At 62.3% G+C, this 57,671-nt stretch carries 51 protein-coding genes and 1 tRNA gene (2 of these 52 running past the window's edge); 29 read left to right on the forward strand and 23 right to left on the reverse strand.

Annotation, left to right across the window (positions count from 1 at the left end; genetic code table 11):
- A protein-coding gene (locus AC0L2Y_RS05125) for a protein-L-isoaspartate O-methyltransferase family protein (RefSeq protein WP_473554310.1) crosses the window boundary here: on the forward strand, nt 1-171 show its 3' end. It extends 687 nt beyond the left edge of the window; only the last 171 of its 858 coding nucleotides appear in the window; its start codon lies off the left edge, out of view; its stop codon occupies nt 169-171.
- Nucleotides 172-258: 87 nt separating this feature from the next.
- On the opposite strand, the gene ftsH is transcribed toward AC0L2Y_RS05125, so the two are convergent.
- Nucleotides 259-2,193 carry an ATP-dependent zinc metalloprotease FtsH gene (gene ftsH / locus AC0L2Y_RS05130; RefSeq protein WP_473554312.1) on the reverse strand — a complete coding sequence of 645 codons (1,935 nt, stop codon included), beginning with the start codon at nt 2,191-2,193 and terminating at the stop codon, nt 259-261.
- A 114-nt stretch (nt 2,194-2,307) separates the two neighbouring features.
- Nucleotides 2,308-3,090, reverse strand: coding sequence for a Crp/Fnr family transcriptional regulator (locus tag AC0L2Y_RS05135; RefSeq protein WP_473554315.1), 783 nt, complete (start codon nt 3,088-3,090; stop codon nt 2,308-2,310).
- Nucleotides 3,091-3,292: 202 nt separating this feature from the next.
- Between AC0L2Y_RS05135 and AC0L2Y_RS05140 the strand changes: the two genes are divergently transcribed.
- From AC0L2Y_RS05140 to AC0L2Y_RS05150, 3 genes are read left to right on the forward strand one after another with little or no spacing between them, the layout of a single operon-like run.
- A complete protein-coding gene (locus AC0L2Y_RS05140; RefSeq protein ID WP_473554317.1) occupies nt 3,293-3,670 on the forward strand; it encodes a circadian clock KaiB family protein in 378 nt (125 codons plus the stop codon).
- A 19-nt stretch (nt 3,671-3,689) separates the two neighbouring features.
- Nucleotides 3,690-5,153 carry a circadian clock protein KaiC gene (kaiC, locus tag AC0L2Y_RS05145; protein ID WP_473554318.1) on the forward strand — a complete coding sequence of 488 codons (1,464 nt, stop codon included), beginning with the start codon at nt 3,690-3,692 and terminating at the stop codon, nt 5,151-5,153.
- A 1-nt stretch (nt 5,154) separates the two neighbouring features.
- Nucleotides 5,155-6,297 (forward strand): two-component system sensor histidine kinase NtrB, encoded by a 1,143-nt coding sequence (locus AC0L2Y_RS05150; RefSeq protein WP_473554319.1) that lies wholly within the window; start codon nt 5,155-5,157, stop codon nt 6,295-6,297.
- A 119-nt stretch (nt 6,298-6,416) separates the two neighbouring features.
- Here AC0L2Y_RS05150 and AC0L2Y_RS05155 read toward each other — a convergent pair whose 3' ends face one another.
- The 6 genes from AC0L2Y_RS05155 to AC0L2Y_RS05180 form a co-directional block, all read right to left on the reverse strand.
- A complete protein-coding gene (locus tag AC0L2Y_RS05155) occupies nt 6,417-6,782 on the reverse strand; it encodes an SPW repeat protein (RefSeq protein ID WP_352709420.1) in 366 nt (121 codons plus the stop codon).
- A gap of 26 nt (nt 6,783-6,808) precedes the next feature.
- Nucleotides 6,809-7,129 (reverse strand): DNA-directed RNA polymerase subunit omega, encoded by a 321-nt coding sequence (gene rpoZ, locus AC0L2Y_RS05160; protein ID WP_473554322.1) that lies wholly within the window; start codon nt 7,127-7,129, stop codon nt 6,809-6,811.
- Between the two features lie 9 nt (nt 7,130-7,138).
- Nucleotides 7,139-7,882 carry an NADH dehydrogenase ubiquinone Fe-S protein 4 gene (locus tag AC0L2Y_RS05165; protein WP_473554324.1) on the reverse strand — a complete coding sequence of 248 codons (744 nt, stop codon included), beginning with the start codon at nt 7,880-7,882 and terminating at the stop codon, nt 7,139-7,141.
- A gap of 69 nt (nt 7,883-7,951) precedes the next feature.
- The gene (locus AC0L2Y_RS05170) at nt 7,952-8,446 is read right to left on the reverse strand and encodes an Hsp20/alpha crystallin family protein (protein ID WP_473554326.1); all 495 of its coding nucleotides are present in this window, start codon (nt 8,444-8,446) and stop codon (nt 7,952-7,954) included.
- A gap of 74 nt (nt 8,447-8,520) precedes the next feature.
- Nucleotides 8,521-8,991, reverse strand: a complete 471-nt coding sequence (locus AC0L2Y_RS05175; protein ID WP_352490774.1) for an Hsp20 family protein — start codon at nt 8,989-8,991, stop codon at nt 8,521-8,523.
- Nucleotides 8,992-9,249: 258 nt separating this feature from the next.
- The gene (locus tag AC0L2Y_RS05180; protein WP_473554329.1) at nt 9,250-9,504 is read right to left on the reverse strand and encodes a hypothetical protein; all 255 of its coding nucleotides are present in this window, start codon (nt 9,502-9,504) and stop codon (nt 9,250-9,252) included.
- A 354-nt stretch (nt 9,505-9,858) separates the two neighbouring features.
- On the opposite strand from AC0L2Y_RS05180, the gene AC0L2Y_RS05185 reads away from it, so the two are divergent.
- Nucleotides 9,859-11,253, forward strand: coding sequence for a Do family serine endopeptidase (locus AC0L2Y_RS05185; protein WP_473554332.1), 1,395 nt, complete (start codon nt 9,859-9,861; stop codon nt 11,251-11,253).
- Between the two features lie 180 nt (nt 11,254-11,433).
- Here AC0L2Y_RS05185 and AC0L2Y_RS05190 read toward each other — a convergent pair whose 3' ends face one another.
- The 3 genes from AC0L2Y_RS05190 to AC0L2Y_RS05200 all read right to left on the reverse strand — a co-directional run bounded on the left by AC0L2Y_RS05190 (nt 11,434) and on the right by AC0L2Y_RS05200 (nt 13,221).
- Nucleotides 11,434-11,661: a glutathione S-transferase family protein gene (locus AC0L2Y_RS05190; RefSeq protein ID WP_473554335.1), complete on the reverse strand. Its 228-nt coding sequence runs from the start codon at nt 11,659-11,661 to the stop codon at nt 11,434-11,436.
- Complete coding sequence (locus tag AC0L2Y_RS05195) at nt 11,658-12,053, reverse strand: glutathione S-transferase N-terminal domain-containing protein (protein WP_473554337.1); 396 nt, start codon at nt 12,051-12,053, stop codon at nt 11,658-11,660. Before AC0L2Y_RS05195 ends, AC0L2Y_RS05190 begins: the two co-directional genes overlap by 4 nt.
- 94 nt (nt 12,054-12,147) lie before the next feature.
- Nucleotides 12,148-13,221, reverse strand: coding sequence for a pyridoxal-phosphate dependent enzyme (locus tag AC0L2Y_RS05200; protein ID WP_473554338.1), 1,074 nt, complete (start codon nt 13,219-13,221; stop codon nt 12,148-12,150).
- 88 nt (nt 13,222-13,309) lie between these two features.
- On the opposite strand from AC0L2Y_RS05200, the gene AC0L2Y_RS05205 reads away from it, so the two are divergent.
- The 7 genes from AC0L2Y_RS05205 (at nt 13,310) to AC0L2Y_RS05235 (ending at nt 19,440) form a co-directional block, all read left to right on the forward strand.
- Nucleotides 13,310-13,792 carry an Lrp/AsnC family transcriptional regulator gene (locus AC0L2Y_RS05205; RefSeq protein ID WP_473554341.1) on the forward strand — a complete coding sequence of 161 codons (483 nt, stop codon included), beginning with the start codon at nt 13,310-13,312 and terminating at the stop codon, nt 13,790-13,792.
- 275 nt (nt 13,793-14,067) lie between these two features.
- Complete coding sequence (locus AC0L2Y_RS05210) at nt 14,068-14,730, forward strand: TetR/AcrR family transcriptional regulator (protein WP_352566463.1); 663 nt, start codon at nt 14,068-14,070, stop codon at nt 14,728-14,730.
- A gap of 111 nt (nt 14,731-14,841) precedes the next feature.
- The gene (locus AC0L2Y_RS05215; RefSeq protein WP_352683794.1) at nt 14,842-15,705 is read left to right on the forward strand and encodes a TauD/TfdA dioxygenase family protein; all 864 of its coding nucleotides are present in this window, start codon (nt 14,842-14,844) and stop codon (nt 15,703-15,705) included.
- 24 nt (nt 15,706-15,729) lie between these two features.
- A complete protein-coding gene (locus AC0L2Y_RS05220) occupies nt 15,730-16,677 on the forward strand; it encodes a carbohydrate ABC transporter permease (RefSeq protein WP_473554344.1) in 948 nt (315 codons plus the stop codon).
- Nucleotides 16,667-17,503: a carbohydrate ABC transporter permease gene (locus tag AC0L2Y_RS05225; protein WP_352566469.1), complete on the forward strand. Its 837-nt coding sequence runs from the start codon at nt 16,667-16,669 to the stop codon at nt 17,501-17,503. The genes AC0L2Y_RS05220 and AC0L2Y_RS05225 overlap by 11 nt, the downstream gene beginning before the upstream one ends.
- 28 nt (nt 17,504-17,531) lie before the next feature.
- Nucleotides 17,532-18,821, forward strand: a complete 1,290-nt coding sequence (locus AC0L2Y_RS05230) for an ABC transporter substrate-binding protein (protein ID WP_473554346.1) — start codon at nt 17,532-17,534, stop codon at nt 18,819-18,821.
- A 64-nt stretch (nt 18,822-18,885) separates the two neighbouring features.
- Complete coding sequence (locus AC0L2Y_RS05235) at nt 18,886-19,440, forward strand: aromatic-ring hydroxylase C-terminal domain-containing protein (RefSeq protein ID WP_473554347.1); 555 nt, start codon at nt 18,886-18,888, stop codon at nt 19,438-19,440.
- 194 nt (nt 19,441-19,634) lie between these two features.
- On the opposite strand, the gene AC0L2Y_RS05240 is transcribed toward AC0L2Y_RS05235, so the two are convergent.
- On the reverse strand, nt 19,635-20,144 hold the full coding sequence (locus AC0L2Y_RS05240; protein ID WP_473554350.1) for a phosphatidylglycerophosphatase A family protein: 510 nt from the start codon (nt 20,142-20,144) through the stop codon (nt 19,635-19,637).
- 239 nt (nt 20,145-20,383) lie between these two features.
- On the opposite strand from AC0L2Y_RS05240, the gene AC0L2Y_RS05245 reads away from it, so the two are divergent.
- Nucleotides 20,384-21,010, forward strand: a complete 627-nt coding sequence (locus AC0L2Y_RS05245; protein ID WP_352566476.1) for a CDP-alcohol phosphatidyltransferase family protein — start codon at nt 20,384-20,386, stop codon at nt 21,008-21,010.
- 59 nt (nt 21,011-21,069) lie between these two features.
- Here the strand turns inward: AC0L2Y_RS05245 and AC0L2Y_RS05250 are convergent, their stop codons facing one another.
- From AC0L2Y_RS05250 to AC0L2Y_RS05275, 6 genes are all read right to left on the reverse strand, one after another.
- Nucleotides 21,070-22,089 (reverse strand): LLM class flavin-dependent oxidoreductase, encoded by a 1,020-nt coding sequence (locus AC0L2Y_RS05250; protein WP_473554352.1) that lies wholly within the window; start codon nt 22,087-22,089, stop codon nt 21,070-21,072.
- Nucleotides 22,090-22,240: 151 nt separating this feature from the next.
- Nucleotides 22,241-22,447 (reverse strand): hypothetical protein, encoded by a 207-nt coding sequence (locus AC0L2Y_RS05255; protein ID WP_473554354.1) that lies wholly within the window; start codon nt 22,445-22,447, stop codon nt 22,241-22,243.
- An 18-nt stretch (nt 22,448-22,465) separates the two neighbouring features.
- Complete coding sequence (locus AC0L2Y_RS05260; protein WP_473554357.1) at nt 22,466-23,608, reverse strand: DegT/DnrJ/EryC1/StrS family aminotransferase; 1,143 nt, start codon at nt 23,606-23,608, stop codon at nt 22,466-22,468.
- A 252-nt stretch (nt 23,609-23,860) separates the two neighbouring features.
- Nucleotides 23,861-24,784 (reverse strand): carbohydrate kinase family protein, encoded by a 924-nt coding sequence (locus AC0L2Y_RS05265; RefSeq protein WP_473554358.1) that lies wholly within the window; start codon nt 24,782-24,784, stop codon nt 23,861-23,863.
- Entirely contained in the window at nt 24,781-25,227 is a 447-nt protein-coding gene (locus AC0L2Y_RS05270) for an RbsD/FucU family protein (protein ID WP_473554360.1), read from the reverse strand. The genes AC0L2Y_RS05265 and AC0L2Y_RS05270 overlap by 4 nt, the downstream gene beginning before the upstream one ends.
- A gap of 2 nt (nt 25,228-25,229) precedes the next feature.
- Nucleotides 25,230-26,459, reverse strand: a complete 1,230-nt coding sequence (locus AC0L2Y_RS05275; RefSeq protein ID WP_473554363.1) for an ROK family transcriptional regulator — start codon at nt 26,457-26,459, stop codon at nt 25,230-25,232.
- Between the two features lie 229 nt (nt 26,460-26,688).
- Here AC0L2Y_RS05275 and AC0L2Y_RS05280 point away from each other — a divergent pair, with 229 nt between their 5' ends.
- The 10 genes from AC0L2Y_RS05280 (at nt 26,689) to bglA (ending at nt 42,922) form a co-directional block, all read left to right on the forward strand.
- Entirely contained in the window at nt 26,689-27,705 is a 1,017-nt protein-coding gene (locus tag AC0L2Y_RS05280; RefSeq protein WP_352665933.1) for a sugar ABC transporter substrate-binding protein, read from the forward strand.
- 89 nt (nt 27,706-27,794) lie between these two features.
- Nucleotides 27,795-28,877 carry an ABC transporter permease gene (locus AC0L2Y_RS05285; protein WP_352566490.1) on the forward strand — a complete coding sequence of 361 codons (1,083 nt, stop codon included), beginning with the start codon at nt 27,795-27,797 and terminating at the stop codon, nt 28,875-28,877.
- Nucleotides 28,874-29,662 (forward strand): ATP-binding cassette domain-containing protein, encoded by a 789-nt coding sequence (locus tag AC0L2Y_RS05290; RefSeq protein WP_352665846.1) that lies wholly within the window; start codon nt 28,874-28,876, stop codon nt 29,660-29,662. Before AC0L2Y_RS05285 ends, AC0L2Y_RS05290 begins: the two co-directional genes overlap by 4 nt.
- Nucleotides 29,663-29,837: 175 nt before the next feature.
- Nucleotides 29,838-32,306, forward strand: coding sequence for a glycogen/starch/alpha-glucan phosphorylase (locus tag AC0L2Y_RS05295; protein WP_473554366.1), 2,469 nt, complete (start codon nt 29,838-29,840; stop codon nt 32,304-32,306).
- 145 nt (nt 32,307-32,451) lie between these two features.
- Entirely contained in the window at nt 32,452-34,662 is a 2,211-nt protein-coding gene (gene glgB / locus AC0L2Y_RS05300) for a 1,4-alpha-glucan branching protein GlgB (RefSeq protein WP_473554369.1), read from the forward strand.
- 35 nt (nt 34,663-34,697) lie between these two features.
- A complete protein-coding gene (gene glgC / locus AC0L2Y_RS05305) occupies nt 34,698-35,963 on the forward strand; it encodes a glucose-1-phosphate adenylyltransferase (RefSeq protein WP_352566496.1) in 1,266 nt (421 codons plus the stop codon).
- A gap of 3 nt (nt 35,964-35,966) precedes the next feature.
- A complete protein-coding gene (gene glgA / locus AC0L2Y_RS05310) occupies nt 35,967-37,412 on the forward strand; it encodes a glycogen synthase GlgA (RefSeq protein ID WP_352566498.1) in 1,446 nt (481 codons plus the stop codon).
- A 3-nt stretch (nt 37,413-37,415) separates the two neighbouring features.
- A complete protein-coding gene (locus AC0L2Y_RS05315; RefSeq protein WP_352566500.1) occupies nt 37,416-39,044 on the forward strand; it encodes an alpha-D-glucose phosphate-specific phosphoglucomutase in 1,629 nt (542 codons plus the stop codon).
- 253 nt (nt 39,045-39,297) lie between these two features.
- Nucleotides 39,298-41,304, forward strand: a complete 2,007-nt coding sequence (glgX, locus tag AC0L2Y_RS05320) for a glycogen debranching protein GlgX (protein ID WP_473554373.1) — start codon at nt 39,298-39,300, stop codon at nt 41,302-41,304.
- A complete protein-coding gene (bglA, locus tag AC0L2Y_RS05325; RefSeq protein WP_473554376.1) occupies nt 41,294-42,922 on the forward strand; it encodes a beta-galactosidase BglA in 1,629 nt (542 codons plus the stop codon). The genes glgX and bglA overlap by 11 nt, the downstream gene beginning before the upstream one ends.
- A gap of 16 nt (nt 42,923-42,938) precedes the next feature.
- On the opposite strand, the gene AC0L2Y_RS05330 is transcribed toward bglA, so the two are convergent.
- Both AC0L2Y_RS05330 and AC0L2Y_RS05335 read right to left on the reverse strand, forming a co-directional pair.
- Nucleotides 42,939-44,723 carry a pilus assembly protein TadG-related protein gene (locus AC0L2Y_RS05330; RefSeq protein ID WP_473554379.1) on the reverse strand — a complete coding sequence of 595 codons (1,785 nt, stop codon included), beginning with the start codon at nt 44,721-44,723 and terminating at the stop codon, nt 42,939-42,941.
- A gap of 1 nt (nt 44,724) precedes the next feature.
- Complete coding sequence (locus AC0L2Y_RS05335; RefSeq protein WP_352566541.1) at nt 44,725-45,144, reverse strand: TadE family protein; 420 nt, start codon at nt 45,142-45,144, stop codon at nt 44,725-44,727.
- Nucleotides 45,145-45,585: 441 nt separating this feature from the next.
- Here AC0L2Y_RS05335 and AC0L2Y_RS05340 point away from each other — a divergent pair, with 441 nt between their 5' ends.
- From AC0L2Y_RS05340 to AC0L2Y_RS05355, 4 genes are all read left to right on the forward strand, one after another.
- Nucleotides 45,586-47,178, forward strand: a complete 1,593-nt coding sequence (locus tag AC0L2Y_RS05340) for a peptide ABC transporter substrate-binding protein (protein ID WP_473554381.1) — start codon at nt 45,586-45,588, stop codon at nt 47,176-47,178.
- A 166-nt stretch (nt 47,179-47,344) separates the two neighbouring features.
- Nucleotides 47,345-48,268, forward strand: coding sequence for an ABC transporter permease subunit (locus tag AC0L2Y_RS05345; RefSeq protein WP_352490801.1), 924 nt, complete (start codon nt 47,345-47,347; stop codon nt 48,266-48,268).
- Nucleotides 48,261-49,379: an ABC transporter permease gene (locus AC0L2Y_RS05350; RefSeq protein WP_352490802.1), complete on the forward strand. Its 1,119-nt coding sequence runs from the start codon at nt 48,261-48,263 to the stop codon at nt 49,377-49,379. The genes AC0L2Y_RS05345 and AC0L2Y_RS05350 overlap by 8 nt, the downstream gene beginning before the upstream one ends.
- 1 nt (nt 49,380) lies before the next feature.
- Nucleotides 49,381-51,000: an ABC transporter ATP-binding protein gene (locus AC0L2Y_RS05355; protein WP_352566509.1), complete on the forward strand. Its 1,620-nt coding sequence runs from the start codon at nt 49,381-49,383 to the stop codon at nt 50,998-51,000.
- Between the two features lie 60 nt (nt 51,001-51,060).
- On the opposite strand, the gene AC0L2Y_RS05360 is transcribed toward AC0L2Y_RS05355, so the two are convergent.
- Nucleotides 51,061-51,137, reverse strand: a tRNA-Pro gene (locus tag AC0L2Y_RS05360).
- Nucleotides 51,138-51,342: 205 nt separating this feature from the next.
- Here AC0L2Y_RS05360 and AC0L2Y_RS05365 point away from each other — a divergent pair.
- Nucleotides 51,343-52,857 carry a phosphomannomutase/phosphoglucomutase gene (locus tag AC0L2Y_RS05365; protein ID WP_473554385.1) on the forward strand — a complete coding sequence of 505 codons (1,515 nt, stop codon included), beginning with the start codon at nt 51,343-51,345 and terminating at the stop codon, nt 52,855-52,857.
- A 17-nt stretch (nt 52,858-52,874) separates the two neighbouring features.
- A complete protein-coding gene (locus AC0L2Y_RS05370; RefSeq protein WP_473554388.1) occupies nt 52,875-55,145 on the forward strand; it encodes an AGE family epimerase/isomerase in 2,271 nt (756 codons plus the stop codon).
- On the opposite strand, the gene betB is transcribed toward AC0L2Y_RS05370, so the two are convergent.
- Together betB and betA are read right to left on the reverse strand one after the other, a co-directional pair.
- Complete coding sequence (gene betB, locus AC0L2Y_RS05375; protein ID WP_473554390.1) at nt 55,109-56,572, reverse strand: betaine-aldehyde dehydrogenase; 1,464 nt, start codon at nt 56,570-56,572, stop codon at nt 55,109-55,111. The two genes, AC0L2Y_RS05370 and betB, sit on opposite strands and share 37 nt — an antisense overlap.
- Before the next feature lie 59 nt (nt 56,573-56,631).
- Nucleotides 56,632-57,671, reverse strand: the 3' portion of a protein-coding gene (betA, locus tag AC0L2Y_RS05380; protein ID WP_473554393.1) for a choline dehydrogenase. 613 nt of this gene lie beyond the right edge of the window; the window shows 1,040 of its 1,653 coding nt (coding positions 614-1,653); the start codon falls outside the window, past its right edge; its stop codon occupies nt 56,632-56,634.

Consider the following 57,671-nt stretch of genomic DNA (forward strand, 5'->3'; position numbering starts at 1 on the left):
TACCCCTGCAGCGGAGCCCGGCGCAGTGACGAAGAAAAGGCCTTGATGGTCGCCCTCAAGGCTGCGCGAGGCAAGGTCACCCGTCTCGCCCAATATCACCGAGGGCGACCAAAAAATGGCCTCGAGAACGCTTGGTTGGTGACCGACACATACTGGATTTCGAAAGCCTAGAGATCGATGTCGATCTCGCGTGTCGCCGTAGTAGCGTGCGGCACGGCGTTCCACGAAGGATCTATACCAGCGGGCGCAGTCCGGAACTCATTGCGTCCCGAATTTCCCCGATCCGCGCGTGGGGATTGCAGCCGCGGTCCTGGCCGGCTGCAGCGCAGGCTTTCTCTTGTCCGACGATTGACTAGACCTATCCCGTACAGCGCGATCTGCCGCCGAGACATCTCCGACCAGCGACGCAAGTTCAGTCTCATCGAGCGTCTCGGTCTCGAGCAGCCTGCGTGCCGCCCTTTCCAGCACCTCGCGCCGCTCGGTGAGCAGGCTGACGGTTCGTTCGAACGCGGCCTCCACAATGTCGCGCACTTCCGCGTCGATGGCATCGGCGGCGGCTTCGCCATAATCGTGCTCGCGCGGTCCGCCGGCGAGCGGGTTGGGGCTCAGGAAGGAGCGTGGGTCCTTTTCCAGCGCCACGTGCCCGAGTTTTGCCGACATGCCGTAACGCGTCACCATAGCGCGCGCTATGTCGGTTACCTTGGCGAGATCATCGGCGGCTCCGGTGGACAGATGGCCGAATACGATCCATTCGGCCGCCCTGCCGCCGAGCAGCACTGCCATCTTGTTGTCCAGCTCCTCGCGTGTCATCAGGAAGCGGTCCTCGGTCGGACGCTGGATAGTGTAGCCGAGCGCGCCGACGCCGCGTGGTATGATCGACACCTTGTGCACCGGGTCGACGCCAGGCAGCGCCATGGCTACCAGCGCATGACCCATTTCATGGTAAGCGACGATCTCGCGCTCCTTCGGGTTCAGGAGCCGATTGCGCTTCTCAAGTCCCGCGACGATGCGCTCCACCGCATTGTTGAAATCGTCCATCGTTACAGCATCCGCCTTGCGGCGCGTGGCGAGCAACGTCGCCTCGTTCACGAGATTTGCCAGGTCAGCACCGGTGAAACCGGGCGTCAGCGCCGCCACTTTTTCCGCATCGACATCCGTCGCCAGCTTGGCCTTGCTCATGTGAACCTGCAGGATCTTGATGCGACCCTGCTTGTCGGGCCGGTCGACCAATACCTGGCGGTCGAAACGGCCGGCGCGCAGAAGTGCCGGGTCAAGGATTTCAGGACGGTTCGTCGCCGCCAGCAGCACGACGCCGATCTGTGGATCGAAACCGTCGAGTTCGACCAGAAGCTGGTTGAGCGTCTGCTCCTTTTCGTCGTGGCCGCCGACCGTGGTCCCGCGGGCGCGGCCAAGCGCGTCGAGCTCGTCAATGAATATGATGGCGGGAGCCTTGGACCGTGCCTGCTCGAAAAGATCGCGCACGCGCGCGGCCCCGACCCCCACGAACATCTCGACGAACTCCGAACCGGAGATCGAGAAGAACGGAACCTTGGCTTCGCCCGCGACGGCCTTGGCGAGCAGGGTCTTGCCCGTGCCCGGCGGTCCGACCAGCAGCACGCCTTTGGGCATGCGTCCTCCGAGGCGGCCGTATTCGCCCGGGTTCTTGAGAAAATCCACAATCTCCTGCAGCTCGGCCTTGGCCTCGTCGACCCCCGCCACATCGTCGAACGTCACCCCGGTATTGGCTTCGACATAGATTCTGGCCTTGCTTCTGCCAATTTGCATCAAACCGCCGACGCCGCCGTTCATGCGTCTTAGAAGCAGCATCCACAGGCCAAAGAAGACGAGCACCGGCACAACCCAGGAGAGCAGGTCGCTCAGCAAGGTGCTTTCGACCTGGCCAGTCACCGTGACACCGTGTTCCTGCAGGTCACGGGCGAGGTTCGGCTCGACGCGTGTGGTGATGAACAGCGGCCTGCCGTCCTGCGGCTCCTTGAAGCGGCCCTGGATGAAGCGGTCCGAAACCTGCACCTCGGCGATTTTGCCGGCGTTCAGCAAGGTCTCGAACTGACTGTACGGTATCTGGGCGACGTGCTGCGTCGTGGCATAGATGTACTGGACAACAATCACGCCCACGAACGCCGCGATCCAGTACCAGATATTGAACTGCGTCTTTCTGTTGCTCATGTCCATGGCGGCCTCCACAGGAAACCGGATATAGGTCGCCCAGCCCGCGCGGCATCGGTGTAGGCAGGGTCCGGCGCAAAAAAGTGGAGGCCCAGACCAGCCAGCGACGATAATGGTCAGTCATTGTCCTTTCCTGTGCGGCATGCCTGGCGAACCCTTCATGCCGTTTTCCTCCGCCGGATAGACCCCCTTCAGAACTTCGTTGAAATGGCGGCTGACGGCCGCATTGCACTCGCAGGCGAGCGAGCGCAGTCCTTCTGGACTGCGTACCGCAAGCCGGGAGCGCCGGGTTTCGATGACGCCGCGCTGCCGCAGGTCGCGAATGACCCGGCTCAGATAGGAGCGGCCTACTCCCAGCATTGTTGCAAGCTGTTCCTGTGTCACCGCAAGGTTTTCGGCTCCCGTCCGTTCTGTCGCGGCCAGCAGCCATCTTGCCGTGCGCTGTTCGATCGAATGCGCTGCGCTGCAGGCGACGGATTGGAATACTTGCGCCATCAGGCAATCAGCATAGCGGGCAAACAGGTGACGCAATGTCAAGGAACGCAATTTGGCCTCCTCGAGATGGTGCAGGTCGATCCTGAAGAATGAACCGCCAAGTTGAACTTCGGCCCGTGCATAGGCCGGAAGTCTGCCTTGGCTGACGATGCCGCCGACCGCTCCTTCACGTCCGATGAGCGCAGTCTCGATCGCTCGCCCGTCGCTCAGCACGACGCGGTAGGAGACCAGGGCCGATCCGCGCGGGAAGTAGGCGTAACGGACTGCATCGCCTGGCTCGTGCAGCAAGGTCCCGGCGGACGCCGACCATTGTTCGAGCCTCCGTTGCAGGATCTCCCAGTCGTCGGCTCTGAGAGCCCGAAGCAGGTTGTTTCCGATCGGGTCTGATCGTCTTCGAGGGTTCTCCATCGCACTCCTCTTCCCAAATGGCGGCATTTACAACGACCGGCGCGGCGAAATGTTCACAAGTGCGCAGACGAGGCGGGCGCCGCTATCTACAAATTGCACAGGGGCGCTGATCCAGGCCTCACCGAGCGCGAGCCGCGGGTGCATCGGCTTCCAGGCAGACCGACAGCTGCTCAGGGAAGAAAAATGCCGGCGACTGGATTCCGTGGCGTGGCGCCTCGTGCACGCCGAAAACTGCAACTCCCTGCAGCAAGGCGTAAACATGAGCGTCAGTCATCGGTCCAATCCAGGGGCCAACGGCCTGCTTCGCCTGTATGTCGCCGGCGATGCGCCGGGCGCCCGTCGGGCGCTGGAAAGCCGTCGGAGGATAGTAGAGGAGTTGGCCGGCGGTATCGAAATCCAGGTCGTCGACGTCCTCGCGCATCCTGAAGAGGCGGAAAGGGCCGGCATTCTAGCGACGCCGACGCTCTCGGATGAGTCAACCACCCCTCCACGCCGGCTGATTGGCGACATCAGCAACATCGCTCAGGTTCTCGACTATTTCGGTTATCGCAGGAAGGACAGTGGCCATGACCACAGCTGAAGAGATCCTCATCGATCCCGTGCTCGAACGGGTCAGGACCGGTATCGAGGCTTTCGACGATCTTGTGATGGGCGGCCTGCCGCGCGGGCGCACCACCATCGTCGGTGGCACGCCCGGGAGTGGCAAGACTGTATTTGCAACGCAGTTTCTGGCCCACGGCATCACCATGCTCGACGAGCCCGGCGTCTTCGTCACGTTCGAGGAATCGCCGGTCGAGATCGAGGTCAACATGGCCAGCTTCGGCTGGGACATCCGCCGTTGGCGGGAGATCAACAAGCTGGTCTTCGTCGACGCCAGCCCGCGTGACCACGACCAGATGATTATCGGCAATTTCGATTTGTCAGGCTTGCTGACGCGTGTCTTGCACGCTGCGCGAAACGCCGCGGCGAAGCGCATCGTGCTGGATTCCGTGACCCAGCTCTTCGACCACTTCGTGGCGGAGCAGACGTCGGTGCGTCGGGAGCTCCTTCGCATCGCGACAGCGCTAAAGAGGGAAGGTTTGACGGTGCTGATGACCGCCGAACGCAACAGCGAGTATGGCGAGATCTCCCGCCATCGGATCGAGGAGTTCGTTGCCGACAACGTCGTGATCCTACGCAATGCGCTCGAGCGCGAGCGGCGCAGACGCACGATCGAAGTTCTCAAGATGCGGGGCAGCCGCCACGTCGAGGGCGAGGTGCCGATCACCCTTGTGGTGAAGCAAGGCATAGTGGCGGTGCCATTGTCTTCATTGCGGCTCGAGCAGCAATCCAGCACGAAGCGGGTGACTAGCGGCAATCGGGAACTCGACATGATGTGTGGCGGTGGATTCTTCCGCGACAGCATCACCCTCGTCAGCGGTGCGACGGGGACCGGAAAGACGCTGCTGGTGACAAACTTTCTGGCAGGCGGCGCGGCGGCTGGCGAACGTGCCTTGCTGGTAGGCTACGAAGAGAGCCGCGGCCAGCTGTTTCGCAATGCGCGCGGCTGGGGCGTCGATTTCGAGGCTATGGAGGCGGATGGGCGGCTGAAGGTCGTTTGCATTTACCCGGAAGCGCAGAACTTGCCGGACCACCTGTTGATGATCCGCGAACTCGTTGAGGAGTTCAAACCTGACCGGATCGCCATTGACAGCCTGTCGGCATTGGAACGGATCGCGCCAGAGACCGGTTTCCGGGAATTCCTGATCAGTCTCACTTCCTTCATCAAGAAACACGAGATCGCTGGCCTTTGCACAGCCACCAACAAGTCGCTCGTCGGCGGCCAGAGTGCCAGCGAACAACATATTTCAACCCTCACGGACTCGATCATCCTGTTGCGGTACATCCAGGAAGGAGATTTCATGCATCGCGGGATCATGGTGCTGAAAATGCGCGGCAGCGAGCATGACAAGCAGATTCGACGCTTCACAATCGACGGCGCTGGCATGCATCTCGGTCAGCCCTTCCACGGCGCACCCGACGTGTTCGGCGAGTCCTCCGCGTCCCGGCGTGAGGAGCGTTGAGATGGCGCGCGGCGCAGCCGAAATCTCCGACCAATACGGCGACGCAAGTCTGACGGGCATCAGCCAGCTCGACTTTCGACGGCTGATCGAAACCACAGCCGACGGGGTTCTGGTCGTCGATCTGTCGGGAACGGTGCTTTATGCAAATCCGGCGGCGGCCACCATTTTCGGCTATCCGGCTGCCGATCTCGTCCACATTCCTCTCGGACGGCCAGTCATGTCGGGTGAAACCAGGGAGATCACCGTCCACAGACCCATTCGAGCACCAGCCCAAGTGGAAATGCGGACGGTTGAGCTTAGCTGGGACGGTAGGCCGGCACTTCTGGCCAGTCTTCGCGACGTCTCCGCGCAACGCGCGCAGCAGGAGCGTCGACGTCAATCGCAAAAGCTCGAAGCGATCGGCCGGCTCGCTGCCGGGATCGTTCACGACATCAACAATCTGCTCGCGGTGTTCGAATCGGGGCTGCGACTGCTTCAGAAGCAGCTGCGCGAAGATCCTGCCAATCCGAACACGGCGATGCTGATCGAAGAGTTGCTCAAACGAACGCAAAACGGCGGTGCGCTGACGCAGCAATTGCTCGCGTTCTCTCGCGGACAGTCGCTGTATCCGGAGACAATCGACCTGAATGGACGTATCGAATCCGTCACGATGCTGCTGGAGCGGACGCTGGGGAACGAGATCAGCATCAGGCTTGAGCTGGATCCGGCACTTGGCCCCGTCGTTGTCGATGCCAATCAGCTCGACGTCGCCATCCTGAACCTGGCTGTGAATGCCAAGGACGCGATGGCCGGCCGGGGCACGCTGGCGATCGAGACCAGCGATACTCCCGGCGACATCGAAGACGTGCCCGCTCCGGCTGCCTCTTTTGTTCGGGTCACGGTCAGCGATACGGGGTGCGGGATGAGCAAGGAGGTCCTGGCCTACGTGTTTGAGCCGTTCTTTACGACCAAGGCCGATGGCCGGGGAACCGGACTTGGGCTTAGCCAGGTTTACGGCTTCATCAAGCAGTCCGGGGGGCATGTTAGGATCGAGAGTGCGGTCGGCGAGGGAACAAGCGTTCATCTCTTTCTTCCCCGCTCGCCAAGCACAGGAAATGACGAGGTGCAAATGCAGGCCGAGATCCGGCTCAACACACGTCGGTGAAAAAGCGGCCTATGTTTCGGCTGCCGATTTGCCTGGCCGCAACGCCTACAACGGCAGACCGCATCCGTGGCGTTTGAGAAAAAGCGGGCCCGGAGATCCGGGCCCGCCAGAGATGCTGGTCAGGCCGTTGAAAGCGGACGGTCGCCGAAGAACCAGAGGCTTCCGGCAGCCAAGGCCGCCACGATGACACCCACGACCACATGTACCCACATAGCCGTTGCCAGGGCCGAAAAACCGAGGGCCCAGGGCGAGATCAGCGTCCACAGCCCAACCACCAGGTTTGCCCATTCCTCATAGGCATGGAAAGCAACCAGCGCACCCACGGCGATCAGGGCAATCGCCGCGCCGGCGATCCAGGCGTTCCAGGCCGCGTAGGTTTCAGCCGCAAACCCGAGATACCAAGGCGACAGTACCAGCGCTATGCCGGCGATCACATTGACTATATCGATCACCGGACGTTTTTCAGTTTTCAGCCATTTCTCCATTGTTCATCCTCCTTTCCTGACATTGGTCAGTGTACCGCCCTCCGAGCGAAGGCGGGTGCGGCGGCTAAGGATTGCCCTTCGCCACCGCGAAGCTTTCTTCGTTGGCCGGGCCGAACCCGGCCATCGCGCGCAACCGTACCGGCCAGAACGAAGGGCTTGACCTCGTCGGGCTGGAAGCGGTTGCCGGCGATCTCGCGCAGGGCAAGTTCGACGGGCGCCGTCACTTCCTCGGTCAGGCGAGGCTCAGCACCCCGGCTGAGCGCACGAGCCCGTCCCGCCGCGGCGACGGCCAGTGCGAAACGGTTCGGCACCGTATTTTCACAATCGAACACGATCAGCGGATCCATGACGCCACCTCACATTGCCTTCCGCTTCTGTTCAGGGATGGAAACGGCCAGGTTCGCTGCCGTAGCTGACTCCAGCGCGAGCAGGGCCAGTTCCACTTCGTCGAGCCGTGTCGGACGCGCGTTTTCAGGCATCCCCTCGGCTGTCGCGAGATCGACCAGATACTCGTTCCAGGCCCAGTTGCGCAGGATGGCGCGCTTCTCGTCGGCTGTCAGAAGAGGATCGACGACCACGTCCATCGGCGATGCATAAAGCGCCTCCGGGTCCGTCAGCGCCGGTCCATAATGTGGCGCCTGCGAAACCCCGCCGTGGCTGCTCTGCAGCAAGGCCAACTTGAGGCGGTTCCAGACAACGTCTTCGCCGGCCTGCAGCCGCTTTTCCGCATCGCAAGATTCGACACTGGACTCTTCGGCCCCCGGGCTTCCTTGAACCGTATAGGCAAGCCCCTGGCGTTCGGCATAGTCGATGGCCGCCTGAGCCGTCGGAAAATCGAGCTCCACCTGGGTCAGCGTGTCACCGCTTGCGGTGTAGCCCATCAGCGGTTCGATGACCGGCGCAGTACGCCGCTCGAACACCAGCCGCCAGCCTTTCGGCCGCGCACGGCCCGAGGTCATGACCGAGCGGCAAGGTTTGTAGATCCGCGCGACCGCATCGCGGGGGAACTCGGATCTGCCGAACGACGGCGCTCGCCCGCGGTTGTCGTTTGCCGGTTCGAGATTTTCTACGACTGGTGTGACTTCTCTTTCCTGCATCATTCATCCCTCCCATTTTGGCGAAGGATGCGCCCGAGGCGGCGGCCTGCCGCCTCCGGCTTGCTCCATGCGTCAGTGGGTGATCGGGATGCGCTTCACCTTCGACTGCGCGTTCGGGTTCTTCGGCAGCGTCAGGGTCAGGACGCCATTGGCAAAGGACGCCTTGACCTTGTCGTCCTCGACCTCGTAGCCGAGGGGTATGCGCCGCTCGAAGCGACCGTAGAAGCGCTCGGAGTAGCCCTTCTCGTCGGTCTCCGACCGCTTTTCGCCACGCAGGGTCAGCACGTCTTCGTCGAGCAGGACTTCGATGTCCTTCTCTTCCATACCGGGGACCTCGGCGGTGACACGAAGCTCATTATCCGACTCCGAAATCTCCACCTTCGGCCAGCCGCTATCGAAAGGCGAAATCTGCCCCATAGTAGGCAAGCGCGTCTCGAAGCTCCTCAACATATCGTCAAAGAGCCTGTTTACCTCGCGGTGAAGCGAAAGGAAGGGATCGCCACCGCTATAGATGCTCGGGGCCTGGTTGTTGTTGCGGCCCCACGGGATAAGGTCACGCATGTTCATCTTCATTCACCTCCATGTTCAACCGCGCGGCACCGGCGAATGCCGGTGCCTGTCGCTTCTGATTCACTCTGACCTCAGGCTGCGTTCTTTTCGGCTTCGATCTGCCGCGGTGCTGTCTTTGCCGTGCTGCCGGCGATGGCGATCCGGCGCGGTTTCATCTCTTCGGGAAGCTCGCGCTTGAGATCGATGTTCAGCAGCCCGTTGTCCAGGCTGGCGCCGACGACCTTCACATGGTCGGCCAGTTCGAACTGACGCTCGAAGGCGCGCCCGGCAATGCCGCGATAGAGATACTGGCCGTTATCGTCGCCAGGTTGCGACCCGCTCACAACCAGCAGGTTAGGCTGATGAGTGATGGTCAGCTGATCCTGCGGGAAGCCGGCGACCGCCATGGTGATGCGATAGGCGTCTTCACCAGTCTTGGCGATGTCATAAGGCGGCCAATTGTCTATCGCAGTGACACGGCTCGCGTTTTCCAGCATGTTGAAAATGCGGTCGAAGCCGATGCTGGACCGGAACAGGGGGGTAAAATCGAGGTTTGTCCTCATAGCCACATCCTCCTTTGAGCAACATGGATACAAGAAGCGCCAAGAGCGCCTTGACACCTCCTGGACTTACGCCGGCCCCATCTGGCGACCGGCGATTAGTTATTTATAACAGTGCGTTACGCGTTCAAGAGGGGCCATGGAAAAATTTTCAGGCGTGATCCAGACGTGTAGACGAATGGGCGGGTGAACGCATTCGGCGGTTGCCGCTGGCGAGTTCCTCGCCAGCGGATCGGGCCCCGGGGAGGGGCGGCATTTCGCTCAAAGTCGATCGACCGATGCTGTGAAACCGGCGATCGCGATGCTGTCGACCTCACGACCGCGACCGGCGCCGGGAAGCTTCTCCAATTGATCCAATTGGCGCAACGCGTCCATGATGGCATCGAAGCTGACCGGTTCGGTGACTCCCGGCGGCATGCGCAGCGCCGGCACCGATTCCACCGCACAGGCATCCGATGCCCATGACGAAAGGATCGCACGCTTCTCCTGGACGTCCAGCGTCACGTCGGTCAGCACGTCCTGAGGTCGCTCGAAATGCCGTGCCGGATGGAGCAACCGGTCAAGAAAAACATCAGGGCTCTCGGGCCCGATCGGGGGAAAACTCGTCGACATGGTTCCTTCCATCGATGGTCCTCCGCTTTGAATGGTCTCCTATGTTGACGTCATGTTGGTGGCTCTCGCGATTTCCACCAGCTGACATTTTGGAGAGTTTCGACCAAATTTCAATGGCCACGCAAGGCCACATTCTTCGCCGTTCAGCCCACCATCAACATTTTTTCGAACCGGTGAAACAATCGGCGTGAATGTCAGTTCTTGCGTCTGGGACAAGTCGCGCAGCAGTGCCAGGGCGGTCGGGCAGGAGAACCAATCATGTCTTACATTTCCAGGAAGCGACTGTGCATTGGCCTCGTCGCAGGAATTTTAATGCTCTCGGCTGGCGGCCCTGCTGCGGTTTCGGCACAGGAAATCCCGAACGACTTCAGCGCAATCGTGCGTCAGAAGCTGCCAGCCGTGGTCGCGATCACGACCAGGCAGATCATCCAGGACCAAACGATGCTCGACGATTTTCTCAACCCCTTCGACAGCCGCGGGCCTGCCCAGCCGCAGGTGCGAGAAGCTCTTGGCTCCGGCTTCGTGATCAGTCCCGAGGGCTACATCGTCACCAACAATCATGTCGTGGCCGACTCCACCGAAATCCACGTCGTATTCTCCGACAAGGAGACGTCGCCCGCGCGACTGGTGGGCCGCGATCCAGCAACCGACATCGCGGTGCTGAAGGTCGATCCACGCCCCAACATGACGACCACCGCCTGGGGTGATTCTGACGCAATGCAGCCGGGTGCCTGGACGATCGCGATTGGCAGTCCCTTCGGGCTCGGCGGAACCGTGACCGTCGGCGTTCTTTCCGCCCGATCGCGCGACATCCAGGCCGGCCCTTACGACGATTTCCTCCAGACAGACGCCTCGATCAACAGAGGCAATTCCGGCGGCCCCCTGTTCAACGCGCGCGGCGAAGTAATCGGGGTCAACACGGCTATCGTCTCGCCGTCGGGCGGCAGCATAGGCATCGGTTTCGCCGTGCCGTCCCGAACTGCACGGAGCGTCGCCGATCAGCTGATCCGCACGGGCCGGATCGAGCGCGGTTTTATCGGAGTGCGTCTCCAGGAGGTGACGCCGTCGCTTGCCCAAGCGCTTGGGATATCGAGCACCAAGGGAGCGCTGGTCGCCTCTGTCGAGCCCGGCAGCCCGGCGGAGAAGGCAGGCTTGCAATCGGGCGATGTGATCACCCGGTTCAACGGCCAGGACATCCAGGGCGTCCATGACTTGACGTTGGCGGCAGCAAACGAAAAGCCAGGGTCGAAAGCGACGCTGACAAGGAACCGCGGCGGCTCCCAGCAGGAGGTGGAGCTGACCGTCGGTCAACGCAAGGACGAGGAGGTGCAGACCGGTGCCGTTCCGAGTCCCGAAGCGGGGGACCAACGCCTCGGACTGTCGCTCAGCCCGATTCCGGACGAAGCGCGCCAGCAACTCGGTCTCCAGCCGGGTACCACCGGCGTGTTCATCCAGGAGGTGGCGCCAAATAGCCCCGCCGCCGAGAACGGCCTTCGGCCTGGCGACGTCATCGTCTCGGCCAACAACCGCAACGTGACGCAGCCGTCGGATATCCAGCAAGAGTGGGCGAAATCCCGCCAGCAGAAAAAGCCCATCCTGTTCCGCATCGAAAGGCAAGGACAATCGCTTTTCGTTGCAGTGGCCGCTTCCTGACGCGGCGCTGCGTCAGGCCAGGCGCACAGACGAAGAAATGGCCTTGATGGCCGCCCTCAAGGCTGTGCTGGCAAGATTACCGGTTTCGCGCAGTATCATCGGGGCCGACCAGCGAATGGTCGCGAGAATGCTTGGCTGGTGAGCGGCACATACTGGATTTCGAAAGCCTGGCGATCGATATCAATCTCGCGTGTCGCCGCCGTAGGGTGTGGCACGCATTGAAGGGCGCTCCACGAAGGATCTATACCATTGTTCCAGTCGTGGCCTTCCCTGCAAGAAGTCGGGCAGTCCGCGGAATTCCAGCCAGGTTAGGCAAGTGGCTAGCGCGATGTGGCCGATATGGAGCGGCGCGTCGAATTCGACCTCGCGTTCCACGAAGTCATAGGATTCGATAAGCTTCATCGTCATGCCTGCGCCCAAGGCGGGATAACGCAGATGTTGAGGGCGGCGCTCGTTTTCCCAGCGAATGGAAATGCCTGCATCGCACATGCCGCCGGCGAGCGCCTGGAGGCGCGCAAGGCGGACCATTTGGCCCGCCCTGTCTCGGGGATGAGCCGACGATTGCTTTCGAGATTGTCGAGATAGTCGCAGATTACGCCCGAATCGAAGATCGCATAGCCGTCATCGAGAATGAGAACGGGCACCTTGCCAAGCGGATTGATCGCAAACACATCATCGTTGCGATTGATGGGGCTCGTCTCCTGATGAATGACGCGCAGACGTCCGGCAAGCCCAGCCTCGTGGGCAAAGACCAGAACCTTGCGCGCGTAGGGGGAGTGGGTCTGGTAGATAAGCTTCATGGACCCGTTCTGCGTTGGGTCTGGAACGCGGCCATCTGAGCAGTCCGTGGCCCAGCCGCTCTTCTGCTCAATAGTCCCGGGTCCGGCGCCATCGTCATGCGTCCTTCTCCAGTTCGGCCTCGGTCACGATGATCAGCACCCGGCTCGATCGGTCGAGCGCAAGCTCCTGCGACCGGCCGGAAGCCGCGACGGCTGTGGCGAGACCAGCGAGGCCGGCGGCACCCGACGGGGTTGTACCTGGACCGTTTGCCTCGCGAAGCCGGCTCTTCGCGTCGGCAAGCGCCGCTTCGGACACGGTTATGACCCGAGCGTTGCCTTGGCGGAGTACGTCGAGCGCCGATGCGGCTGCTTCGCCACAGGCGAGCATGTCCGCCGACGTCTTGAGATCGCCGGATATCCGCACCGACCGTCCTTGCGACAGCGCGGCCGCGACGCAGGCTGCGGCCTCTGGTTCTACGACGACGATCATGGCTGGAGGCATCAGCCAGTCCTTCAGCCCAGTCGTCAGGGCGGCGGCAAGTCCACCGACACCGGCCTGCACGAAAAGGTGGGTTGGCCTCAGATGGCCGGTCTCGTCGACCTGGCGACGGATTTCCGCAGCAAGCACGCCATAGCCAGCGACGACATCAGCGACAGCTGGGTCATCCGGGTCGCTCGAGGTGTCGGCAACCAGAATGCCTTCTCCAGCGCGGGCCGCCGCAGAGGCTCGATCCACCGCATCGTCATAGGTGCCGTCGACCCACACGATTTCAGCGCCTTGGGACTCGATACGCCGCACTCGCGCTGCAGGAACGCCCGTGTGGAGGTATATTCTTGCCCTCCCGCCGGCAAACTTCGCCGCCGCCGCAACGGCAAGTCCGTGATTGCCGGCGCTGGCCGTGACTAGCGCCGGCAGCGGCGTCTGGCCCCGCTCTGGATCGAGCAATTCATCGATATCCATCCCGGTAGTGCGAGCGAGAGCGCACAGACCGGCATACGTGCCGCCGAGGGACTTGAAGCTGCCCAGGGCACGGTGGCCCTCGTTCTTGGCAAGCACCTGGGTCACATCCAGGCTCGCAGCCAGGTTTGGCAGGTCGAGCAGCGGTGTCGGTGCATAAAACGGCGACAGGCGCTGTAACAGCGCCGCAATGAGATCGGGGCCAAGGCCCGGCTGTGTGTCTGTGGTCATGAGGCGAAAATTCTATTCCGGAAACGATGCCGCTTGGCGCCTATTGTCGTTGCCCAGCTGCCTGATTTCGTCATAGATGCCTGTCCTCATGACGAAAACTGCCGCCCTCGATCGCTTCGACCATGTGCTGCTGTCGCTGGTTCAGCGCGACAACCAGATCCCGGCGCGGCGTCTCGCCGAGCAGGTCGGGCTTTCCCAGAGCGCGGTCCTGCGCCGCCTGCGCCGGCTGCGAAAGGATGGCGTGATCGCAGCAGACGTTGCCGTCGTTCGTCCGGCGGCCGTAGGCCTGCCGCTGACCGTCCATGTGCTCGTTTCCCTGGAACGGGAGAGCGCTGTCGAGTTGGACGCCTTCATCGGCAAGCTCCGTGGGCGCTCGGAGGTTCGGCAGGCCTGGTATGTCACCGGTGAAACCGATTTCGTGCTTCTCCTGCAATTGCCGGGGATGGAGGCGTACGATGTCTTTGCGCGGGAGGTCTTCCACGCCGATTCAAACGTGAAGGCGTTCCGCACCATCGTGACAATGCGGGAAGTGATCGGCGCAGCGGATGCGCGGCCGCTATCCACTGCCTGAGTTTGCGGCGTGTCGCCAGCAAGCTGATTGGGCCTGCTTTGACCCGGAATTCTCAGTCGAGGGCGCGAACCCGATTGAAGTTCGATACAGGCATCCCGTATCTGCTCACCCGCCGCACCGCGCTAATGGCTGCCGCCAAGATGCTTCGCGAATGTCTGCACCTGGCGCAAATTACTTCCACTCGTGCGTAGAAGAATATCCATGTATGAAACGAGGGGGTGCAGCCCGCTCCCCTATACTGATCGTCCAACGGCGGCATGAATTTCGGAAGGGATATGAGAGCCAACACTTCAGGATCTCCCGGCGATGAGGCGCACTCTACCCGCAGCAGAATCAAAGAGGTCGCGGCCGAGTTCTATGTCCTGCGCGGCCACGATGGTTTCAGCTTCGGCGATATAGCGACGGCGATCGGCACGACCCGCGCCAACATCCATCATCACTTCGGCAACAAGCGTCAGCTGATGGAGGAATTGATCGCCGACTTCGCCGCCAACGCCGAGGCCCGGATCAAGCGCTTCTGGACGACTCCCGATATCCGGTTCTTCGACCGACTCGATATGCAGCTCGAGGATCTGCGCCGTTTCTACGAACGTTTCAACGCTGAGAAGGGAGCCCGCAATATGTGGAGCCCGCTTTCGCGCCTTCGCCACGACCTCCCGGTTCTCGGCGAACCAGCGGAACGTGCCCTGGAGCGCGTCAACCGGGTCTATGATCAGAGCCTGCGTCATGCGGTGGACCAGGCGGTGAAGGACGGAGAGCTTTCCTCCGACACACTCAGCGACGAGCTCGTGCACATGCTGCGCATTACCCTTCTGTCCTGTCCACCGATGACGCAGGACACCGGAAGCTTCGACGAGGTCGCCAGGACCTTCGCAGCGCTCGCCGCGATCATCCGCGCCGCGTGGCAGGATGCGGGAAAGGGCTCGGGTCGAGGCTAGACATCCGGTGGATCAAAGCGAGGGTGAGTTGACAGCCTTTCGCTTTCGAGTTACTTACTTGCAGGTAAGTCAGCCCTTGATGGCGACGAGACGCGTATTAGGGAGGATCACGTGCTGCGCGATGATGCATTCACCCGTTTCGAGGTCAGCCCCTTCACTGGAGCGCTCGGTGCAGAAATTCGTGGGATCGATCTGGTGAGCGCGAGCGAGGATGCTTTCCAGGACGTTCGCCGCGCGCTCTACAAGTATCATGCGCTCGCCGTGCGCGATCAGGAGCTTGACGCCGCCGGCGTCCACAAGGTCGCCCGCCGGTTCGGACCATTTAGCGGTAATCCGGTGCACACGCCGATCGACGGCTTCGACGATATTGTGCGGTTCGTGCGCGAGCCGGACGACACGGGCAAGGTGATCGGCGAGGACTGGCACATGGACCTCGCCTGGCTACCGAAGCCACCGGGCATTACGATCCTCTACGGTGAGGAGGTGCCGCCGGTTGGCGGCGACACCTGCTTCTCCAGCCTCGAGAAGGCATATGACTCGCTTTCGCCGCGACTGGTCGAGATCCTGCAAGGGCTGACGGGCGTCCATAGCGGCCGCGGGGTCTTCGCCATCAACGCAGCCCATAGCCGGCTCGGCGTCAAGGCCGATGTCGAGGCGATCGAGAATGCCGTCGTCGAGCATCCTGTGATCTGTCGCCACCCCGAGACTGGCCGGCGCTATGTCTTCGTCAGCAGCGTGATGACCAATTTTAAGGGGATGACGGAGGAAGAAAGCAAGCCGATGATCGACTTCCTGATGGCGCGGGCTGTCCGGCCCGAATTCAACTGCAGGCTGCGTTGGGAACCGAAGACGCTCGGTATGTGGAACAACCCCCATGTCCTGCACACCGCCATCAACGATTACCCCGGATACCGCCGGGTGATGTACAGAACAACGGTGGAGGGCACCGTTCCACTTGCCGCCAGGGACGGCTGACGCGCAACCGCTTAGGGAGGAGCAATGGCATTTGGTTCCGAGGCGTCTGTCGGCCACAGGGGGGAAGGGGCGGCGGAAGCGGCTGGCGAGACCAAGAGGCGGCGCTTCGCGTTTTCGCCTGCCTACCTCTATGCGACGCCCGTGCACCTCCTGGTGCTTGGGATCATCGTGCTCCCCGCCATCTTCGTCCTGTGGCTGAGTTTCGAAGCCTCGTCATTCGGCCAATCGGCGACCTTCGTTGGGTTTGATAACTATATCCGCGTCCTCACCGATCCCTATTTTTGGCGTTCGGTCTGGAACACGGTCCTCGTCGTCGCTGTGGCGGTTCATATCGAACTGCTGCTCGGCCTTGGCCTGGCCCTGCTCTTCGCCTCCGGGCTTCCCCTCCAGCGCGTCATGCTCGTCGTGGTGCTCGCTCCCTACGCCATCAGCGAGGTGACGGCGGTCGCAATGTGGCGCTTCCTGTTCGATCCGGACGTCGGCCCGATCACGCTGATGCTGCGATACACCGGTCTGCCGACGCTCGACTGGACGTTTATCCCTTCTCACGGCCTCATCCTCGTCGCCCTGCTCACGATCTGGCTGCACCTGCCATTCACATTCATCATCCTGTATGCGGCACGGCTCGCGGTTCCGAAGGAGCTCTACGAGGCTGGGCGCACCGACGGAGCCAATGGGTTCCAGCTCTTCCGCAACATCACGCTGCCGCTTCTGGCGCCAGCGATGCTGATCGCGCTGCTCTTCCGCTACATCTTCGCCTTCCGCCTCTTTTCCGAAGTCTGGCTCCTGACCCAGGGCGGCCCGGCACGCACGACCGAGGTCGTTTCCGTTTATCTTTATCAGGAAGGCTTCCGCTACAACTCGTTCGGCACGGCGGCGGCGACGGCGTGGATGATGGTCGTCATCTCGCTGCTGCTTGCGACTGGCTATGTATGGCGGCTGCGCAAGGAATCCGTGGCCAATGCGTTCTAGGCGTCTCGCCATCGGTGCCGGAAAGATGCTCGCTGTTGCGGCAATCGTCGTCTGGTCACTGCTTCCGATCGGCTTCATTGTGCTCTCGTCGTTCAAACCCGGTCGCGAGATTTTCGCGGTTCCACCGGAGCTCTTCTTCGAACCGACCTTCGAGCACTACGCCTCGCTGTGGCAGCGCTGGCCGGCCTTTTTCGACGGGCTCGTCAACAGCCTGATCATCACCACCGGGGCGACGGCGCTTGCCGTCATGGCAAGTCTGCTCGCCGGTTTCGCCTACTCGCGCTATCGTGGCGTCCGTTTCCTGGAAGGATCGGTGATGTTTCTGATCGGATCGCGGCTGATCCCGCCGATCGTCGTGACGCTGCCACTGTTCCCGGTCGTCAATCGGCTCGGGCTCAATGACACCCATCTGGTGCTGATCCTGCTCTACGCGACCTTCTTCGTCTCGCTCGGCACGCTCCTGATGCGAACGTTCATCGACCAGGTACCGCGCGAACTCGACGAGGCGGCCGTCCTCGACGGCGCGCGGCCGCTGACGATCCTTGTGAAGATCATCTTGCCGCTCGTAGCGCCCGGCATGCTCGCTGTCGCCGTCTTCGTAGTCGTCTTCGCGTGGAACGAGTTTCTGTTCGCCTATATCTTCACCGCCAACCACGCCAAGACCGCGCCTCTGGTCCTTTCGGAGATGATCAGTTCGATCGACGGCGTCGACTGGGGCGTGCTCTTTGCGGCCTCTACCGTCCAATTGCTGCCGGTTCTCGTCTTCGTGGTCCTGATGAACCGGTTTCTCGTCGCCGGATTGACCGCCGGCGCGACCAAGGGGTGACGACGTCACCGAGAAAGGGAGGAAGACAATGCCTTTGCACATGACACGCAGAGCCCTGCTGACGACCGCGATGGCCGTCGGCGCGACGAGCGCCTTGGGTCGGTTGGCCCATGCCCAGGTAAAGACGCTGAACGTGCTTTGCCATCGCGTCCACCAAGCCAACCTGACGACCGGCGCCGCCGGCAATGTCATCAAGCCCTGGGAGGACAAGAACAACGCCCAGATCTCCTGGACGACGCTCGACAGCAATCCGCTCCAGGACCGGCTATTCCGGGAGGCGAGCCTGAGCGAGACCGACTTCAACGTCGGCTATGTCATCGACAACCGCATGACGTCGCAGATCGCCTCGCTGTTCGAGCCGCTAGACGATCTCCGGAAAGCCGAGCCGATCGAGGATTTCGACGATATCGCCGAGGGCCTGCGCCAGTCGATGATCGTCGGCGGCAAGCTCGTCGGCGTTCCGGTGCGCCATGCTACGCAGGGGCTTTTCTACAACGAGGAGCTGCTTCAGGAGGCCGGCATTTCGGCGCCACCGAACACGCTGGAGGAACTGGTCGAGCAGGCGAAGAAGCTGAGCTTCACCTCCAGGTCCGGCACGCCCGTCGTCGGCATGATCCTTGCGAGCGACCTCGCCGTCTTCCCGGTCATGTTCGCCCGCGCCTTCGGCGGCGATTTCATCGACAAGCAGTTCAAGGTGGTCCCCGATCCGGAGGCGATGGAAAAAGGCCTGTCCGTGCTTGCCGACCTCTTCAAGGCCGGCGCGCTCCCCCGCAGCTATGCCACAACGCGCAACGACGACATGGTGACGTGGATGCAGCAGGGGCGCGCTGCCTTCGCGGTGCTGCCTTTCGCCCGCTACGCGCAGCTCAACAACAAGGAACAGTCGACCGCACCGGGAAAGATCAAGGCAATCGAGTTCCCCGGCTCCAAAACCCTCGGCAGCGGTCACGAAATGCATCCGGTCGTCGAATCCTGGGCGATGGCCATTCCCGCCAATTCGACGGACAAGAAGCTCTCCTGGAGCTACATCCGCTTCGTAGCGAGCAAGGCCGCCACACTCGACATGGCGCGCAACGGCAATGGCCCCGTCCGCACCTCGACCTATGCCGAGCCGTCGTTCGCCGGGTCGCTGCCGCAGGCGAAGGTCGAGGCTGCCGCGCTCGCCAAGGCGCGACCGGCCTTCCCGGCTTTTCCCGAAGCCGCTCGCGCTCAGTCGACGTTTCTCGAGGAGGTTCAGCTTGCTGTCCTCGGTCGCAAGAGCCCGAAGGAAGCGGTCGCCGCCATTGTCGATCGCGTCAAGCCGCTGATGCCAGCGTAATCGTATGGGTCACCTCGGCAAGTCGCCTGGTGACATGGAGCGCCGGCCGGTCATCGAGGCTACGTTGGCGCAAGCGCTCGCCCGCCTACAGAAATGGTTCGACAATCCGTCGAAGCGGTTGCCTCCTCCGGTTGCGATCGTCCAGGATTACGACGTGGTATTTGGCCAACGCTACACTGCAGGCATCGTGGCTCGGGAATCCACGCCGGACGATCACCCGTTCCAAAAATCCACGGAGCTGTCGGGCCGCTCTGGGACGCGTTTACCGCATTTCGCGGTCGAGCGCGCCGGCCAGCGGATTTCGAGTCTCGATTTGTGCGATCGCGATCTTCTTCTCCTCTGCGCCGACGAAGCATGGTGTCGGGCCGCTGACGCCGTAAGCCAGCGCTTCGGAATGCCGCTGACCTGCCACGCCTTGGGTGCCAATGGGGAGCTGGTTGACTTGGACCATCGGTGGCCTTCCGCGCTCGGGGTTGAAAGCGGCGGTGCTGTCTTGGTCAGGCCGGACGGCTTTGTCGCATGGCGGTCATCGCACGGTGTGCCTGATCCCGTACAGGTGCTGATCGAAACACTTGACGGGTTTGGTTTCCGTACGCAGGCACACGAACACCATCGGTGAGCGGCGCGGATGCCTCCCGCGTTCCGATGCCCAGGGCGCAGACGGCCAGCGCACGAAGCCTGGCTGCTACGACTTCCTTGCCGATCCCATCGCCTGGAATGGCCGCGATCCTGTGGCTTCGCATCGGTCCGGTCTCCGCTTGTGTCGCTAAACTCCGATGGACCACCGTGGCCTTGGCGGGCCGAATGTCGCCGTTACCGCAAACGGTCAATCAAACCGTTCAGCAGGAGCAGCAACGGCCCAGCGACGACAGCCGCGGCAGCATCGTCCAGCATGATGCCGGCCCCACCCCTTATCTTGTCATGCATGATACGGATGGGCCAAGGCTTGACGACGTCGAAAAACCGGAAAGCAAGGAAGCCTGCTGCCCACCAGAGTGGGTCGAGTGGCAGCATTGAAAGTGTCACGGCGGCGCCGAAGGTCTCATCGATGACGACGATCTGCGGGTCCTCCGTCCCGGTTCGGAAGATAACATGCGATGACGCCCACACGCCGACGGCGAACAGGGCCGCATAGGCAAGCACGGTCAGCCAAGGCGATGTTGGTACCAGAGCCGCGGCAACAGCCACCCCAACCATTGCGCCCGCTGTACCCGGCCATATTGGAGATAATCCCGCGCCAAGAGAGGTCGCGAGCAGGTAGGCAAACTTGGGTGAAAATTTATGCATCGAGTTTTCGGCTGGCTTCCGACGGATGGCAAGCAATCATAGTCACATCGTTCGGGTGCGGCCGCCAGACCGCCGGTCGATTTGCTCCGTCGGCTTGGCGAGCACCTTAATCCGTCGGCCGCATTCGCCAAAAAGAAATCGCTGTTGCGGCGGGTTGAGAACGTTGCTGAGCCAGTTCTCCGTCTGCGTTGACCAAGTCGAACGGTAGCGACGGTGGAACAAACCCGCAAATTGCTGGTAAAGCTCGGTGAAACGACATCATCAGAGGAACCGCCATGATCGCCGGTCTCATGAAAAGTCGCATCGACCCGCTATGGGAGCAGGCCGCTTCTCCCCTGATCGGGATCGGCATGACGCCGAACCAGGTTACGGCCAGCGGGCTCGTGCTCGTCGCTTTGTCCTCGGCGGCCTACGTCTACCACCATTCAAGCCTTGCCTTTGGCCTTTGCCTGGCCTTTGCCTTCACCTTCGATGCGCTGGACGGTGCGGTCGCCCGCCGGACAAACATGAGCACCAAGGCCGGCGGCTATTTCGATGCCGTCGTCGACCGCTATCAGGAATTGGCCGTCTTTGCGGCAATCGGCTGGGTCGCCGATCTGTGGGCGATCGCAATGTTCGCGTTCGCCGGCGGGATACTCACAAGTTATGCCAAGGCGCGGACGGCGCTGGAAATCCCTGTGGAAAACCACGGTTGGCCGGATTTCTTCGAGCGGATGGAACGCCTGGTGTTCATTTGCGTGCTGCTCGCCGCCGACGGAGTCGCTACCGCCATGGGCGCGGCTTCTCCCTGGATTCTGGCGGGTGGGTTCGTGCTGTACGCAGTGCTGGCCAACGCCACAGCGCTGCAACGGATCAGTCGCGCATTAGCGATGCTGAAACGAGCCGACGGGAAGCAGCAGTGAGACCGCTAGAACGCGAGCATCGTATCGACCGCCGTGAGCTTTTCCAACAAAGTCGCGCGTCAGCGCCAGCCCAAGCCGGGGGCGACATGGGTCAGGATCGCCTCGATGACGTGGGCATTGTAGTCGACGCCGAGCTGGTTGGGGACGGTAAGCAGCAGCGTATCGGCCTCGGCGATGGCTTCGTCGCCCTTTAGCTGCTCGATCAGGACGTCCGGTTCGGCGGCATAGGAGCGGCCGAACACCGCGCGTCTGTCTGCCTCGATATAACCGAAATGATCTCCGCTCTGGTTGCCGCCGAAATAGCCCCGGTCGCGATCGTCGACCAGCGCAAAAATGCTCCGGCTCACCGATACCCGCGGCTCGCGCGTGTGTCCGGCCGCCTTCCAGGCCTCACGAAAAGCCCGGATCTGTTCGGCCTGCTGGATGTGAAACGGCTTTCCGCCTTCGTCGAATTTGAGCGTGGAGCTCTGCAGATTCATCCCCAGTTTCGCAGCCCATTCTGCGGTGGCGTTTGTGGCGGCGCCCCACCAGATGCGCTCGCGCAGGCCCTCCGAGTGCGGCTCGACGCGAAGCAGGCCGGGCGGGTTGGGAAACATCGGCCGCGGGTTGGGCTGCGCAAAGCCTTTGCCCAGCAACACTTCGAGCAGCACTCCGGTGTGTCTGCGGGCCATGTCGGCATCGCTCTCCCCCTCTTGCGGGGCGTAGCCGAAGTAGCGCCATCCCTCGATTACTTGCTCCGGCGAGCCGCGGCTGATGCCCAGCTGCAGACGCCCTCCGGCGATTAGATCGGCGGCGCCGGCGTCCTCGGCCATATAGAGCGGGTTCTCGTAACGCATGTCGATCACCGCCGTGCCGATCTCGATTCGGCTGGTCTTCGCCCCAACCGCTGCCAGCAGCGGGAAGGGCGAGGCGAGCTGGCGCGCGAAGTGATGCACGCGGAAATACGCGCCGTCCGCACCCAGCTCCTCGGCCGCGACGGCCAGCTCGACGGACTGCAAAAGCGCATCGGATGCCGTCCGCGTCTGCGATTGCGGCGAGGGCGTCCAGTGCCCGAACGAGAGGAAACCAATCTTCTTCATGAAATAGCCAGCCTAGAGGGAAGACAGGTGCAGACTATGCTTCGGCGCAGAGCAAAGCATCCCGAAATCGATACCGGCGGCCCAGAGGTGAGCGGTCCGTTGTTGATCAGCGATGCCGTCAATGGCGAGCCTGTTGCCGGCGCGAGCGCATCTAGGAAGGTGCCGCGAACGCGAGCACTATCGCGATGAGGATCAACAGCGGCCCCATCCATTTAAAATGGGTTCCAAAGTTGGTCCACCATGCCGACAGTTGGCCGGGGCGAGCTTGAGAGGGGTCCGGGAAAAATCCGAAGCCGACGCCAGCCATCCACAACCCGGCGCAGAACATGATGAACTCGTCGATGTAATCCGCGACCACGCTTCGAAACTTTCGGATTCATGCCGCCGCTACATGTGCCGAATTCGAGCCGATATAGTTACGGATCGTTTCGATGATCCGGTCCTGGTCGGCCTCGCTCAGATAGGGATGCATCGGCAGGCACAGGATGCGCTTCGGCAGCTCTTCCGAAACGACAAGGCCGGTCGGCGTGCGCGGAAAGTCGCGATAGGCAATCTGGCTGTGCAGCGGTTTCACATAATAGATAACCGACGGAATGCCCTTTTCGCCGAGATGTGCCTTGAGCCCGTCGCGTTTCGGCGTTTCGATGGCGTATTGCGCCCAGGCCGAGCGGCCGCCGCCCAGATTGCGCGCTGCCTTGACGATATCGCCGAGACCTTCGGCATAGCGATTAGCGACCGCTTGCCGCGCCACCATCTCGTCCTCGAGGATGGCCAGCTTCTCGATCAGGATCGCCGCCTGCAGGGTATCGAGCCGCGAGTTGATGCCGACGCGGACATTGTCATATTGCGTCTCGCCCTTGCCGTGAAAAGCGAACGAGCGCAGCTGTTCGGCCAGCGCATCGTCATTGGTGAACATCGCGCCGCCGTCACCATAGCAGCCGAGCGGCTTTGCCGGATAGAAGCTGGTCGAGCCGACGGTGCCGAACGAGCCGCACATCTTGCCGTCAGCCGAGCCGCCGGTCGCCTGCGCGGCATCCTCGATAACCATCAGGCCTTCGCGATTGGCGATGGCCATGATCGCCTCGTAATCGGCGGCGAGGCCGAACAGGTCGACGGGAATGATTGCCTTCGGCCTCAGCCGGCCCTCCGCCTTGATCATGGCGATTGCCGCCTCGAGGCTGGCGATGTCGATATTGTAGCTGTCAGCATCGACATCGACGAACACCGGTTCGGCCTTGGTCAGCGCCACCACTTCGGCCGTGGCGGCGAAGGTGAAGCTCGGCACGAACACCGCGTCGCCCGGGCCGATGCCAGCGGCAAACAGCGGCAGCAGCAGCGCATCGGTGCCGTTGGCGCAAGCGACGACATGCTTGGTGCCGATATAGGCGGCGAGCTTGTTTTCGAATTCGGTGACCTGAGGTCCGAGAATATAGCGGCCCTCGTCGACAACCCGGTCGATTGCCGCTTTCAGCCTGTCGCGGATGCGTTCGCGCTGCGCGCCAAGATCGATGAACTGCATGTCGGCCTCAAACCGTTTTAGTCAGATAACCGGCCGCTGGTAGCAGACTTGGCACGGCCGAGAAAGCCGCAGGGCAAAACCCTGAATTGCTCAAGTGTCGCAGCCTGTTACCTCTAATTTCCGATCTGCCCTCTTAAACGCGGGAAATCCGGGCTTCGGCCGGCCTGATACAGGCTTCGCATCCCGCCCGCCAGGCTGGGCGAAACATAAAGTGATCGCCGGTGAGCAGTCCATGGGCTGCGCACCGGCCGGTCAGGCGAGTTCATGCCGCCATGGCGGATTGGCGCCGGCCCGCGATACCGTCACCGCCGCGGCCTTGGCGCCGAGCGTCAGCGCCTTTTGGATGGCGTCTTCGGGTAAACTGGCGATTGCCGTCTTCGAGAGCAGACCCTGTTCGTGCAAGGAGGCAAGAATGCCGGCATTGAATGTGTCGCCGGCGCCGACCGTATCGACCACCTCGACCTTGTCCGGGACGACGGTGACCCGGTGCTGGCTGCTATAACCGACCGCGCCCTCGCTGCCATGGGTGACGACGATCAGCTTCGGACCGCGGTCCAGCCAGTTGCGGACCACGTCCTCATGCGAGCCGGCTTCGCCGAACCAGTTCAGATCCTCGTCCGACAGTTTCACGATGTCGGCCATCGCCATCATGTTGCGGATGCGCCTGAGGTGCTTGGCCTTGTCCGGAATGAAGTTTGGCCGGATGTTGGGGTCGAGCATCATCACGCGGCGCTCATGCTCGCGTCGCATGAACTCCTCATAGGCCGACCCGGCCGGTTCCGAGATCAGGCTGATGGCGCCGAACAGCATGGCCTCGATCTCGCTGCCGAGTTCCGGCAGGTCCTCGATGGTCAGCATGCGTCCGGCGGTGTTCTCGTCGTAGAAGGTGTAGGTCGCCTGGCCGTTCGTGAGGCGCACGAAGGCGAGCGTGGTTGGCCGCGGCGAGGTGTGCGCATAGGTGGAACTGACCTTGCTGGCTCCCAGCGCCTCCCTGAGCTGGCTCCCGAACAGATCCGACGACAGGCCGGAGAAGAAGGCAGCGGGCGCGCCGAGCCGGCCAAGCGCAATTGCCGAGTTGAAGACGGCACCGCCGACATAGGGCGCAAAGGCAGGCTCGCCCTCCGTCGTGGTCCGCGGCAGCATATCGATCAGGGCTTCGCCGCAGCAGAGGATCATGAAGTCTTGCTTTCCGGCGGATAGATCACGCCCTTGCGAATGATGATGTTGGCATAAAGCCGCGGCTCGCTCGTCGCGACGATTGCGTGCGCGGCCTTGACCCGTGCATAGAAGTCGGCACCGGCAAGCGCAACCACCTTGCGGCCCGGCGCACGCCTGGCGCAGATCGCTTCCATTTCATGGTGAACCGGATCGGCGAGCAGCGGATCGCCTTTGGCCGAGGCGCGAAACAGCGCCTGCGGCACGGCGTCATCGACCGGCAACACGCTCAGTACCGCATCGAGCACGGGGACGAGATGATGACCGTCGGCGCGGATCAGCCGCCGTGCCTGCTGCTCGGCCGGGTAGTTGCCGTCGACCAGCGCGATCTCGTCGCCATGTCCCATGGCGCGCAATATCGCCAGAAGCTCCGGGCCGAGCAGCGCCGGGATGCCGATCAGCATTTTCAGAAGCTCCGGGAAATCGTGGTCGAGCCGATGAGGAAGCGCTCCGACAGCGGCAGGCTGGCGCCACCCAGCGCCCGCGCATGGATGCCGACGGTTCCCTCGCGAACGGCCGGCAGCCTCAGGCCTTCGCCGTCGATCCGGCCGATGGCCTGAATAACGGCATCGACAAGCCGCCTGCGCACGGCGAGCGGCATCCATCCGTCGATCACCGCGGCTTCGAAGTCAATGACTGAGGACGCCGCAACGATGGCATAGGCGAGCGCCTGCGAGGCGCTGGCGATCCAGTCGTCAAGCTCGGCGCCGATCTCGCCCCAATCTCCCGGTGATGTCCACAGATGCGAGGCCTCGACGCCGCGCGCGTTGAGCGCCTTTTCCAGCATGGCGATCGACGCCACGTCGATCAACTGCGTCGGCTTGCCGTCCGGCCCGGGCACCGGCATCGAGCCCAGCGCGCCGGCATTGCCGGTTGGGCCGCCAAACAACCGGCCGTTCAGCACGATGCCGCCGCCGGCAAAGGCGCCGATATAGAAATAGACGAAATCGCGTGCCGTACCCGCCGCGTGGCCGAACACGAGCTCGGCGCCGCAGGCCGAGGTGGCGTCGTTCTGCAGATAGACTGGAAATTCGCATTGCGCCTGGATGTCGGCGCGGATGTCGCGATGGCGCCATTCGTCCATGATTTCGCGCGGTGCGCCGGCGGTGTCGGCCCAGTTCCACAACTCGAATGGCATGGCGATGCCAAGCCCGGCGATGCGTTTGTCTTGCGCAGGGGTGAGTTCGCCGCGCATCTTCTTCATGCCGCTTGTGACGAATTCCACCGTCTCGCGCGGGGCGGGGTAGCGGTAGGAATGCTGCAGCATCGAGCGCACATTGCCGAGGAAATCGATCAGCACCAGCTCGGCGCTGCGGCGGCCGATCTTCAGGCCGATGAAATAGGCGCCGTCGGGATTGAGCGCCATGGGTATCGAGGGCTGGCCGATCTTGCCGCGCAACGGCGCCTGCCGGACGAGCAGGTCGTCCTCCTCCAGCTCGCGCATGATGACTGATACTGTCTGCGCCGAGAGCCCGGTCATACGTGCGATGTCGGATTTGGCCAGGCTGCCGTGCTGGCGCACGAGTGAAAGCACTAGCCGCTCATTGTGGTCCCGCATGCCGCTTTGATTGGTGCCGCGGTGCAGACGGCTTTCGGCCGCATCGGGCGAGCCGTGCCTCGTAATGCCGGTCTCCACCCTGTTTCCTCCCGTCGTTTCCCCTCAATGCTTTTGGTCTAGAGTGAGTGAACAATCCTACGTTGTCAATAATAAATAAGAGTGATTTAATTATTGACAGTGCTGGCGGACTGGTGTCTCTTGAGGTCGGCGCCGACACTGGGAGATTTCGTCGGACGCGCTGCAGATGCCGGTTGGCCGGCATCCTAAATGGTTCCATGGGAGGAAAATCGTGACCACGTCAAAACTGTTGAAATCCACCGTGTTTGCCGCGGCCGGACTGAGCCTGATGGCCTTTGCTTCGACCGCGTCCGCAGCCAATGTCAGTGCCTGCCTGATCACCAAGACCGACACCAACCCCTTCTTCGTCAAGATGAAGGAAGGTGCCGCGGCGAAAGCCAAGGAAATCGGTGTCGATCTGAAAGCCTATGCCGGCAAGGCGGAAGGTGACAATGAGGGCCAGGTTGCGGCGATCGAATCCTGCATCGCCGACGGCGCCAAAGGCATTTTGATCACCGCCACCGACACTGCGGCCATCGTGCCGGCGGTGAAGAAGGCGCGCGATGCTGGAGTGCTGGTGATCGCTCTCGACACGCAGCTCGAGCCTGCCGATGCCGCGGATGCGACGTTTGCGACCGACAATTTCAAGGCCGGCGAGCTTATCGGCTCCTGGGCAAAGGCTACCTTGGGCGACAAAGCCAAGGATGCGCACATCGCCTACATGGATCTGATCGCCAGCCAGCCCTCCGTCGACGTCCAGCGTGACCAAGGCTTCATGAAGGGCTTCGGCATCGACCTCGGCGATCCCAAGAAGATCGGCGACGAAACCGACGCACGCAACGTCTGTCACGATCTGTCGAGCGGCAATGAGGATGGCGGGCATACTGCCATGGAGAATTGCCTGCAGAAGGATCCGGATATCAACGTCGTCTACACCATCAACGAACCTGCGGCCGCGGGCGCCTACCAGGCGCTGAAGGCCGTCGGCAAGGAGAAGGACGTCCTGATTGTCTCGGTCGATGGCGGCTGCCCCGGTGTCAAGAACGTTGCCGAGGGCGTGATCGGCGCCACTTCACAGCAATATCCACTGCTCATGGCCTCGCTCGGCATCGAAGCGATCAAGACCTTTGCCGACACGGGCAAGAAGCCGGAGCCGTCGCCCGGTCTGGATTTCTACAACACCGGCGTCACGCTGATCACCGACAAGCCTGCCGCCGGCATCGAATCCATCGACACGAAGCAAGGCCTCAGCAAGTGCTGGGGTTGATTTGATCCCCTGATCGGCTCAACTTCAAAACAACAATAGAGAATGTGGAGCGGTTTCGGCCGCTCCACATCACAGGCGGGGAGGCCGACTTGAGCGTCGAAACAACCAGGAGCAAGGGACCGCAGGAATTCGAGACGGTCCTGGCCGCCAGCGACGCCAGCGTCGCTTCATTCGAGACGCATTCCCGCTCGACATTGGAGAGCATCCAGCACCGCTTGCACAAAAGCCCCGCCATGGTGCCGCTGATCATCCTGCTCATCTCGGTGGTTCTGTTCGCAGTCGTCGTCGGTGGCCGCTTCTTTTCTCCCTTCACCCTCACCCTGATCCTCCAGCAGGTGGCGATAACAGGCATGGTCGGCATCGCGCAGACACTGGTGGTGCTCACCGCTGGCATCGACCTGTCAGTCGGCGCCATCATGGTGCTGAGCTCGGTTGTTATGGGCCAGTTTGCCATGCATTACGGTGTTCCAGCGCCGGTCGCCGTTGCCGTCGGGCTGCTTGTCGGCGCGATTTGCGGCTTGATCAACGGCATTCTCATCGCCTGGGTGAAACTGCCGCCCTTCATCGTGACGCTCGGCACCTGGTCGATCTACGCTGCCATCAACTTCATCTATTCCGGCAACGAGACCATCCGCAGCCAGGATCTCGAGGCTACGGCACCGCTGCTGCAGTTTTTCGGCGGCTCGTTCAGGATCGGCGGCGCCGTCTTCACCTATGGCGTGCTGTTGGTGCTGATCATGGGGGCAATTGCCTGGTACGTGCTCAATCACACGGCATGGGGCCGGCATGTCTACGCGGTCGGCGACGACCCGGAAGCCGCGGAATTGTCGGGGGTGCGCGTCAGCCGGATGCTGGTCACGGTCTATACGCTGACTGGCATCATTTGTGCCATCGCCGGCTGGGCCTTGATCGGACGCATCGGATCGGTCTCGCCGCAGGCCGGGCAGTTCGAGAATATCAATTCGATTACCGCCGTGGTGATTGGCGGCACATCGCTGTTCGGCGGCCGCGGTTCCATCCTCGGGACCATCTTCGGTGCGCTGATCGTCGGGGTGTTCGCGCTCGGCCTCAGGCTTTGGGGGACAGATCCCCAATGGACGCAATTGTCCGTCGGCGCCCTTATCATCATCGCTGTTGGTATCGACCAGTGGATCAGGAAGATCTCGGCATGAACCAGACTCAGGAACCGATCCTTACCGCTCGCAGCCTGGTCAAGCGCTATGGCCGCGTCACCGCTCTCGACAGCGCCGACTTCGATCTCTATCCGGGCGAAATCCTTGCTGTCATCGGCGACAACGGCGCCGGCAAGTCGTCGCTTATCAAGGCGATTTCCGGAGCCGTCACCCCCGACGAAGGCGAGATCCGGCTTGAAGGCAAGCCTATCGCCTTCAAGTCGCCGATGGAGGCCCGCGAGGCCGGCATCGAGACGGTCTATCAGAACCTGGCTCTGTCGCCGGCGCTGTCCATCGCCGACAACATGTTCCTCGGCCGCGAGATCCGCAAGCCGGGCTTTCTTGGCAGCTGGCTGCGCATGCTCGACCGTCCGGCGATGGAAAAGCGCGCCCGCGACAAGCTCACCGAGCTTGGCCTGATGACCATCCAGAACATCAGCCAGGCGGTGGAAACGCTCTCGGGCGGCCAGCGTCAAGGTGTGGCGGTGGCGCGCGCCGCCGCCTTCGGCAGCCGGGTGGTGATCATGGATGAGCCGACGGCGGCACTTGGCGTCAAGGAGAGCCGGCGCGTGCTCGAATTGATCCTCGACGTGAAGAAGCGAGGCCTGCCGATCGTGCTGATTTCACACAACATGCCGCATGTCTTCGAGGTGGCGGACCGCATCCACATTCACCGGCTCGGCCGCCGCCTCTGTGTTATCGATCCGAAGCAGTATACCATGTCCGACGCGGTCGCCTTCATGACCGGCGCCAAGGTGCCGCCGGAAGCGGCGCTGGCGGCTTGAGCAAGAAGTTGAGGCCCATCGCCCAGGGGCCCAAATTCGCTGTTTCAAAATACCAAATTGCCGCAGGGCAACCCGGCTTGCGGTCGCCTGAATCGATTGAACATTCGGTGAGATGCATTAGCATTGGCAAAGATGGTGAAAGCCGCATGATCCTGGCAACGTCACGAGAGGCAGCATGACGCGCGCGATGACAACCGAAGCTCCTCTGCCCACGCTCGAAAACCCGGATCCCAAGACGCTCGCCGAGGAAGTCTTGCAGGCCCTCAAATACAGAGTCGGCAAGGGCATCAACGTTGCAACCCAGTACGATTGGCTCACCGCCTCGATCAAGGTTGTGCGCGACCGCATTGTCGATCATTGGATGCAGGCGACCCAAGAGGCCTACGCCCAGCAGGAAAAGCGCGTCTACTACCTGTCGCTGGAATTCCTTATCGGCCGCCTGATGCGCGATGCCTTCTCCAATCTCGGCTTGATGGACAATATGCGCGAGGCGCTGTCGTCGCTTGGCGTCGACCTCGACATCATTGCAGCGCTCGAACCGGACGCTGCCCTTGGCAATGGCGGGCTTGGCCGGCTCGCCGCCTGCTTCATGGAAAGCATGGCTACCGTCAACATCCCGGCGCATGGCTACGGCATCCGCTACGCCAACGGCATGTTCCGGCAGGAGATCCATGACGGCTGGCAGGTGGAACTGCCCGAGACGTGGCTCGATCACGGCAATCCCTGGGAGTTCGAGCGCCGCGAACGTTCCTTCGAGGTCGGCTTCGGCGGCTCGGTGGAATCGATCACCTCGAAGGACGGCAGGCTCGAGCGCCATGTCTGGAAGCCGACCGAACATGTTCTGGCCGTTGCCTATGATACCCCGGTGGTTGGCTGGCGGGCCAACCGCGTCAACACGCTGCGTCTGTGGTCCGGCATGCCGGTCGACCCGATCCTGCTCGACAAGTTCAACGCCGGCGATCACATCGGCGCGCTCGCCGAAAGCAACAAGGCCGATGCCCTGTCGCGCGTCCTTTACCCCGCCGATTCCCACAAGGCCGGCCAGGAGCTGCGGCTCAGGCAGGAGTATTTCTTCTCCACCGCCTCGCTGCAGGACATCGTCCAGCGTCATCTCAGCCAGTATGGCGACCTGCAATCGCTGCCCGACAAGGCGGCGATCCATCTCAACGACACCCATCCGGCGATCGCCGTAGCCGAGCTGATGCGCCTGTTGATGGATGTCCACGGCATGGATTTCGATCAGGCCTGGAGCATCACCAAGCGCACCTTCGGCTACACCAACCACACGCTGCTTCCCGAAGCGCTGGAAAGCTGGCCCGTGCCGCTGTTCGAGCGGCTGTTGCCGCGCCACATGCAGATCGTCTACGCCATCAACGCCGAGGTGCTGCTCGAGGCGCGCGCCTCCGACCAGTTCTCGGACGAGCAGATCAGCCGCATCTCGCTGATCCAGGAAAATGGCGATCGCCGCGTGCGTATGGGCAACCTGGCCTTTGTCGGCTCGCACTCGATCAACGGCGTGTCGGCACTGCATACGGAATTGATGAAGGAGACAGTGTTTGCCGACCTCCACAGGCTCTACCCGGATCGCATCAACAACAAGACCAACGGGATCACACCGCGGCGCTGGCTGATACAGTGCAATCCCGGCCTCACGGCACTCACCCGAGAGGCGATTGGCGACGGCTTCCTCGACGACATCGACGAGATAAAGCGGCTTGATACTTTCGCCGAGGACGCCGCCTTTCGCGACAAGTTCGCTGCCGTCAAACGGGCGAACAAAACGAGGCTTGCCAATCTCGTTGCCGCCCGGCTCGGCATCAAGGTCGACCCCTCGGCGCTGTTCGACATCCAGGTCAAGCGCATCCACGAATACAAGCGTCAGCTCTTGAACATTCTAGAAGCGGTCGCGCTTTACGACCAGATTCGCTCGCATCCGGAGCGCGACTGGATGCCTCGCGTCAAATTCTTCGGCGGCAAGGCGGCGCCCAGCTACCACAACGCCAAGCTGATCATCAAACTTGCCAACGACGTCGCCCGGGTCATCAACCGCGACCCGGCGGTGCGCGGCTTGCTGAAAGTGGTATTCGTGCCGAACTACAATGTCAGCCTGGCCGAGATCATGATGCCGGCCGCCGATCTTTCGGAGCAGATATCGACCGCCGGCATGGAAGCGTCCGGCACTGGCAACATGAAGTTCGCGCTGAACGGCGCGCTGACCGTCGGCACGCTCGACGGCGCCAATGTCGAGATCAAGGAATGCGTCGGCGATGACAACATCTTCATCTTCGGCCTGACCACAGAGGAAGTCGCCGAGCGGCGCAATAATGGTTACGATCCGCGCGCCGTGATCGAGGGATCGCCTGAATTGGCGCAGGCGCTGGCCGCGGTTTCATCCGGGGTCTTTTCGCCTGACGATCCGGACCGTTATCGCGACCTGATCAACGGTCTTTACCAGAGCGACTGGTTCATGGTCGCCGCGGATTTCGATGCCTACGCCGCCACCCAGCGCGACGTCGATGCCGTCTGGCGCAACAGCCCGGACTGGTACGCCAGAGCCATCCGCAATGTCGCGCGCGTCGGCTGGTTCTCGTCCGACCGCACGATCCGCCAATATGCGAAAGACATATGGCACGTGCCCGCCTGATATGATTGCATGAGGCCACGAACAATGTGGTCCTAGTGGAGTGGATTTGACCCTCGCATCCCTTGGAGGGTCAGGCGGCATGCGAATGTCGAATTCAAAACTCACTAGAAACATACACTTGGTGCCCGGGGAGGGTCACTGTCTGATGAGCAAGCCGCGCGCGACCGTTGCGACAAGCGGGCCGGACGGACTGGCGCCAGCCGGCGATGTCGCGGCGATTGTCGCCGGCACGCACGGCGACCCGTTTGCCGTGCTTGGCGTGCATGACGCGGGGAAGGGCTTTGTCGCCCGCTGCTTCGTCCCTCATGCCGAGTTCGTCACCGCCTACACGCTGACTGGCAAGAAGGCCGGCGAGCTGTCGAGACGCGACGATCGCGGTTTCTTCGAAGGCAAACTGTCGCTGCGCAAACGTCAGCCGCTGCGCTATCATGCCAGGAACTCCGGCGGTGACTGGTGGCTGACCGATCCATATTCCTTCGGCCCCGTGCTCGGCCCGCTGGACGATTATTACATCGCCGAAGGATCGCATCTCAGGCTGTTCGACAAGCTCGGCGCCCATCTCATCGACCATGAAGGTGCATCGGGTGTGCATTTTGCGGTGTGGGCGCCCAATGCAAGGCGCGTCTCGGTGGTCGGCGACTTCAACGAGTGGGACGGCCGCAGGCATACCATGCGCGTCCGCCGCGACACCGGCATCTGGGAGCTGTTCATTCCCGACATCGGCGCTGGCCGCCCGTATAAGTATGAAATCATCGGGCCGGATGGCGTGAGATTGCCGCTCAAGGCCGATCCGTTCGCCTTCAAGTCCGAACTGCGCCCGGCCACCGCCTCGGTGACGGCGCTGCCGCCGGCGCATGAATGGGGTGACGAGGCGCACCGGAACTACTGGCGCAATGCCGACCACAGGCGCGAAGCCGTATCGATCTACGAGGTCCATGCCGGGTCATGGCGGCTTCACGACGACGGCAGCTTCCTGTCGTGGGACGAGCTCGCCGACAGGCTGATCCCTTACGTGGTCGAGACCGGTTTTACCCACATCGAATTCATGCCGATCTCCGAACACCCCTATGACCCGTCCTGGGGCTACCAGACGACGGGTCTCTATGCGCCGACTGCCCGCTTTGGCGATCCGGACGGTTTTGCCCGCTTCGTCGACGGCGCCCACCGCGCAGGCATCGGCGTCATCCTCGACTGGGTGCCGGCGCATTTCCCGGTTGACGAACACGGTCTGGCAAAGTTCGACGGTACTGCGCTCTATGAGCATGCCGATCCGCGCAAGGGCTTCCATCCCGACTGGAACACCGCGATCTATAATTTCGGGCGCCGCGAAGTGATTTCGTTCCTGGTCAACAATGCGCTGTTCTGGGCCGAGAAATATCACGTCGACGGACTGCGCGTCGATGCGGTCGCCTCGATGCTTTATCTCGATTATTCGCGCAAGGCCGGTGAATGGATTCCCAACGAGAAGGGCGGGCGCGAGAACCTCGAAGCGGTCAGCTTCCTGCAGCGTATGAACAAGGAGGTCTACGGCCATCATCCGGGCGTGATGACCATCGCCGAGGAATCGACCTCGTGGCCGAAAGTCTCGCAGCCGGTGCATGAAGGCGGACTGGGCTTCGGTTTCAAGTGGAACATGGGCTTCATGCACGACACTCTGGAGTATTTCTCCAAGGAGCCGATCTTCCGCAAGCATCACCACAACGACATCACCTTCGGCCTGGTCTACGCCTTCAGCGAGAATTTCGTGCTGCCGCTGTCCCATGACGAGGTGGTGCACGGCAAAGGCACGCTGCTCAACAAGATGGCCGGCGACGACTGGCAGAAATTCGCGACGCTGCGCGCCTATTACGCCTTCATGTGGGGTTATCCCGGCAAGAAGCTCTTGTTCATGGGCCAGGAGTTCGCACAGCGCCGCGAGTGGAGCGAGGCGCGCGCGCTCGACTGGAACCTGCTCGATTTCCGGCTTCACCGCGGCGTCTGGCAGACGGTGCGCGATCTCAACTATCTCTACCGCTCGCGCCCGGCGCTGCATGCCCGCGACTGCGAGCCGGAGGGCTTTTCCTGGCTGATTGTCGACGACAGCGCGAACTCGGTATTTGCCTGGCTGCGCAGCGCGCCGGGCGGCAACCCGGTCGCCGTCATTTCCAACTTCACGCCGGTGCCGCGTGATAATTACCGCGTGCCGTTGCCGCAGGTCGGAAAATGGCGCGAGATCATCAACACCGATGCCACGGATTATGGCGGTTCCGGCAAGGGCAATAGCGGCGGCGTCGAGGCTCAGGCGGAAGGAGGCATTTCGGCGACGATGCTTTTGCCGCCGCTGTCGACGATCATGCTCGAATTCGTCCCGGACTGAGCTATGTGTGGAGCATCTAACCTGGGAGGATAGGAATGGCTGAAATAAAGCGAACACAGCCGCTGGCACGCGACGCCATGGCTTATGTGCTGGCCGGCGGCCGTGGCAGCCGGCTCAAGGAACTGACCGACCGCCGCGCCAAGCCGGCGGTCTATTTCGGCGGCAAGACCCGCATCATCGACTTCGCGCTCTCCAATGCGCTCAATTCCGGTATCCGCCGCCTGGGCGTCGCTACCCAGTACAAGGCGCATTCGCTAATTCGCCATCTGCAGCGCGGTTGGAACTTCCTGCGGCCCGAGCGCAACGAGAGTTTCGACATCCTGCCGGCCAGCCAGCGTGTGTCGGAAACGCAGTGGTATGAGGGCACCGCCGACGCCGTGTACCAGAACATCGATATCATCGAGGCCTATGGGCCGGAATACATGGTCATCCTGGCCGGCGACCACGTCTACAAGATGGACTACGAAATGATGCTGCGCCAGCATGTCGAGGCCGGCGCCGATGTCACCGTCGGCTGTCTCGAAGTGCCGCGCATGGAAGCCACCGGCTTCGGCGTCATGCATGTCGACAACAAGGACACCATCATCTCCTTCATCGAAAAGCCCGCCGATCCGCCGGGCATTCCCGACAAACCGGATTTCGCGCTGGCCTCGATGGGCATCTATGTGTTCAAAACCAAGTTCCTGATGGAGCAATTGCGTCGAGATGCGGCAGAGCCCGGCTCGAGCCGCGACTTCGGCAAGGACATCATCCCCTACATCGTCGAGCACGGAAAGGCGATCGCGCATCGCTTCGCCAAATCCTGCGTGCGCTCGACCGCCGAGAACGAGGCCTATTGGCGCGACGTCGGCACGGTCGACGCCTATTGGGAGGCCAATATCGACCTGACCGACATCACGCCGGAACTCGACCTCTACGACCGCGACTGGCCGATCTGGACTTATGCCGAGTTGAAGCCCCCGGCAAAGTTCGTGCATGACGAGGATGGCCGCCGCGGGTCGGCCGTGTCGTCTCTCGTGTCGGGCGATTGCATCGTTTCGGGCGCCTCGCTGAAGCGAAGCCTGATCTTCACCGGCGCGCGCATCAACTCCTATTCGACGCTGGAGGAGGTCGTCATGCTGCCCGACGTCCATGTCGGCCGCAGTGCGAGGCTGAAGCGCGTGGTCATCGATCACGGCGTCAGGATCCCGGAGGGTCTGGTGGTCGGCGAGGATCCTGTCCTCGACGCCAAGCGTTTCCGCGTTTCGGAAAAAGGCATCTGCCTCGTCACGCAGGACATGATCAACAGGCTGGGATCGTAGTGCATGCAGGTTCTGTCGGTGGCGCCCGAGATCTTTCCGCTGGTCAAGACCGGCGGGCTCGCCGACGTAACCGGCGCGTTGCCCGTGGCATTGGCCGGCAAGGGCGTCACCATGCGCACGCTCGTCCCCGGCTATCCTCAGGTGATGGGAGCCTTCAGGAAAAAGAAGGCGGTTCAGCAATATCCATTGCTGCAGGGCGGCAAGGCTTCGGTGCATGCCGTCCAGATCGCCGGGCTCGACCTGTTCGTGCTTGATGCGCCGCATCTTTTCGACCGTCCCGGCGGCCCATACGGCAACGCGACGGGCGCCGACTGGCCGGACAATTGGCGCCGGTTCGCGGCCTTGAGCCAGGTAGGCGGTGATATTGCCGGCGGCGCGATCTCGGGCTACCTGCCAGATATCGTCCATGCCCATGACTGGCAGTCGGCAATGACGCTTGCCTACATGCGCTACGGCAAGGCGGTCGGCACACCGTCGATGATCACCGTCCACAACCTCGCCTTCCAGGGCCAGTTCGGCGCCGGCATCTTTGGCGAGCTTGGCCTGCCGGCGGCGGCGATGGCGCTCGACGGCGTCGAATATTATGGCGGCGTCGGCTTCCTTAAGGCCGGCCTGCAGGCCGCGTGGGCGATCACCACGGTCAGCCCGACCTATGCGCAGGAGATCCGCTTGCCTGAATTCGGCATGGGCCTCGACGGCCTGATTAATATGCGATCCGTCGATCTCCATGGCATTGTCAACGGCATCGATACCGAGATCTGGAACCCGGAAACCGACAAGCATCTGGCCTCCAACTACACCGCAAAGACGCTCAAGGCGCGAATGCCCAACAAGGCCGCGGTCGAGGACCGTTTCAGCCTCGATCGCGATGACAGCCCGATCGTCTGCGTTGTCAGCCGGCTGACCTGGCAAAAGGGCATGGACATACTGGCTGCGGCCGTTGACGGCATCGTCGCGGCGGGTGCACGGCTGGCAATCCTTGGGTCTGGCGACGCTGGGCTGGAAGGCGCATTGCTTGCCGCCGCAGCCCGCCATCGCGGTCGCATCGGCGTCGTCGTCGGCTATGACGAGGGACTCTCCCACACCATGCAGGGCGGCTGCGACGCTATTATTATCCCATCGCGCTTCGAACCTTGCGGGCTGACGCAGCTTTACGGCCTGCGCTATGGCTGCGTGCCGGTCGTCGCGCGCACCGGCGGCCTTGCCGACACGGTCATCGATGCCAACGAAGCCGCCATCTCTGCCGGCGTGGCGACCGGTTTCCAGTTTGCCCCCGCCAACGCCGGCGCCCTGCTGTACGCCGTCCGCCGCCTTGTCGAGGCGCATGCCAATCTCGCAGTGTGGACGTCGATGCAGCGGCAAGGCATGAAGGCCGACGTTTCGTGGGACAAAAGCGCCGAAAAATATGTCCAACTCTATCGCTTGCTGCTTTCGAAAAGGGCTGCCTGACTGATGATCCGCACTATCGCCACCAAACCCTATCCCGACCAGAAGCCCGGCACCTCCGGGCTGCGCAAGAAAGTCCCGGTGTTCCAGCAGGAGCACTATGCCGAGAACTTCATCCAGTCGATCTTCGATGCCCTGGACGGGTTCGAGGGCAAAACCCTGGTGATCGGCGGCGACGGCCGCTTCTATAACCGCGAGGTCATCCAGAAGGCCATCGCCATGGCCGCGGCGAACGGCTTCGGCAAGGTGATGGTCGGGCAGGGCGGCATCCTGTCGACGCCGGCCGCTTCGCATGTCATCCGCAAATACAAGACCTTCGGCGGCATCATCCTGTCGGCCAGCCACAATCCGGGTGGCCCGCATGAGGATTTCGGTATCAAGTACAATGCCGGCAATGGCGGCCCGGCGCCGGAAAAGCTGACCGACGCGATCTTCGAAAAAACCAAGGCGATTTCGAGCTTCAAGATCGCCGATATCGGGCCGGTCGACATCGACACGATCGGCACGGTCAAGGCGGCTGACATGACCGTCGAAATCATCGATCCGGTCGCCGACTATGCCGAACTGATGGAAAGCCTGTTCGATTTCGATGCCTTGCGGGCGCTGTTCAAATCAGGCTTCCGCATGCGCTTCGACGCCATGCATGCTGTGACCGGCCCCTACGCCAAGGAGATCCTCGAAAACCGCCTCGGCGCGCCCAACGGCACCGCCCGCAATTTCATTCCGCTGCCGGATTTCGGCGGCCACCATCCAGATCCCAATCTGGTGCATGCAAAACACCTCTATGACGAGATGATGGGGCCGGATGCGCCAGACTTTGGCGCTGCCTCGGATGGCGACGGCGACCGCAACCTGATCATCGGCAAGGGCATTTTCATCACCCCGTCGGATTCGCTGGCGATGCTCGCCGCCAACGCCCATCTGGCGCCAGGCTACAAGGCCGGGCTGAAAGGCATCGCCCGTTCGATGCCGACCAGCGGTGCTGCCGACCGTGTCGCCGAAAAGCTCGGCATCGGCATCTATGAAACGCCAACCGGCTGGAAGTTTTTCGGCAATCTGCTCGATGCAGGCATGGCGACGATCTGCGGCGAGGAAAGTGCCGGGACCGGCTCCAACCATGTCCGCGAAAAGGACGGCCTGTGGGCCGTGCTTTTATGGCTCAACATTCTTGCCGTTCGCGGCGAAAGCGCCAAGCAGATCGTTACCCAGCATTGGGCGGCCTATGGCCGTAACTACTATTCGCGCCATGATTACGAGGAGGTCGAGACCGACCGTGCCAACGCCCTTGTCGACGAGCTGCGCGCCAAGCTCGGCTCGCTGCCTGGCACCAGCGTGCGCGGCATGACGATCGCCAGCGCCGATGATTTCGCCTATCACGATCCGGTCGACGGCTCGGTCAGCAAGAACCAGGGCATCAGGGTATTGTTCGAAGGCGGCTCACGCGTCGTCTTTCGCCTGTCCGGCACCGGCACCTCGGGCGCGACGCTACGTCTTTATGTCGAGCGCTACGAGCCGGACAAGAGCCGCCACGATCTCGACACCCAGGAGGCGCTTGCCGATTTGATCGCGGCGGCCGACGACATTGCCGGGATTCGCAGCCATACCGGCCGCGCCAAGCCGAGCGTGATTACGTGAGCCTGGAGCGGCGCGCCTTTCCTTCTCCCCTTGTGGGGTCCGAAGGACGGGGCGAGACCCGTGGCTCGCCCCCGGGTGGTGGATCGGCGCGTAGCGCCGAGACGGATGAGGGGTGTTGGACGGATCGCCGTGGGTGCCAAGCTGGAGCACCCCTCATCCGTCGCCTTCGGCGACACCTTCTCCCACAAGGGGAGAAGGGGGAGCTAACCTGGCAACGCCTCAAACTGTCTACGACCTGCTGCTGTGAGCGCGCGTGAGCCAACTCGGCGCAACCATCACCAAGGAAGGCATTCGCTTCGCCGCATGGTCCTCGTCGGCTCGGCGCATCTGGATCTCGATTTTCGACGAACACGGCAACTGGGAAGTCGACCGGCTGGAACTCCAGTCGGAAGGCGAGGGCGTCCACGCACTTTTTGTTGCCGGTCTCGGCGCCGGCACCCGATACGGGTTCCGCGCCGATGGCGACTACGCGCCGGAACACGGTCTCTGGTTCGATCCCGACAAGCTGCTGGCCGATCCCTATGCCGTCGAGATCGACAGGTCCTATGCCTATGACGGCCGGCTGGCCGCGCGCCGGGGCGAGGGGGCCGACACGGCGTCGCTGATGCCGAAGGCCATTGCTGGCGTCTTGCCGGAACCCTTGCCTGCTTTGCCGCCTCTATTTCGGCCCGGCGGCCTCATCTACGAGGTGCCGGTACGCGCTTTCACAAAGCTGCATCCGGACATTCCCGAGAAACAACGCGGCACCATTGCAGCGCTCGCTCACCCCCTCGTTGTCGAGCATCTGCGAAAACTCGGCGTCGCAGCCATTGAGTTGATGCCGGTGACTGCATCGATCGACGAACGGCATTTACCGTCCCTCGGGCTGCGCAACGCCTGGGGTTATAATCCCGTGACCTTCATGGCGCTCGATCCGCGACTGGCGCCCGGCGGTCTGGCCGAGTTGCGCGGAACGGTCGCCGCGCTGCGCGAGGCCGGCATCGGCACCATCCTCGACCTGGTGTTCAACCACACCGGCGAAAGCGACCGGCTCGGCCCGACATTGTCGCTGCGCGGGCTCGACAATCGCGCCTATTACCGGCACGAGGCCGACGGCGCTCTGGTCAATGACACCGGAACCGGCAATACGCTCGCCTGCGATCATCCGGTCGTCCGGGAAATGGTCCTCGACACGCTTCGTCACTTTGTGCGCCATGCCGGCGTCGACGGTTTCCGCTTCGATCTGGCGCCCGTTCTGGGTCGCGTCGACGGCGTTTTCGACGCTGATGCGCCGCTGCTGAACGCCATTCGCAAAGATCCTGTTCTTGGCGACCGGGTGCTGATCGTCGAGCCTTGGGATATTGGACCGGATGGCTATCAGCTGGGTAATTTTCCGCCGCACTTCCTCGAATGGAACGACAGATACCGCGACGATATCCGCCGCTTCTGGCGCGGCGACGGCGGCATGATCGGTGCGTTGGCGACGCGGCTTGCCGGTTCGTCCGACGTCTTTGCCAAAGCAGGCCAGACAATGAGCCGCAGCGTCAATTTCATCGCTGCGCATGACGGCATGACGCTGGCCGATATCGTTTCCTATGAGCACAAGCACAACGAGGCCAATGGCGAACAGAACCGCGATGGTCACGACGACAACCTGTCCTGGAACAATAGCGTCGAGGGCGAAACCGGCGACCGGGCGATCGTTACGGTCCGTTTCGATGATCAGCGCGCGCTGCTGGCGACGCTCTTTGCCTCGCGCGGCACGATCATGCTGACGGCCGGCGACGAGTTCGGCCGCACGCAGCGCGGCAACAACAACGCCTACGCGCAGGACAATGACATCACCTGGCTCGACTGGTCCGGGCGCGACCGGGCGCTGGAGCGGCACACGGTTCTGCTCGCCAAGATGCGTCGTGCCGTGCCGGCGCTCTTGGACACAACATTCCTGACCGGAGAATCGCCTGCGGGCTCGGAAATCCCAGACGTAGCCTGGCTGACGGAAACCGGCGTGCCGCTCGACGAGGCCGCCTGGCACGATGCCAGCCGGCACCGGCTGATCATGGTTCTCGGTAGCGGTGAGAACAGTCGCCTTGCAATGGTCATCAATGGCGACCGCCGGGCCTGCATGTTCACGCTGCCGGAACGGACGGGTTTTCTTTGGCGCCCAGCTATCGAACCGGATAGTAGCGGTATCTCACGGCCGGTGCCTGGGCGAACGGTCTTGTTCATGATCGAAAGCAGGACAGCGCGGGCGGGCGCAGGGGAGAGCCATGATGGCTGACAATGCCGAATGGTGGCGCGGCTGCGTCATCTACCAGATCTACCCGCGCTCCTTCCAGGATACGACAGGCGACGGCAGCGGCGATCTCAGCGGCATCACCTCGAGGCTGGCCCATGTCGCATCGCTCGGTGTCGACGCGGTTTGGCTGTCGCCTTTCTTCAAGTCGCCAATGGCCGATATGGGTTACGACGTTTCGGATTACTGCGCCGTCGATCCGATGTTCGGCACATCAGAGGATTTCGACGCGCTGGTTGCCGAGGCACACCGGCTCGGCCTGAAGGTGATTATCGACCAGGTCTTGTCGCATTCTTCGGATCGGCACGAATGGTTTGTCGAAAGCCGCACGAGCCGCGACAACCCCAAGGCCGACTGGTACGTCTGGGCCGATGCGAAGCCCGACGGCACCGCCCCCAACAACTGGCTGTCGCTTTTCGGCGGCCCGGCTTGGGAATGGGACGCAACGCGCAGGCAATATTACCTGCACAATTTCCTCGCCTCGCAGCCGGACTTGAATTTCCACAACCCGCAGGTGCAGGACGCCTTGCTGGAAACGGTGCGGTTCTGGCTCGAGCGCGGCGTCGACGGTTTCCGGCTGGATACGGTCAACTATTACGTCCACGACCGCTGGCTGCGCAGCAACCCGCCTTTGGCGGAAAGCGTCGGCGGCACCAATACGGCAACCAGCCCCTATCTCTATCAGGAGCATCTGTTCGACAAGAGCCAGCCGGAAAACCTTGCTTTCCTCAGGCGCTTCCGGGCGTTGCTTGACGACTATGAAGGCCGTGCCGCAGTCGGCGAGATTGGCGACGAAACCCGTTCGTTGCGGACGCTCGCCGCCTATACCGGCGGTGGCGACAAGCTCCAAATGTCCTACACATTCGACCTGCTCGGCCCGCAATTCTCGGCGGCGCACGTACGTGGCTGTGTCGAGGCGTTCGAGAGTACGGTGTTCGACGGCTGGGTTTGCTGGGCACTCTCCAACCACGATGTCGTGCGCCATGTCAGCCGCTGGACAAGGCCGGGCGGCGAACCGGACAGGGTGGCGAAATTCTCGATCGTGCTGCTTTCCTGCCTACGCGGATCGATCTGCCTCTACCAGGGCGAAGAACTCGGGTTGGAGGAGGCCGAACTGGCGTTCGAGGATTTGCGCGATCCCTTCGGCATCCGCTTCTGGCCGGCAATCAAGGGGCGGGATGGGTGCCGAACGCCGATGGTCTGGGAGGCTGGTGCCGACAATGCCGGCTTTTCGACCGGCAAGCCGTGGCTTCCGGTCCCGGCAAGCCATCGCGCTCGGGCGGTCGACGTCCAGGATGGCGAGCAAACCTCCGTCCTAGCGAGCTACCGGGCGATGCTGACCTTGCGCAAGCAGCATCCGGCGCTGGTTCGAGGCTCGATCCGGTTCCTCGATTCCAACGGCGACGTCCTTGCTTTCATTCGCGAAGGCGGTGACGAAAAGCTGCTCTGTGTCTTCAATTTCGCCGACGAGCCGGCCGGCTGGCACTTGCCACCGGATGTGGAGGCGATAGAGCCGATAGATCTTGGCGGTGCTGCCGGCGTCTTGCAGGAAAGAACTCTGTCGCTGCCGCCGTTGGGCTGCTTCCTCGGCCGGATCGGCTGAGCTCTATTTCATCATCTCATTGAACGAGCACGGAGCGCCCGCAAGTCGCGCCGACAACCCGCACATCGGCCTCGCCGACATGCACGCCGACAGCTGCAAGCACGTTATAGACCAGTTCGTCGACCGGCGCCGTCACGCCGTTCAGAACCGTTACCACCGCCGGCTTCACCGTTCCGAGCAGGGCCGTCACGTCCAGCCCGAGGCCCAGTGCATTGACCGAGAGCGAGAGGCCGCTGACCAGCGATGTCGTGAGCGATTGCGTCAGGTTTTTCGTGGCGACAGTTTTTATCGTCTTGTTGGCGATATCGGTGCTGTCGAACGTCAATGTGGTCGGATCGTTGTTGGTGATGGCAAGCGATGAAGAACCCTTCACATCGAGCAGATTGAGGGTGAGCAGCAGAAGCTTCACGCTTACCTGTGCAATCGTGGCATCGGAGAACGATTGCGGATTGCTGAAATCGGCGAAGGCCGATGGGTTGTTGTCGGCGTCGCTGGCGGCAAGGTGCAGCGAGGCCACGCCAGGCTGCGCGGCGATCGAGACCTTGATGCTATCCGGCCGGCCTGTCGGGCAGCTGATGTCGGTTAGCTTGGCTTCCGCATAGGCGACTTCGACATGCAGAGGCAGGTTGACGGACAGCAGGCTGATGCCGCCGCCGAGATTGGAATTGCCGATGCCGACTGTGGTGACCAGCTTGATGCGCGTCTGCGCGGTGCGCACCACGGTGCCTTTTTCCCCGACGGCCAGCCAGGGTGAGTATTGCATCGGTTCGCCGATGGCGATGGCGAGCGTGGTGGAGGTAAGCCCCGGAATAGTGGCGCCGAGATCGACCTGGACCTGGTTTGAGCCATTGGCCAGCGAGGCGGCGGCACCCAGCATGCCCATCGCGCTTGCGTCGACGGAAAAGCCGGGAGACTTTTGTCCGAGGCCGAGCTTGCCGATCGAGCCAAGGTCGATAAGGTGACTGAGGGGTATCTTGACCGTGTTGGTGGCCCTCGACGCGATCGTCTGCAGCACAAGTTTGCTGGCGCTGCCCGACCCGGACGCATTGGCCATGGCGGTCGCGATCTGGCCTACCGTCGCTTTTGACGCCAGCACGTCGGAATAGCTGACACCTGTCAGTTGCAACTGTACGGCAAGGGCATCGACGAACGAAAGCACGTTTACATCGGCCGAGATCAGCGCGTTGTAGTCCATGACGCTAAGCGAGATGTTGGCGCCCAGCAACTTGCTGAGAAGCGCGTTGAGGATGCCGCCATTGACGCTGAGGAGCCTGGACCCGACCGAGAACATCGCTTGCGGGGTCACGCTGGCAATGGCTTCGGTGCCGACGACCGGAGTAGGGATGAGCGAACTGGCGAAATACCGGGCGGGGATTTTTTTCAGAGTGACGCGAACGGCGTTGTAAGGCGTTTTACCGGCTTCGAAGCGCTTGTCGACGCCAACGGAGGACGCCGCTGAGTATCGGCCGCCGGTGACCGACACGACGGTTTTGCCAACCGTGGGAACGATTGTCTGACCTGGCTTTTGAACAATGATGCCGGGCATTCGGTTGTCACTGAGCGTGGTTACTGCCGCGGCTTCCATATTGTTGATGTTCGACGCCGCGGTGATCGCCGCCAGATCGGTCATCGCCTGGGCTTCCCTGCGCTCCGTGTAGATCGAACCTTCGTCGACAGCAAAGGCCGCCAGCCCCAACGCGAATGGCGCTATCAGCGCCGTCATGACGGCAAAGTTCGCCTTCTTGTCGCCAACCATCGAGCGAGCGATCCCCCCGATGCCCCTCAGCAAGAACTGCGACATTTCAAATGCCTCCAATCCGGATGGTCGACCTGCGTGAGATCGTGGTTTGCGGCATCGCAAGGCTGGGCAACAGGTTCCAGATCGGCAGGTTGCTGGCATCGTACTGGATCGACACGACGAACTGATTTCCGTCGGCCGTGCTGTCCGTCGCCTGGTAGGTCAGCTTGCCGGAATCGACGAACGGGTATCCACTGGCATTGTTTTTGACGAAACTCGCCACCAGCGCCTGGCGCTCGGTCTGATTCAATCCGGCAATTGCGGTGCGGGCGGCATCGGCGGCGATTTGCTGCAAGGAGTTGCTTGCACCAAAATAGATACCGTATGCAACCATTCCGAGCAAAAGAAGGATAAAGATCGGGGAAAGCAGGGCGAACTCGACCGCGGAAGTTCCGGACTCTTCTCCAATTTTGCGTAGATTCATCCGTATTTGGCGCAATATTTTACGCTTCAATGTGACAGTATTACTGTCTATCTTGTTCATTGCCCTTGCCCGTCGGAACCCAAGGTCGATGTGCCGATCCCATCGAAGATTGTAACCCTTGGTTGCCTAAGAACCAATTAATACATTCTGGTAAACTGAAATGATCGGCCAGATTATTTCCCAAATCGGTGTTCTGGCCAGGAAACCCAGTCAAACTCATGGTTCCGACCATTGATTGGCCGCCCGCAAAACGACTGCCCCGGCCCCCTTACTTTGGGTGACCCCGAGAGTCTGTTGAAATAAAAAATCTCCACGTTACTGTTTGGCCACCAGCTGCCGGAAAGGGAACCGGCTGCGCGCTCGAAAGGAACCAACCAATCGGTTTCGGGGCGTCAACACTTAGAGACGTGGCTGAAGGGCGACGTCATTAGGGAGAACTCCATGCTGAAACATGCGCTGAAGGCGACGGTACTCGCCACGACCATGGTCTTGGCCGCCGGTGCGTTCTACACGCCGGCTTTCGCCGAAACCGTCTACAACCGCGGAGCCGCCGCCGAAGCGGAGACGCTCGACCCGCACAAGACCTCGACGGTCTACGAAGCCGATATCATACGCGACCTGTTCCAGGGCCTCGTCATGCATGACCAGAAGACGAATCTCATTCCGGGCGCCGCCGAAAGCTGGACGGTGTCCGACGACGGCACTGTCTACACCTTCAAGCTGCGCAAGGATGGCCTCTGGTCGGATGGCAGCCCGGTAACGGCGGACGACTTCGTTTATTCGTTCCGTCGGCTGGAAGATCCGGCCACCGCAGCCGAATACGCTTCCATGCTTTATCCTGTGAAGGGTGCCGAGGAAGTCAATACCAAGAAGGGCAAGCCGGAGGATATGGGCGTCAAGGCGATTGACGCAAATACCCTCGAAGTCACGCTCAAGGCGCCAACGCCTTACTTCCTGGAGATGCTGACCCATCAGGCGACCTATCCGGTCAACAAGGCGTCTATCGAAAAGCTTGGCGCCGACTGGATCAAGGCAGGCAAGCTGGTCTCCAACGGGGCCTTTACAGCGGCAGAGTGGATTCCCAACGACCATCTGAAGCTGGTTAAGAATCCGAAATTCTGGGACGCCGCCAGCGTCAAGTTCGACGTGGTCAACTACATCCCGACCGAGGATCGCTCGTCGGCGATGAAGCGCTTCGAGGCCGGCGAATTCGACAGTTACGGTGACCTGCCGACCGAACAGCTCGCCGACCTCAGGGCCAAATTCGGCGACCAGGTCCGTGTCGGGCCATATCTCGGCATCTACTATTACGCGATCAAGACCGACAAGGCGCCGTGGGACAATGTCGAACTGCGCAACGCCATCTCGATGGCGATCGATCGCGACTTCCTTGCTGAAAAAGTCTGGCAGAATTCGATGCTGCCCGGCTATTCGATGGTGCCTCCAGGCATCGAGGGCTACACGCCGGCACTGGCCAAATACGCCGACATGTCGCAGATCGACCGCGAGGACGCTGCGAAGAAGATCCTCGAGAAACTCGGCTATACACCCGAGCATCCGTTGAAGATGCAGATCCGCTACAACACCTCGGAAAACCACAAGAACACCGCTGTCGCTATCCAGGAACAGCTGAAGCCGCTTGGCGTCGAGGTCAGCCTGCTCAACACCGACACCAAGACGCACTACTCCTTCCTCGAGCAGAAGGGCGACTATGACGTGGCGCGTGCCGCCTGGATCGCCGATTACAAGGACCCGGAAACTTTCCTCGGCATATCCCGCAAGGCCAGCGGCAATAATTATTCGAGCTACGACAGCCCGAAATTCGAAGCGGCAATGGATAAGGCCGCCGCCGCCGGCGGCAAGCCCGAACAGCGCATGAAGGAACTCGCCGAGGCCGAGCGCATCCTCGTCGACGACGTCGGCGAGATACCGCTTCTCTACTACAGCTACCACGACATCGTTTCCTCGAAGCTGCACGGCTTCGACGACAATGTGATGGACATCCATCCGTCCCGCTTCATCAGCAAGGACTGATCCCTTAGCCAGGCCGCCGCGCAACTCAACGCGCGGCGGCGCCGGTTTGCCATCGCATCGGCCCGGGAACCGGATTCGATTTTCGACAATGTCGGTGCGAAGATTTGAAGGCTAGAGCGCAATCGTCCAGCCGGACGCGCGCTGCTCTGGATCAAGCGGGGCATCGATGCTGCGATTCGTTTTCCGGCGGCTGCTGACCGCCATCCCGACGCTGTTCGTCATCGTGACCATAGCGTTCTTCCTGATACGCGTCGCGCCGGGCGGCCCGTTCAACCAGGAGCGGGGCCTGAGCCCGGAGATCAGAGCCAATCTTGAGGCCCAGTTCGGTCTCAACGACCCGCTCTGGCTGCAGTACCTCCATTATCTAGGCAATCTGCTGCGCGGCAATTTCGGTCCCAGCTACAACATGCCGGATTTCACCGTCGGCGAACTGTTCAGGGAAGGTCTGCCGATCTCGATCCAACTCGGCGCTTCGGCGCTCGTTCTGGCGCTGCTCCTCGGCAGCGTGCTCGGCACTGTTGCCGCGCTCAACCAGAACAAGCTTGCCGACTATTCGGTGATCGCACTGGCGACCGCCGGCAGCACCATACCAACCTTTGTCATCGCCCCGGTAATCCAGCTTGTGTTCGGATTGACCTGGAAGCTGCTGCCGATCGGTGGCTGGGGCGATGGAGCCCTCATCAACAAGGTCGGCCCGGTGCTGACGCTCGCTCTGCCGCAGATCGCCATCGTTGCCCGCCTGATGCGCGGCTCGATGATCGAATCGCTGCACTCGCATCACATCCGCACCGCGCGCGCTCTCGGCCTGTCCGACTGGTCAGTCGTCGTCAAGCATGCACTGCGCGGCGCCATCCTGCCGATCGTCTCCTTCACCGGTCCGGCAGCTGCAGCCCTTCTCACCGGCTCGATCATCGTCGAGACCATCTTCTCTATCCCGGGCATCGGTCGCCATTTCGTCGTTGCCGCGCTCAACCGCGACTACACACTGGTGATGGGAACGGTGGTGGTCATCGCGCTCTTCACCATTGTCTTCAACCTGATCGTCGACGTCCTCTATGGGGTCGTCGATCCGAGGGTGCGCTATGACTGATATCGCAGTTGCCGCACCGGTCGTCGGCCGATCCCTGTGGGGTGACGCCTGGGCGCGCCTCAAGGCCAATCGCGCGGCCATGTTCAGCCTCTATTATCTTGCCTTCATCGCCGTCATCAGCGTGTTTGGGCCCTATTTCGTGCCGCACCAATACACCACCATCTACGCCGACTATGTCCGGACGCCGCCGAGCTTCTCCGCCTATCCGAAGGCCGACATGATCGAAGGCGCTCTCGATGAGGCGATCAGGCGTATGCGCGTCGACATCAAGGAGTGGCGGCAGGAGGGCAGCCGTGTGTTCGTCACCGTCAAATCGTCCAAGCCGATCGACGACCGCAACATTCGCTACCTTGATCGTTCCGATACCTTTGATGACACAAAGATCGAGAGCAAATCGCCGGACGGTCTCGAAATGGTGATGAGTGCCTCGATCAAGCAGCAATATTTCGTGTTCGGCACCGACAATACCGGCCGCGATCTCCTATCCCGAACGCTGATGGCCGGGCGCATATCGCTGGCCATCGGCCTGCTTGCCGGCATCGTGGCCGTGGTCATCGGCGTGCTCTACGGCGCCACCGCCGGCCTTGCCGGCGGCAGGGTCGACGAGGTGATGATGCGTGTCGTCGACGTGCTTTATTCTTTGCCGTTCATCTTCTTCGTCATCATGCTGGTGGTGTTCTTCGGCAGGAACTTCGTGCTGATGTTCCTGGCCGTCGGCGCGGTGCTGTGGCTCGACATGGCGCGCATCGTGCGCGGACAGGCGCTGTCGATCCGCCGGCAGGAATATGTCCAGGCGGCTGAGGCGATGGGCGTCGGCCAGCGCGGCATTCTGCTGCGCCATGTGATCCCCAATTTGCTCGGACCGGTGGTGATCTATATGACGCTGCTGGTGCCGCAGGTCATCATCCTGGAGAGTTTTTTGTCGTTCCTCGGGCTCGGCGTCCAGGAGCCGATGACCAGCTGGGGCGTGCTGATTTCGGTTGGCGCCCAGAACATCGGCTCGGCCAACTGGCTGCTTTTGTTCCCGGCCTTCTTTCTCGTCTCCACGCTGTTCGCGCTGAATTTCGTCGGCGATGGGCTACGCGACGCGCTCGACCCGAAGGATCGTTGAGATGGCTGCTTCCGAAACCATCCTCAGCGTCAAGGACCTTCGCGTCCGCTTCCGCACCCTCGACGGTGTGGTGGAGGCGGTGAAGGGTATCAACATCCACGTCAAATCAGGCGAAACCGTCGCCGTCGTCGGCGAATCCGGTTCCGGCAAGAGCCAGACGATGATGGCGGCGATGAGCCTGCTCGCCTCGAACGGCGAAGCCACCGGCACAGTCGATTATCGCGGCCGTAATCTTTTGACTTTGAGCAAGCCAGAGCTCAACAAGATCCGCGGCCGCAAGATCAGCATGATCTTCCAGGAGCCGATGACGTCGCTCGACCCGCTCTATTCGATTGGCAACCAGCTGATCGAGCCGATCCGCAAGCATCGCGGACTTGGCGCCGCCGCGGCGCGCGAGGAGGCGCTCAAGTTGCTGCGGCTGGTCCATATTCCCGATCCGGAGCGGCGGATGAAATCCTATCCGCACGAGTTGTCGGGCGGCCAGCGCCAGCGCGTCATGATTGCCATGGCGCTGGCCAACGACCCCGACATACTGATCGCCGATGAGCCGACGACCGCGCTCGACGTGACCATCCAGGCGCAGATACTCATGCTGCTCGCCGAACTGCAGCGCAAGCTCGGCATGGCGATCGTCTTCATCACCCACGATCTCGGCATCGTCAGGCGCTTTGCCGATCGGGTCTATGTGATGCGCTATGGCGAGGTGGTCGAGGAGGGCGAGGCGGAAGCGATCTTCGCCAACCCGCAGCACGCCTACACCAAGATGCTACTCGCCGCCGAACCGACCGGCACCAAGGCGCCGCCGCCTCCGAATGCCCCTGTCCTGCTTGAAGGCAGGAACGTCGAGGTGACCTTTAGGATCGGCGGCGGATTTCTTGGCGGCGAGCCGCTGCTGCTGCGCGCCGTCGATCGCATTTCGATACGGCTGAAGCGCAACCAGACGATCGGCATCGTCGGCGAATCCGGCTCGGGAAAATCGACGCTCGGCCGCGCCTTGCTGCGGCTCCTGCCCAGCGACGGCATCATCCGGCTTGGCGACCGCGACATTTCCCACGCCGACCGCCAGGCGATGCGGCCGCTGCGGCGCGAATTGCAGCTGGTTTTCCAGGATCCGTTCGGCTCGCTGTCGCCACGCATGACCGTCGGCCAGATCATCACCGAGGGGCTCTTGGTCCACGAGCCCAATCTGTCGGGCAGGCAGCGCGATCTCCGCGCGGTCGACGCCTTGCTCGAAGTCGGGCTCGACCCGAACACGCGCAACCGCTATCCGCACGAATTCTCCGGCGGCCAGCGGCAGCGCATCGCCATTGCGCGCGCCATGATCCTCAAGCCGAAGGTGGTGGTGCTGGACGAGCCGACCTCGGCGCTGGACCGCTCCGTGCAGAAGCAGATCGTCGAATTGCTGCGCAAGCTGCAGGCCGACCACGAACTGTCCTATCTATTCATCAGCCACGATCTCGCCGTCGTGCGCGCCATGGCCGACTACATCATCGTCATGAAACAGGGCAAGATCGTCGAGGAGGGACCGGCCGAGGCGATTTTCAGCAATCCGCAGGCAACCTACACGCAGACACTGATGGCCGCGGCCATTGATGTGACGCGATTTCGCCTGAGCGCATAGCGCGATTGGTCAGAACTGCGGTTGTTTCGGGAACAAAAACAGCTAAGCCGCTGTTTTTTCTGGTCGGAGTGGCAGGATTTGAACCTGCGACCCCATCGTCCCGAACGATGTGCGCTACCAGGCTGCGCTACACTCCGTGACCAGACCGCGGGCTTATAGCCGCCGCGTTTGGTTACTGCAAGCGCCAATGGCAGCGCTTCTGTCGCATTTCTTTCGCTTTAGCCGCCACGTCATACAGGTTTCAGTTTCCTGTCGCACAAACACGGCTTAAAGGGCTTGTGGGTGACCGTCCACTTGCCTCGAAGCACCTGATTCAGCCGCCTGGAGTTTGCAGCCTTGTCGATGAAGATCGTTAGCGATGTCAGACCAAACACTTTTGAGTTTGAAACCTCGGCGTTGATCAAGCCGTCCGGGTTTCGCGAATATGATGCGCGCTGGTGGTTCGGCCATCCCGGCTCGAACGAAATGCCGGAACTCAATCTGATCGGCGTCCAGGCGCTCGGCATGGGGCTCGGCACGCTGATCCGTCGCCTGGGTGCCGGACCCGACATCGTCACCGGTCACGATTTCCGCTCCTATTCGCTAGCTATAAAGCTGGCGCTGGTTTCCGGGCTGATGGCGGCCGGCGCACGGGTCAAGGATGTCGGGCTGGCCCTGTCGCCGATGGCTTATTTCGCCCAGTTTGCGCTCGACACGCCATCCGTCGCCATGGTCACTGCCTCGCACAACGAGAATGGCTGGACCGGCGTCAAGATGGGCGCGGCGCGCCCGCTGACTTTTGGTCCGGAGGAGATGAGCGCGCTGAAGGCTATCGTGCTCTCAGGCGATTTCGACCTTGTCGGTGGTGGCTCCTATGACTTCGTTGCGGATTTCCGCAAAACCTACCTCGACGATCTGACAGCGGGAAAGCGTATCTCCAGGAAGCTCAAGGTGGTGGCCGCTTGCGGCAACGGCACCGCCGGGGCTTTCGCTCCCGAGGCACTGGAAAGGATCGGCTGCGAGGTGATCCCGCTCGACGTCGAGCTCGATCATACGTTTCCCAATTACAATCCCAACCCCGAAGACATGCAGATGCTGCACGCCATTCGCGACAAGGTGCTGGAAACGGGCGCCGATGTCGGGCTCGGTTTCGACGGCGACGGCGATCGCTGCGGCGTGGTCGACAATGAAGGCAACGAGATCTTCGCCGACAAGGTCGGCGTCATGCTGGCGCGCGACATTTCGCACCTCTATCCCGGCTCGACTTTCGTCGTCGACGTCAAGTCGACCGGATTGTTCATGACTGACAAGGTGTTGCGGGAAAATGGCGCCGTCACCGACTATTGGAAAACCGGTCACTCCTATATCAAGCGGCGCGTCGCCGAACTCGGCGCTGCCGCCGGTTTCGAGAAATCGGGCCATTTCTTCTTCAATCCGCCGATCGGCCGCGGCTATGACGATGGCCTGGTAACGGCCATCGCCATATGCCAGATGCTGGATCGCAGCCCGCAAAGCAGCATGGCCGACCTCTACCGCGATCTGCCGCTGACCTTCGGCACGCCGACCATGTCGCCACACTGCGCCGACGAGCTCAAATACGGCGTCGTCGAGCGCGTCGTTGGCGACTTTCGCAAGATGAAGGACGAGGGCGCGGTCTTCGCCGGCCAGAAGATCGCCGAACTGATCACCGTCAACGGCGTCAGGGTCGTGGCGGAGGATGGTACCTGGGGGTTGGTGCGCGCATCATCGAACAAGCCGGAGCTTGTGGTGGTGGTGGAGAGCCCGGTATCGTCCGAGCGGCGCCGGCAGATGTTCGAAGCCGTCGATGCGGTGCTGCGCCGCAGCTCCGAAGTCGGCGCCTACAATCAGACCTTTTGAGCACGAGGCTTGTTTTCATGACCGAACGGATCGTCAGTTTTGTGATGAGCGGCGGCGTCGGCTCGCGGCTGTGGCCGCTGTCGCGCGAGGACAATCCCAAGCAGTTTCATGATTTCTCCGGCGACGGCTCGATGCTGGCCAAGACGCTGCGCCGGCTGACCGCGCGGCCGGAGGGCGAAACGCCGGTTTTCCTGATTGCCTCGGAAAGGCACGCCGACCGCGTTCATGCCGACATTGCCGGTCACGAGCTTTCCGGCGGCGGCCCGCTGTTCGAGCCGACCGGACGCAACACTGCCGCGGCCGTCGCTTTGGCAAGCCTGCGCACGCTGTCGGAATTCGGCGACAGCTTGGTGCTGGTGGTGCCGTCCGACCATGAGATCGCGACCGCGCAGCAATTCTGGCGCAGCGTCGAGGCCGGCACGGCGGCCGCGCGCCAAGGCAGGCTGGTGGTGTTCGGCATCAAGCCCGCCCAACCCGAGACCGGTTATGGCTACATCGAGGTGGCCGGCGAGCGCGATGGCATCTGCGATGTCTCGCGTTTCGTCGAAAAACCCGATCTCGCCACGGCGCAGAGCTATCTCGAGGCCGGCAATTTCTACTGGAACACCGGCATCTTCCTGTTTCGCGCCAGTGCCATGCGCGATGCGTTCATGGCCTTCCAGCCCGACATCTGGAGCGCCACCGAGGCTGCCTACCAGGCTGCGACATCGGACCTTTCCGGCCTCTACATGCCTCTGGAGCTCTATGCCGCCATCCCATCGACATCGATCGACTATGCGATCATGGAGCGCGCCAGCGGCATCGCCATGGTGCCGGCCGGCTTTCGCTGGAACGATCTCGGCTCCTGGCAATCGCTGCTCGACGTCGGCCCCTCCGACACTCAGGGCAATGTCATTGTCGGCGATGTCGTCGCCATCGATTGCGAAAACTCCTATATCCGCAGCGACGGCCGCCTGCTGTCGGCCATAGGCCTGAAGGACGTCGCCATCGTGTCGACCGCCGACGCCACTTTCGTCGCGCCGGTCAGCCACAGCCAGAACGTCAAGAAGATCGTCGAGCAGCTCGAAAAAAGCGGCCGCCTCGAGACCAGGTTCACGCCCGCCGACGACCGCGTCATCGAAAGCGGCGCCTGGCAGCGTCGCGTGCACCATTGGCTGTTCGAGGAGACGGTGCCGTTGTGGTCGACGGTCGGCGTCGATGAGCGCCATGGCGGGTTCCACGAGGCGCTCGGCTTCGATGCCTCCCCGCTGATGAAACCCAAACGCATGCGCACGCAGGCCAGGCAGATCTACGCCTTCGCCGTCGCCAAGGCGCGCGGCTGGAACGGCCCGGCCGATCGGCTGATCAGCCACGGCCTCGAATTCATGGCCAGGCACGGACGTACCGACAATGGCGGCTGGGTACGCACGCTCAACATCGACGGCACCGTCGCCGACGCCGCCGAGGATGCCTATGACCATTCCTGCGTGCTCCTGGCGCTGGCGCATGCCCATATGTGCGGCAATCCCGATGCCTTGCGGCTTGGCGAGGAGACCTTTGCGTTCATCGACGCGCATCTCGAGGACGAGCGCCTGACAGGCTTCCGCGAGACCTCGAGCAGCGAGGGCGAGCGCCGCTCCAACCCGCATATGCATCTGCTCGAGGCATTCCTGGCCTGGCATCAGGCGACCGGCGAACGCGCCTACCTTCGCCGCGCCGCGCGCATCGTCGATCTGTTCCGCAGCCATTTCTTCGACCCGGAAAGCTGGACGCTGGGTGAGTATTTCGACCATGAATGGCGGCCGGCCCCTGGCGAGAAGGGCACGTGGACCGAACCTGGCCATCATTTCGAATGGGCCTCGCTGCTGGTCGACTTCGCCGGGCGCAGCGGCCAGAGCGGCTTGACCGGGCTCGCCCGGAAACTTTATGCGTCGGCGATTGCCAATGGCCTGAACCGCGCTACAGGCCTCGCCTACGGCGCGGTTTCCCGGCAAGGACTGCCGCTCGACCGCGTCTCGCGCAGCTGGCCGCAGGCCGAAGCGATCAAGGCGGCGATCGCGCTGGACGGTTCGGGCGGTCCCGACCTGAAGCCGGAAATCGAGGCGCGTGTCGGCCGGCTGTTCCGCTGGCACATCAATCCGGCACCGCTCGGCCTGTGGATCGACCGCATCGACGAGCGTGGCCGCTCGCTGGCAAGCGAGGTGCCGGCCAGCATCTTCTATCATCTGGTCTGCGCGCTGACCCAGTATCTCGACGGCACGGCCCGCAAGGATCAGTACGGGCTGGCGACATCCCCCGTCTCGACATAGACCGACTTCAGCTGCGAATAGAGCGCCAGTGCCGCGAGCGAATTCTCGCGGCCGATGCCGGACTGCTTGAAGCCGCCGAAGGGGATTTCGACCGGCGTCAGATTGTAGGCGTTGATCCAGCAGGTGCCGGCCTGCAATTCGGCGATGACGCGGTGGGCGCGCTGCAGGTCGCGTGTGAACACGCCGGCGGCGAGGCCGAATTCGGTGTCGTTGGCGCGATCGATCACCTCGTCCTCGCTGTCGAATTTCAGCACGCTCATAACTGGCCCGAAAATCTCCTCGCGGGCGATGCGCATTGTGTCCGTGACACCGGTGAACACCGTCGGCTCGACGAAGAACCCACCCTGGAAGCCCTGCAGCGAAGGCACATTGCCGCCGCAGGCGAGCACCGCGCCATCCTGCTTGCCGGCCTCGATGTAAGAGACCACCTTGTCGTGCTGCGCCTTCGAGACCAGCGGCCCCATCTGCGTGTCCGGATCGAGCGGATCGCCAATGCGGATTTTCTTCGTCCGTTCGGTCAGCCTCTCGACGAAACGGTCATGGATGCTGCTCTGCACGAACACCCGCGTGCCGTTGGAGCAGATCTGGCCGGTCGAATAGAAATTGCCGAGCATGGCGCCGCCGATGGCATTTTCGAGGTTGGCGTCATCGAAGACGATCAGCGGCGACTTGCCGCCGAGCTCCATCGTCGCGTGCTTCATCTTTGAGCCGGCGTGCGACAGCACCTTGCGGCCGGTCGGCACCGAGCCAGTCACCGAGACCTTGGCGACGACATCATGTCCGACAAGGCCGGCGCCGACATCGCCAAAGCCTTGCACGACGTTGAACAACCCGTCGGGCAGACCGGCCTCGGTGTAGATCTCGGCGAGCGCCAGCGCTGAAAGCGGCGTGTTCTCCGACGGTTTGAACACCATCGCATTGCCCATGGCGAGGGCGGGTGCGGATTTCCAGCCGGCGATCTGGATCGGGTAGTTCCAGGCGCCGATGCCGACGCAGACGCCGAGCGCCTCGCGCCTGGTATAGGCAAAGGGTCCGCCGAGATCGACAGCCTCGCCATTAAAGGCGGCGACGGCGCCGCCGAAATATTCCAGGCAATCCGCCGCCGACGGGGCGTCGGCAACCAGCGTCTCCTGGATCGGCTTACCGGTATCCAGCGTCTCGATGCGCGCCAGATCGGCATTGCGCGCCCGCAAAATGTCGGCGGCGCGGCGCAGGATGCGGCCGCGTTCGACCGGCTTCAGCCGCGCCCAGGCCGGTTGTGCCGCACGCGCCGCCTCGATCGCGAGCTCCAGCACGTTCGGTGTCGCCGAGCGCAGCATGGCGATGGTCTCGCCGGTTGCCGGATAGATGACCGGCAGGGGCGCGCCGCGCTCGTCGTCGATATAGCGGCCGTTGACATAATGCGATGCCGTTGGCTGGGCGCGCATGACTGTTCTCCAAATCGTCTTTTCGCGGCATGCAGAATATGCGTCCGCCGGATCATGGCCTATCTGTCCGACGCCTGCCAGCGCGGATTGATCCATGGTTCCTGGTTGGACGGTGGCAGCGGCGTACGCCCGAGAATGTGGTCGGCGGCCTTCTCGCCGGTCATGATCGACGGCGCGTTGAGGTTGCCGTTGGTGACGCGTGGAAAGATCGAGGAATCGGCGACCCGCAGCCCTTCGACGCCGATGACGCGGCATTCCGGATCGACGACGCTCATCGCATCGTCGGCACGGCCCATCTTGCAGGTGCCGCAAGGGTGGTAGGCGCTTTCGGCGTGGTCGCGGATGAAGGCGTCGAGCTCCTCATCCGATTGTACATGTGAACCCGGCGACAGTTCCTTGCCGCGGTAGGGATCGAAGGCTGCTTGCCCGAAGATCTCGCGGGTCAGCCGGATGCAGTGACGGAACTCCGTCCAGTCGTCCGGATGCGACATGTAGTTGAAGCGGATCACCGGCTTCGATCTGGGATCGGGCGAGCGCAGCGTGACCGAACCGCGCGACTTCGACCGCATCGGCCCGACATGCGCCTGGAAACCATGCGCCTTCGCCGCCGCCTTGCCGTCATAGCGGACGGCGGCCGGGATGAAGTGATACTGGATATCGGGATAATCGACGCCGGCGCGCGAGCGCACGAAGGCGGCCGCCTCGAAATGATTGGTGGCGCCGAGGCCGGACTTGAAGAACAGCCATTGTGCCCCGATCAGCGCCTTCGAAAACGGGTTCAGCACCGAGTTCAGCGTGATCGGCTTTGTCGATTCCTGCTGGATGTAGAGTTCCATATGGTCCTGCAGATTGCGGCCGACGCCGGGCCGGTCGGCGATCACCGGGATGCCGTTCTCCCTAAGGTGCTGGCCGGGGCCGATGCCGGACAGCATCAGGATCTTGGGCGAGTTGATCGAGGACGCGGCAACGATCACCTCGCGCCGCGCTCTGACCACCTGAATCCGTTTGCGCACTTCGATCTCGACGCCGGTGGCGCGTTGATTCTCGATGATTACCCGCCGGGCGAAACCCTTGACCAGGCTGACATTTTTCCGCCTCA

It is taken from the genome of Mesorhizobium sp. WSM4830 (genome assembly GCF_055811495.1).

Bases quoted from the DNA above. Each gene is read 5' to 3' on its own strand.
- AC0L2Y_RS05135 (WP_473554315.1), bottom strand. From the start codon at position 3,090: ATGGAGAACCCTCGAAGACGATCAGACCCGATCGGAAACAACCTGCTT.
- AC0L2Y_RS05155 (WP_352709420.1), bottom strand. From the start codon at position 6,782: ATGGAGAAATGGCTGAAAACTGAAAAACGTCCGGTGATCGATATAGTC.
- AC0L2Y_RS05200 (WP_473554338.1), bottom strand. From the start codon at position 13,221: ATGACCACAGACACACAGCCGGGCCTTGGCCCCGATCTCATTGCGGCG.
- AC0L2Y_RS05165 (WP_473554324.1), bottom strand. From the start codon at position 7,882: ATGATGCAGGAAAGAGAAGTCACACCAGTCGTAGAAAATCTCGAACCG.
- rpoZ (WP_473554322.1), bottom strand. From the start codon at position 7,129: ATGGATCCGCTGATCGTGTTCGATTGTGAAAATACGGTGCCGAACCGT.
- betB (WP_473554390.1), bottom strand. From the start codon at position 56,572: ATGCGCGCCCAGCCAACGGCATCGCATTATGTCAACGGCCGCTATATC.
- AC0L2Y_RS05210 (WP_352566463.1), top strand. From the start codon at position 14,068: ATGAGAGCCAACACTTCAGGATCTCCCGGCGATGAGGCGCACTCTACC.
- AC0L2Y_RS05290 (WP_352665846.1), top strand. From the start codon at position 28,874: ATGAACCAGACTCAGGAACCGATCCTTACCGCTCGCAGCCTGGTCAAG.
- AC0L2Y_RS05220 (WP_473554344.1), top strand. From the start codon at position 15,730: ATGGCATTTGGTTCCGAGGCGTCTGTCGGCCACAGGGGGGAAGGGGCG.
- AC0L2Y_RS05335 (WP_352566541.1), bottom strand. From the start codon at position 45,144: ATGAATCTACGCAAAATTGGAGAAGAGTCCGGAACTTCCGCGGTCGAG.
- AC0L2Y_RS05175 (WP_352490774.1), bottom strand. From the start codon at position 8,991: ATGAGGACAAACCTCGATTTTACCCCCCTGTTCCGGTCCAGCATCGGC.
- AC0L2Y_RS05345 (WP_352490801.1), top strand. From the start codon at position 47,345: ATGCTGCGATTCGTTTTCCGGCGGCTGCTGACCGCCATCCCGACGCTG.
- glgB (WP_473554369.1), top strand. From the start codon at position 32,452: ATGAGCAAGCCGCGCGCGACCGTTGCGACAAGCGGGCCGGACGGACTG.
- AC0L2Y_RS05230 (WP_473554346.1), top strand. From the start codon at position 17,532: ATGCCTTTGCACATGACACGCAGAGCCCTGCTGACGACCGCGATGGCC.
- AC0L2Y_RS05365 (WP_473554385.1), top strand. From the start codon at position 51,343: ATGAAGATCGTTAGCGATGTCAGACCAAACACTTTTGAGTTTGAAACC.
- AC0L2Y_RS05185 (WP_473554332.1), top strand. From the start codon at position 9,859: ATGTCTTACATTTCCAGGAAGCGACTGTGCATTGGCCTCGTCGCAGGA.
- AC0L2Y_RS05170 (WP_473554326.1), bottom strand. From the start codon at position 8,446: ATGAACATGCGTGACCTTATCCCGTGGGGCCGCAACAACAACCAGGCC.
- AC0L2Y_RS05195 (WP_473554337.1), bottom strand. From the start codon at position 12,053: ATGAAGCTTATCTACCAGACCCACTCCCCCTACGCGCGCAAGGTTCTG.
- AC0L2Y_RS05350 (WP_352490802.1), top strand. From the start codon at position 48,261: ATGACTGATATCGCAGTTGCCGCACCGGTCGTCGGCCGATCCCTGTGG.
- AC0L2Y_RS05295 (WP_473554366.1), top strand. From the start codon at position 29,838: ATGACGCGCGCGATGACAACCGAAGCTCCTCTGCCCACGCTCGAAAAC.
- AC0L2Y_RS05355 (WP_352566509.1), top strand. From the start codon at position 49,381: ATGGCTGCTTCCGAAACCATCCTCAGCGTCAAGGACCTTCGCGTCCGC.
- AC0L2Y_RS05315 (WP_352566500.1), top strand. From the start codon at position 37,416: ATGATCCGCACTATCGCCACCAAACCCTATCCCGACCAGAAGCCCGGC.
- AC0L2Y_RS05330 (WP_473554379.1), bottom strand. From the start codon at position 44,723: ATGTCGCAGTTCTTGCTGAGGGGCATCGGGGGGATCGCTCGCTCGATG.
- AC0L2Y_RS05205 (WP_473554341.1), top strand. From the start codon at position 13,310: ATGACGAAAACTGCCGCCCTCGATCGCTTCGACCATGTGCTGCTGTCG.
- AC0L2Y_RS05270 (WP_473554360.1), bottom strand. From the start codon at position 25,227: ATGCTGATCGGCATCCCGGCGCTGCTCGGCCCGGAGCTTCTGGCGATA.
- AC0L2Y_RS05245 (WP_352566476.1), top strand. From the start codon at position 20,384: ATGATCGCCGGTCTCATGAAAAGTCGCATCGACCCGCTATGGGAGCAG.
- AC0L2Y_RS05250 (WP_473554352.1), bottom strand. From the start codon at position 22,089: ATGAAGAAGATTGGTTTCCTCTCGTTCGGGCACTGGACGCCCTCGCCG.
- AC0L2Y_RS05150 (WP_473554319.1), top strand. From the start codon at position 5,155: ATGGCGCGCGGCGCAGCCGAAATCTCCGACCAATACGGCGACGCAAGT.
- AC0L2Y_RS05190 (WP_473554335.1), bottom strand. From the start codon at position 11,661: ATGACGATGAAGCTTATCGAATCCTATGACTTCGTGGAACGCGAGGTC.
- AC0L2Y_RS05225 (WP_352566469.1), top strand. From the start codon at position 16,667: ATGCGTTCTAGGCGTCTCGCCATCGGTGCCGGAAAGATGCTCGCTGTT.
- AC0L2Y_RS05260 (WP_473554357.1), bottom strand. From the start codon at position 23,608: ATGCAGTTCATCGATCTTGGCGCGCAGCGCGAACGCATCCGCGACAGG.
- bglA (WP_473554376.1), top strand. From the start codon at position 41,294: ATGATGGCTGACAATGCCGAATGGTGGCGCGGCTGCGTCATCTACCAG.
- AC0L2Y_RS05265 (WP_473554358.1), bottom strand. From the start codon at position 24,784: ATGATCCTCTGCTGCGGCGAAGCCCTGATCGATATGCTGCCGCGGACC.
- AC0L2Y_RS05370 (WP_473554388.1), top strand. From the start codon at position 52,875: ATGACCGAACGGATCGTCAGTTTTGTGATGAGCGGCGGCGTCGGCTCG.
- glgC (WP_352566496.1), top strand. From the start codon at position 34,698: ATGGCTGAAATAAAGCGAACACAGCCGCTGGCACGCGACGCCATGGCT.
- glgA (WP_352566498.1), top strand. From the start codon at position 35,967: ATGCAGGTTCTGTCGGTGGCGCCCGAGATCTTTCCGCTGGTCAAGACC.
- AC0L2Y_RS05340 (WP_473554381.1), top strand. From the start codon at position 45,586: ATGCTGAAACATGCGCTGAAGGCGACGGTACTCGCCACGACCATGGTC.
- ftsH (WP_473554312.1), bottom strand. From the start codon at position 2,193: ATGGACATGAGCAACAGAAAGACGCAGTTCAATATCTGGTACTGGATC.